At 72.1% G+C, this 56074-nt stretch carries 51 protein-coding genes (2 of these 51 running past the window's edge); 24 read left to right on the top strand and 27 right to left on the bottom strand.

The genetic code is table 11. The features are described 5' to 3' along the window. A protein-coding gene (locus OOZ19_RS08720) for a GntR family transcriptional regulator (protein ID WP_266089524.1) crosses the window boundary here: on the bottom strand, nt 1–527 show its 5' portion. 181 nt of this gene lie to the left of the window's left edge; only the first 527 of its 708 coding nucleotides appear in the window; its start codon is at nt 525–527; its stop codon lies off the left edge, out of view. Between the two features lie 261 nt (nt 528–788). On the opposite strand from OOZ19_RS08720, the gene OOZ19_RS08715 reads away from it, so the two are divergent. After that, nucleotides 789–1613 carry a hypothetical protein gene (locus tag OOZ19_RS08715; RefSeq protein WP_266089523.1) on the top strand — a complete coding sequence of 275 codons (825 nt, stop codon included), beginning with the start codon at nt 789–791 and terminating at the stop codon, nt 1611–1613. Nucleotides 1614–1662: 49 nt separating this feature from the next. On the opposite strand, the gene OOZ19_RS08710 is transcribed toward OOZ19_RS08715, so the two are convergent. From OOZ19_RS08710 to OOZ19_RS08700, 3 genes are all read right to left on the bottom strand, one after another. Further along, nucleotides 1663–2376, bottom strand: a complete 714-nt coding sequence (locus OOZ19_RS08710; protein WP_266089522.1) for an SDR family NAD(P)-dependent oxidoreductase — start codon at nt 2374–2376, stop codon at nt 1663–1665. A gap of 256 nt (nt 2377–2632) precedes the next feature. Then, nucleotides 2633–3811 (bottom strand): GDSL-type esterase/lipase family protein, encoded by a 1179-nt coding sequence (locus tag OOZ19_RS08705; RefSeq protein WP_266089521.1) that lies wholly within the window; start codon nt 3809–3811, stop codon nt 2633–2635. Nucleotides 3812–3847: 36 nt separating this feature from the next. Then, nucleotides 3848–4417: a TetR/AcrR family transcriptional regulator gene (locus OOZ19_RS08700; RefSeq protein ID WP_266089520.1), complete on the bottom strand. Its 570-nt coding sequence runs from the start codon at nt 4415–4417 to the stop codon at nt 3848–3850. A 154-nt stretch (nt 4418–4571) separates the two neighbouring features. Here OOZ19_RS08700 and OOZ19_RS08695 point away from each other — a divergent pair, with 154 nt between their 5' ends. Then, a complete protein-coding gene (locus tag OOZ19_RS08695) occupies nt 4572–6395 on the top strand; it encodes a cellulase family glycosylhydrolase (RefSeq protein ID WP_266089519.1) in 1824 nt (607 codons plus the stop codon). 355 nt (nt 6396–6750) lie between these two features. Here the strand turns inward: OOZ19_RS08695 and OOZ19_RS08690 are convergent, their stop codons facing one another. Continuing rightward, nucleotides 6751–7815: a tartrate dehydrogenase gene (locus tag OOZ19_RS08690; protein WP_266089518.1), complete on the bottom strand. Its 1065-nt coding sequence runs from the start codon at nt 7813–7815 to the stop codon at nt 6751–6753. 69 nt (nt 7816–7884) lie between these two features. Further along, a complete protein-coding gene (locus OOZ19_RS08685; RefSeq protein WP_266089517.1) occupies nt 7885–8763 on the bottom strand; it encodes a LysR family transcriptional regulator in 879 nt (292 codons plus the stop codon). Nucleotides 8764–8850: 87 nt separating this feature from the next. On the opposite strand from OOZ19_RS08685, the gene OOZ19_RS08680 reads away from it, so the two are divergent. Continuing rightward, nucleotides 8851–9828 carry a PHP domain-containing protein gene (locus tag OOZ19_RS08680; RefSeq protein ID WP_266089516.1) on the top strand — a complete coding sequence of 326 codons (978 nt, stop codon included), beginning with the start codon at nt 8851–8853 and terminating at the stop codon, nt 9826–9828. A gap of 232 nt (nt 9829–10060) precedes the next feature. Here the strand turns inward: OOZ19_RS08680 and OOZ19_RS08675 are convergent, their stop codons facing one another. Continuing rightward, complete coding sequence (locus tag OOZ19_RS08675) at nt 10061–10852, bottom strand: dioxygenase family protein (protein WP_266089515.1); 792 nt, start codon at nt 10850–10852, stop codon at nt 10061–10063. Between the two features lie 82 nt (nt 10853–10934). Between OOZ19_RS08675 and OOZ19_RS08670 the strand changes: the two genes are divergently transcribed. Further along, entirely contained in the window at nt 10935–11423 is a 489-nt protein-coding gene (locus OOZ19_RS08670) for a MarR family winged helix-turn-helix transcriptional regulator (RefSeq protein WP_266089514.1), read from the top strand. Nucleotides 11424–11654: 231 nt separating this feature from the next. Here the strand turns inward: OOZ19_RS08670 and OOZ19_RS08665 are convergent, their stop codons facing one another. Continuing rightward, nucleotides 11655–13580 (bottom strand): ABC transporter ATP-binding protein, encoded by a 1926-nt coding sequence (locus tag OOZ19_RS08665; RefSeq protein ID WP_416309411.1) that lies wholly within the window; start codon nt 13578–13580, stop codon nt 11655–11657. Between the two features lie 471 nt (nt 13581–14051). Between OOZ19_RS08665 and OOZ19_RS08660 the strand changes: the two genes are divergently transcribed. From OOZ19_RS08660 to OOZ19_RS08650, 3 genes are read left to right on the top strand one after another with little or no spacing between them, the layout of a single operon-like run. Next, nucleotides 14052–14876 (top strand): GPP34 family phosphoprotein, encoded by an 825-nt coding sequence (locus OOZ19_RS08660; protein WP_266089513.1) that lies wholly within the window; start codon nt 14052–14054, stop codon nt 14874–14876. Between the two features lie 41 nt (nt 14877–14917). Further along, nucleotides 14918–16435 carry an APC family permease gene (locus tag OOZ19_RS08655; RefSeq protein WP_266089512.1) on the top strand — a complete coding sequence of 506 codons (1518 nt, stop codon included), beginning with the start codon at nt 14918–14920 and terminating at the stop codon, nt 16433–16435. Continuing rightward, a complete protein-coding gene (locus OOZ19_RS08650) occupies nt 16425–17009 on the top strand; it encodes a GNAT family N-acetyltransferase (protein WP_266089511.1) in 585 nt (194 codons plus the stop codon). Before OOZ19_RS08655 ends, OOZ19_RS08650 begins: the two co-directional genes overlap by 11 nt. A 4-nt stretch (nt 17010–17013) precedes the next feature. On the opposite strand, the gene OOZ19_RS08645 is transcribed toward OOZ19_RS08650, so the two are convergent. Both OOZ19_RS08645 and OOZ19_RS08640 read right to left on the bottom strand, forming a co-directional pair. Beyond that, the gene (locus OOZ19_RS08645; RefSeq protein ID WP_266089510.1) at nt 17014–17244 is read right to left on the bottom strand and encodes a DUF8847 domain-containing protein; all 231 of its coding nucleotides are present in this window, start codon (nt 17242–17244) and stop codon (nt 17014–17016) included. A 369-nt stretch (nt 17245–17613) separates the two neighbouring features. Continuing rightward, on the bottom strand, nt 17614–18357 hold the full coding sequence (locus OOZ19_RS08640) for an IclR family transcriptional regulator (protein WP_266089509.1): 744 nt from the start codon (nt 18355–18357) through the stop codon (nt 17614–17616). A 159-nt stretch (nt 18358–18516) separates the two neighbouring features. Here OOZ19_RS08640 and OOZ19_RS08635 point away from each other — a divergent pair, with 159 nt between their 5' ends. From OOZ19_RS08635 to OOZ19_RS08615, 5 genes are all read left to right on the top strand, one after another. Then, nucleotides 18517–19845 (top strand): MFS transporter, encoded by a 1329-nt coding sequence (locus OOZ19_RS08635; protein WP_266089508.1) that lies wholly within the window; start codon nt 18517–18519, stop codon nt 19843–19845. Between the two features lie 88 nt (nt 19846–19933). After that, nucleotides 19934–20956, top strand: coding sequence for an alcohol dehydrogenase catalytic domain-containing protein (locus tag OOZ19_RS08630; protein WP_266089507.1), 1023 nt, complete (start codon nt 19934–19936; stop codon nt 20954–20956). Next, a complete protein-coding gene (gene manD / locus OOZ19_RS08625) occupies nt 20953–22167 on the top strand; it encodes a D-mannonate dehydratase ManD (protein ID WP_266089506.1) in 1215 nt (404 codons plus the stop codon). The genes OOZ19_RS08630 and manD overlap by 4 nt, the downstream gene beginning before the upstream one ends. Nucleotides 22168–22246: 79 nt before the next feature. Then, complete coding sequence (locus OOZ19_RS08620) at nt 22247–23167, top strand: sugar kinase (RefSeq protein WP_266089505.1); 921 nt, start codon at nt 22247–22249, stop codon at nt 23165–23167. A gap of 151 nt (nt 23168–23318) precedes the next feature. Then, on the top strand, nt 23319–24356 hold the full coding sequence (locus tag OOZ19_RS08615; RefSeq protein WP_266089504.1) for a DUF3616 domain-containing protein: 1038 nt from the start codon (nt 23319–23321) through the stop codon (nt 24354–24356). A 41-nt stretch (nt 24357–24397) separates the two neighbouring features. On the opposite strand, the gene OOZ19_RS08610 is transcribed toward OOZ19_RS08615, so the two are convergent. The 11 genes from OOZ19_RS08610 to OOZ19_RS08560 all read right to left on the bottom strand — a co-directional run bounded on the left by OOZ19_RS08610 (nt 24398) and on the right by OOZ19_RS08560 (nt 33672). Then, nucleotides 24398–25402, bottom strand: a complete 1005-nt coding sequence (locus OOZ19_RS08610; RefSeq protein WP_266089503.1) for an LLM class flavin-dependent oxidoreductase — start codon at nt 25400–25402, stop codon at nt 24398–24400. After that, nucleotides 25399–25905 (bottom strand): MarR family winged helix-turn-helix transcriptional regulator, encoded by a 507-nt coding sequence (locus OOZ19_RS08605; RefSeq protein ID WP_266089502.1) that lies wholly within the window; start codon nt 25903–25905, stop codon nt 25399–25401. The genes OOZ19_RS08610 and OOZ19_RS08605 overlap by 4 nt, the downstream gene beginning before the upstream one ends. A 124-nt stretch (nt 25906–26029) precedes the next feature. Further along, on the bottom strand, nt 26030–26827 hold the full coding sequence (locus tag OOZ19_RS08600; protein WP_266089501.1) for an IclR family transcriptional regulator: 798 nt from the start codon (nt 26825–26827) through the stop codon (nt 26030–26032). Between the two features lie 160 nt (nt 26828–26987). Beyond that, nucleotides 26988–27377, bottom strand: a complete 390-nt coding sequence (gene pcaC, locus OOZ19_RS08595; protein WP_266089500.1) for a 4-carboxymuconolactone decarboxylase — start codon at nt 27375–27377, stop codon at nt 26988–26990. 80 nt (nt 27378–27457) lie between these two features. After that, the gene (pcaD, locus tag OOZ19_RS08590) at nt 27458–28243 is read right to left on the bottom strand and encodes a 3-oxoadipate enol-lactonase (RefSeq protein WP_266089499.1); all 786 of its coding nucleotides are present in this window, start codon (nt 28241–28243) and stop codon (nt 27458–27460) included. After that, nucleotides 28240–29556, bottom strand: a complete 1317-nt coding sequence (gene pcaB, locus OOZ19_RS08585) for a 3-carboxy-cis,cis-muconate cycloisomerase (RefSeq protein WP_266089498.1) — start codon at nt 29554–29556, stop codon at nt 28240–28242. Before pcaB ends, pcaD begins: the two co-directional genes overlap by 4 nt. Nucleotides 29557–29575: 19 nt before the next feature. After that, nucleotides 29576–30145 carry a protocatechuate 3,4-dioxygenase subunit alpha gene (gene pcaG, locus OOZ19_RS08580; protein WP_266089497.1) on the bottom strand — a complete coding sequence of 190 codons (570 nt, stop codon included), beginning with the start codon at nt 30143–30145 and terminating at the stop codon, nt 29576–29578. Continuing rightward, nucleotides 30145–30894 carry a protocatechuate 3,4-dioxygenase subunit beta gene (gene pcaH / locus OOZ19_RS08575; protein WP_266089496.1) on the bottom strand — a complete coding sequence of 250 codons (750 nt, stop codon included), beginning with the start codon at nt 30892–30894 and terminating at the stop codon, nt 30145–30147. Before pcaH ends, pcaG begins: the two co-directional genes overlap by 1 nt. Nucleotides 30895–30908: 14 nt before the next feature. After that, a complete protein-coding gene (locus tag OOZ19_RS08570; protein WP_266089495.1) occupies nt 30909–32090 on the bottom strand; it encodes a thiolase family protein in 1182 nt (393 codons plus the stop codon). Further along, nucleotides 32087–32857, bottom strand: coding sequence for a CoA-transferase subunit beta (locus tag OOZ19_RS08565; protein WP_266089494.1), 771 nt, complete (start codon nt 32855–32857; stop codon nt 32087–32089). The genes OOZ19_RS08570 and OOZ19_RS08565 overlap by 4 nt, the downstream gene beginning before the upstream one ends. Next, the gene (locus OOZ19_RS08560; RefSeq protein ID WP_266089493.1) at nt 32854–33672 is read right to left on the bottom strand and encodes a CoA transferase subunit A; all 819 of its coding nucleotides are present in this window, start codon (nt 33670–33672) and stop codon (nt 32854–32856) included. The genes OOZ19_RS08565 and OOZ19_RS08560 overlap by 4 nt, the downstream gene beginning before the upstream one ends. Before the next feature lie 416 nt (nt 33673–34088). Here OOZ19_RS08560 and OOZ19_RS08555 point away from each other — a divergent pair, with 416 nt between their 5' ends. After that, nucleotides 34089–35276, top strand: a complete 1188-nt coding sequence (locus OOZ19_RS08555; RefSeq protein ID WP_266089492.1) for a family 43 glycosylhydrolase — start codon at nt 34089–34091, stop codon at nt 35274–35276. A 147-nt stretch (nt 35277–35423) separates the two neighbouring features. Here the strand turns inward: OOZ19_RS08555 and OOZ19_RS08550 are convergent, their stop codons facing one another. Then, nucleotides 35424–36341 (bottom strand): LysR family transcriptional regulator, encoded by a 918-nt coding sequence (locus OOZ19_RS08550; protein WP_266089491.1) that lies wholly within the window; start codon nt 36339–36341, stop codon nt 35424–35426. A 150-nt stretch (nt 36342–36491) separates the two neighbouring features. Here OOZ19_RS08550 and OOZ19_RS08545 point away from each other — a divergent pair, with 150 nt between their 5' ends. After that, nucleotides 36492–37799 carry an MFS transporter gene (locus OOZ19_RS08545; protein WP_266089490.1) on the top strand — a complete coding sequence of 436 codons (1308 nt, stop codon included), beginning with the start codon at nt 36492–36494 and terminating at the stop codon, nt 37797–37799. Here OOZ19_RS08545 and OOZ19_RS08540 read toward each other — a convergent pair. Next, nucleotides 37693–38178: an NUDIX hydrolase gene (locus OOZ19_RS08540; protein WP_266089489.1), complete on the bottom strand. Its 486-nt coding sequence runs from the start codon at nt 38176–38178 to the stop codon at nt 37693–37695. The genes OOZ19_RS08545 and OOZ19_RS08540 overlap by 107 nt on opposite strands. Nucleotides 38179–38715: 537 nt before the next feature. On the opposite strand from OOZ19_RS08540, the gene sfnG reads away from it, so the two are divergent. Both sfnG and OOZ19_RS08530 read left to right on the top strand, forming a co-directional pair. Continuing rightward, a complete protein-coding gene (gene sfnG, locus OOZ19_RS08535; RefSeq protein WP_266089488.1) occupies nt 38716–39840 on the top strand; it encodes a dimethylsulfone monooxygenase SfnG in 1125 nt (374 codons plus the stop codon). Between the two features lie 138 nt (nt 39841–39978). Further along, on the top strand, nt 39979–41220 hold the full coding sequence (locus OOZ19_RS08530; protein ID WP_266089487.1) for an acyl-CoA dehydrogenase family protein: 1242 nt from the start codon (nt 39979–39981) through the stop codon (nt 41218–41220). A gap of 40 nt (nt 41221–41260) precedes the next feature. On the opposite strand, the gene OOZ19_RS08525 is transcribed toward OOZ19_RS08530, so the two are convergent. From OOZ19_RS08525 to OOZ19_RS08515, 3 genes are all read right to left on the bottom strand, one after another. Beyond that, on the bottom strand, nt 41261–41968 hold the full coding sequence (locus OOZ19_RS08525; RefSeq protein ID WP_266089486.1) for a response regulator: 708 nt from the start codon (nt 41966–41968) through the stop codon (nt 41261–41263). Between the two features lie 594 nt (nt 41969–42562). After that, nucleotides 42563–44314, bottom strand: a complete 1752-nt coding sequence (locus OOZ19_RS08520) for a sensor histidine kinase (protein WP_266089485.1) — start codon at nt 44312–44314, stop codon at nt 42563–42565. Nucleotides 44315–44779: 465 nt separating this feature from the next. Then, entirely contained in the window at nt 44780–45235 is a 456-nt protein-coding gene (locus OOZ19_RS08515) for a MarR family winged helix-turn-helix transcriptional regulator (RefSeq protein WP_266089484.1), read from the bottom strand. Nucleotides 45236–45376: 141 nt separating this feature from the next. Between OOZ19_RS08515 and OOZ19_RS08510 the strand changes: the two genes are divergently transcribed. The 4 genes from OOZ19_RS08510 to OOZ19_RS08495 are packed head-to-tail and all read left to right on the top strand — an operon-like array spanning nt 45377 to nt 47904. Then, nucleotides 45377–45964: a non-oxidative hydroxyarylic acid decarboxylases subunit B gene (locus tag OOZ19_RS08510; protein ID WP_266089483.1), complete on the top strand. Its 588-nt coding sequence runs from the start codon at nt 45377–45379 to the stop codon at nt 45962–45964. A gap of 9 nt (nt 45965–45973) precedes the next feature. Further along, nucleotides 45974–47398, top strand: a complete 1425-nt coding sequence (locus OOZ19_RS08505; RefSeq protein WP_266089482.1) for a non-oxidative hydroxyarylic acid decarboxylases subunit C — start codon at nt 45974–45976, stop codon at nt 47396–47398. 30 nt (nt 47399–47428) lie between these two features. Continuing rightward, nucleotides 47429–47650: a non-oxidative hydroxyarylic acid decarboxylases subunit D gene (locus OOZ19_RS08500; RefSeq protein ID WP_184479184.1), complete on the top strand. Its 222-nt coding sequence runs from the start codon at nt 47429–47431 to the stop codon at nt 47648–47650. Beyond that, entirely contained in the window at nt 47647–47904 is a 258-nt protein-coding gene (locus OOZ19_RS08495) for a hypothetical protein (protein WP_266089481.1), read from the top strand. The genes OOZ19_RS08500 and OOZ19_RS08495 overlap by 4 nt, the downstream gene beginning before the upstream one ends. 216 nt (nt 47905–48120) lie before the next feature. On the opposite strand, the gene OOZ19_RS08490 is transcribed toward OOZ19_RS08495, so the two are convergent. After that, on the bottom strand, nt 48121–49581 hold the full coding sequence (locus OOZ19_RS08490) for an MFS transporter (protein WP_266089480.1): 1461 nt from the start codon (nt 49579–49581) through the stop codon (nt 48121–48123). A 301-nt stretch (nt 49582–49882) separates the two neighbouring features. Between OOZ19_RS08490 and OOZ19_RS08485 the strand changes: the two genes are divergently transcribed. The 4 genes from OOZ19_RS08485 to OOZ19_RS08470 all read left to right on the top strand — a co-directional run. Continuing rightward, nucleotides 49883–52903: an alpha-L-rhamnosidase gene (locus OOZ19_RS08485; protein ID WP_266089479.1), complete on the top strand. Its 3021-nt coding sequence runs from the start codon at nt 49883–49885 to the stop codon at nt 52901–52903. A gap of 164 nt (nt 52904–53067) precedes the next feature. Beyond that, nucleotides 53068–54558 (top strand): adenylyl-sulfate kinase, encoded by a 1491-nt coding sequence (gene cysC / locus OOZ19_RS08480; protein WP_266089478.1) that lies wholly within the window; start codon nt 53068–53070, stop codon nt 54556–54558. After that, complete coding sequence (locus OOZ19_RS08475) at nt 54543–55436, top strand: sulfite exporter TauE/SafE family protein (RefSeq protein WP_266089477.1); 894 nt, start codon at nt 54543–54545, stop codon at nt 55434–55436. The genes cysC and OOZ19_RS08475 overlap by 16 nt, the downstream gene beginning before the upstream one ends. Next, nucleotides 55433–56074 carry the 5' portion of a 3'(2'),5'-bisphosphate nucleotidase CysQ gene (locus tag OOZ19_RS08470; protein WP_266089476.1) on the top strand. Its footprint extends 135 nt past the window's final position, so only the first 642 of its 777 coding nucleotides appear in the window; it begins with the start codon at nt 55433–55435; its stop codon lies off the right edge, out of view. Before OOZ19_RS08475 ends, OOZ19_RS08470 begins: the two co-directional genes overlap by 4 nt.

Genomic DNA, 56074 nt, shown 5'->3' with positions numbered 1-56074 from the left:
GGCGTGTGGTACCAGCGGACCCGCCGGTGCACCTGATCGGCGAGCTCGCTCAGCACGCGGTTGCCGGACAGCTCGGTGATCCGCGCGTGCAGCGCTGCGTTGGCCCGCACCACGGCCTCGATGTCGTCGGCGCCCAGCGAGCGCACGCCTTCGGCGTGGATTTCGCGCAGCCCGGCCACGCCCTCCTCGGTGCGGTGCGCCGCCGCCAGCCGCGCCGACTCCGCCTCCAGCAGGGTGCGCACGCTCAGCAGCTGGTCGGCTTCCTCGTCGGTGGGGGTGTGCACGAACGCGCCGTAGCCCGGTCGCAGGTCGACCCACTCCTCCTTCTGGAGCCACTGCAGCGCTTCGCGCACCGGCTGGCGGGACACGCCCAGCAGCTCGGCGAGCTCCTTCTCGACCAGGTGCTTGCCGGGCTCCAGCTCGCCGGTCACGATCATCTCGAGGATCGCCTCGTAGACGCTTTCCCGCAGCGGCACCGGCCGTGCGACCTGACGTCCGGTCGGTGCGGGGGAGGAGGACGGCGGCATGAGCGGCTCCGCGGCTGTCTGAACGACGAATTCCTGCTGGTCAGGGCAGATTGTTCGGAGAATACAGTATTCGCCGCGTTCGGCGGGCGTTCCGCGTCCGGTGCGGCGGTACACCGACCCCCCGGGCGAAGGTGTCCGTCCTATGTGGACACGCTAGGCCGTTCGGCTGGCGCACCGGTCGAGGGGTGGACTCGGACTCGGCGGCGGCATACAACCGGAGATCGATGCGGGCGACGATCTCGACCGCGGCCGGAGGCGCTCATGGATGCGTGGTTTCCGTGGTGGGCGACGACGATCGGTGTCGCGGCCGTCGTGCTCGGCTGGGATTTCTTCCGGGCCCGGCGGAACCCGGGCGCCCGTGCCCCGGTGCAGTGGTGGCTCGGGCAGCTGGGGGTGACCGCCGCGCTGGGCGCCGCGTTCGCGCACGGCGGCTCCGGCGCCGAATTCCTCGCCGAATGGGCGGCATCGTGGTCGCGCTGCCTCGACCTGGTGGTGCTGCTCGCCGTGGGTGCGGTGGCGGTCGCGGAGACGCTGAAGTGGCACGTCGTGCTGCTCGCAGTCGGGTGCGCGCTGGTGCTGCGCGCGGTGCTCACGTTCTCGACCGGCGGTGGGCGCTGGCCGGTCGCCGTGTTCGGGGCGGCCGTGCTCGGCGCGGGCTGGTGGTGGTTCCGCCGAGCCGAGCACCCGGACCCGAGCGCGCCCGCGGCGCCCGCTCCGTGGCTGGTGCTGTCCGGAGCGGGCGTCGCCGGTGCCGTGTTCGCCCTGAGCGCGGGCCGCGCATCGCCGGAGCTCGGCGCGGCGCTGTGCTGCGCGGCGGTGCCCGCGTTGCTGGGCGCGCGGGCCGCGTTCGGCTTCGTGAACCGCGCGCTGCACCGGATGCCCGCGATCGTGCCCGCCGCGCTGCTGGCCTGCATCGGAGCGAAGGCGGTGCTGGTCGGCGTGCTCGCTCCGGCGGGCGCGGGCCTGCAGCTCGCGGTGCTGACGGCGCTCACCGCTGGAGCCGTGCTGGCCCTCGGCGCCCTCACCACCGTCCGCACCCGCATTGACCAGGCCCCGCGGGGCGAAGGCGGACCCGCGCGGGCGTAACCGGGCGGGGGCGCCGGTCTCCGGGGCCGGTGTTCGCGACAGAACGCGGCTAGCCGGTGGGTGCTCGCGGTGGGCCCGCCAGAGCTGCTTTGACCTCGCCGCTGAAGCGGTCGAGGATCTCGATGTCGCCGGCTTCGAGCCCGTCGAGGGCGATTCGTGCGAGCTCTTCGGGTTCGTAGAGGGCGTCTTGGGGAAGATCCATTCCCGTCTTCGACGCGAAGTCGAGCAAGGTTCGGGTGGCGATGAGTCCGGGCACGAGGGCGGCGACCTGGGTTCCCTGGCCGGCGAGTTCGAGTCGGACGCCGTTCGTGAGGCCCCACTCGGCGGACTTGGCGGCGGCATAAGCGGTGTTGCCGTCGACGGTGCTCCACGCGGCGGCGGAGAGGACGTTGAGGACGGCTCCGCCACCGTTGCGGGCCAGGATCGGGGCGAACGCGCGGATCATGGCGAGGGTGCCGTAGTAGTTGGAGTCCATCACCTCGCGGATGGAGTCGAGGTCGCCGGTCACCAGGTTGCCGCCCGCGGTGGACGCGGCGTTGTTGATCAGCACGTCGACGTCGCCCGCGAGTCTCGCCGCGGCGTCGACCGATGACTGGTCGGTGATGTCGAGGCGGATGACCTCGGCTCCCGGAACGTCGATGAGTTCGGGTCGGCGCGCGGTGGCGTAGACCTTCGCCTCGCGGTGCACCAGCTCGACGGCGATGGCGTGACCTAGCCCGCGATTCGCGCCGGTGACCAGCACTGTCGCGTCGTTCAGCTTCATGCGCCCTCCAGGGCGTGAGCCTGCGGGGATAGCAGGAGGTGGCTGATCGGTCATGTTCTTGAACGCGTCATCGCTCGCAGAAAATCCCGCCTCGGTGGTGGTCCGGATGCCGGGACGACGGCGTTGTCCGCTCGCCCGTCGAGTGCGGATGCGGCTCGCAGTCGTGAGCCGCATCCACCTCATCGGGCGGCACGAGGGAAGAAGGGGCCTCGACCCGGATCGGGGACCGGTGGAATCGAGGTTCGACGGCGGCCGGTCAGGTGTGCGCCGCGAGCGGGCCTCCGGTGCCGAAGGCGAGGTCCGCGAACCGGTGGCCGATGCGCTCGTGCGCGGCGGCGTCCGGGTGCAGGGCGTCGGGCAGCGGCAGCTCCGCCGAATCGGTCTCGCCGTAGAGCTCGCACCCGTCGAGGTAGTGCAGGTTCGCGTCGTCGTCCGCCCGTTGCCGCACGACGCGGGCGAGTTCGTCCCGGATGACGCGCAGCGTCAGCTTCCCGCTCGCGACCTCGGCCGGGTCGCCCGTGGCGGTGAACCGGAGCTCCCCGGCGCGCAGGGCGTCGAGGTCGACGGAGCCCGGTCCGGGGGTGTCCTCGTGGATGGGGCAGTGGATCGCGGAGACCACCAGCAGCGGCGTCGACGGGTGGCCTTCCCGGATGGTGTCGAGGAAGCCGTGCACCGCCGGGGTGAACGCGCGCAGCCGCATCAGGTCGGCGTTGACCACGTTGATGCCGAGTTTGACGCTGATCACGTCGGCGGGGGTGTCGCGCAGCGCGCGGGCGATGAACGGGTCGAGCAGGGCGTTGCCGCCGAAGCCCAGGTTGATCAGGTCGACTGCGCCGCGAGCGGCGGCCAGCGCGGGCCAGATCGTGCTGGGGCTCGCGGCGTTGGAACCGTGGCTGATCGAACTGCCGTGGTGCAGCCACACCGGGCGGTCGTTCGCGACGGGCTCGACGGGAGCGTCCGTGCGCAGCGCGACCAGTTCCGTGAGCTCGTTGTGCGGCAACCAGATCTCGACGACCTTGTCCCGACGGGGCAGGCCGGCGAACCGGGCGGTGCCGGTCGGGCCGGGACGGACCTCGCCGGAGCCGGTCGTCAGCTCGGCGGTCATGACGTTGCCGCCCGCTACGCTGGTGCTGTCGGCCAGGTCGCCGTCGATCAGCAGGTCGTACACGCCGTCCGGGCGCGGCGGCGCACCGGGGAACTCCTTCTTGGTGGGCACGGTGTCCAGCTCGATGACGGTGGCGCGGGTGCGCAGCACGAGCCGCACCCCCGACGGTTCCGCCTGCGCCACCAGCAACCGCTGGTCGGGGCACTGCGCGCGGGCCTGCGCGGGCAGGCGCAGCGGCGCCAGTCCGCGTTCGGTGCGCTCCAGTTCGATCGCGCCGCGCAGCAGTTCGGCGGTGATGGGCGTAGTGATCCAGCTCTGTTCGTCGTTCATGATCTCAATTCGAATTCGTCGGTTTTCGCAGGTGGCTCAGGATTCGGGCCAGTTGCGCAGGAGGGCGTCGAGGGCGTCGATGATCCGGCTCCAGGTCACCTCGGAAGCGGGGGCGCTGTGGCTGAACCCGCCGCTGGCCTCCAGGCTCACGTAGCCGTGGAAGACGCTGCCCAGCAGCCGGACCGCGTGCGTCTGGTCGTCTCCGTCGAGGTCGTAGCCGCGCAGGATCGCCCGCGTCATCTGCGCGTGCCGGACTCCGGCGCTGGCGGCGGCGGTCTCCTGGTCGAGCGGCAGCCGGGCGGCGGCGTAACGGCCGGGGTGCTGGCGGGCGTAGTCGCGGTAGGCGTCGGCGAACGCGGCCAGCGCGTCCTTGCCCGCGCGCCCGGCCAGGGCGGCGGCGACCCGGTCCGCGAGCTCCTCCAGTGCGAGCAGCGCGATGTTGGTCTTGAGGTCGTGGGAGTTCTTGACGTGCGAGTACAGGCTCGCGACCTTGACGTCGAACCGCCGGGCGAGTTCCGAGACGGTGACTTGCTCGAACCCGACCTCGTCGGCGAGTTCGGCCCCGGCGCGGGTGAGTCGCTCCGTGGTCAGTCCTGCGCGTGCCATGTGGACCATTATGCAGCAGCCTAATGCCTTTAGGCAAACGACTAACCGAATTTGCGGGCGTGGCCGGGTCGGAACTGGGCTGAACGAGTGAACCGTGAACACTGTTCACGATCAGCTGTTGTCCGGTCTGCGTGGGCTTCGTAGCTTGTGGCGCATGATCCGCTTGCTCGGCGCCGCCTGTGCGCTGTCCCTCATCGCACTCCCGCTGGCGCCCGTCGCGGGAGCCGCGCCGCAGCGGCCCGCTGACGATGCCGCGAGCCGCACGCTGACCCTCGTGCCCTCCGGGTCAGGAGTGTCCTATCGGGACGGTCATGGGCGGGAAGTGGTGCTGCGCGGCTACAACGTCTCCGGCGAGGTCAAGCTCGCCGAGAACGGCAACCTGCCGTTCGCCGACGCCGCCGACGCCCGGGAATCCGCCGCGGCGCTGCGCGAGCAGACCGGAGCGAACTCGGTGCGGTTCCTGCTGTCCTGGGAACGAGTGCAACCGGCTCCGGACCGCATCGACGAGCAGTACCTGCGCCAGGTCACCGAGCAGATCGCCGCGTTCGCAGACGAAGGCTTCTGGGTGCTGCCGGACTACCACCAGGACCTGTACTCCCGGCACCTGTTCCGCCCGGACAGCTGGTACAGCGGCGACGGCGCCCCGAAGTGGGTCGTCGACGGCGGCGACTACCCGCCGGAGAGCTGCGGAATCTGCTTCCACTGGGGGCAGAACATGATGAACAACCAAGCGGTCAAGCAGGCCAAAGCCGACTTCTGGAAGAACCGCCGCATCCCCACCCCGGCCGGTGAAGTCGGTGTGCAGGACGCGTTCCTCGCACAGGCCGAAGCCACCCTCGACCACCTCGCCGCGCACCTCACCGAAGCCCAGTTCCAGCGGATCCTCGGCTTCGACCCGATGAACGAACCGCACGCCGGGAACCTCGACGAGGGCCAGGACGCCGCGGCTTGGGAGCGCGACGTGCTGTGGCCGTTCTTCGAGCGGTTCCGCGCCGTCATGGATCGCACCGGGTGGCAGGACAAACCCGCCTACGTGGAACCCACCGTGTTCTGGAACAACAACGTGTCCTTCGTGAAGGAACCGGGCGGCTTCGAAGAGCTCGACGAGCTCGGCACCCGCTACGTGTTCAACTCGCACTTCTACCACGCCCTCGCCCAATCCGGCCTGTACGGCAAGGCGAAGGACGGGGAGAACTCCGCGGACTTCGCCGAGATCCGGGACCGCGCCGCCGACCTGGGCACCACCGGATTCGTCTCCGAGTTCGGCCACCCGCTGGGCGGGAACACCGCCGACAAGTTCCCGACCGTCATGAAGGGCATCTACCAGGCCATGGACTCGCGGCTGTCCGGCGCGGACTGGTGGAGCGCGCCCGCCGAATCCGGGTCGGTGCTGTCCGGAACGCAATGGCAGTGGGACATCTACCACGACCGCCACCACGAGGCGATGAACGGGAACCCCGACAAGATCCAGACCGAGGCCGACGGGTGGAACGGGGAGGACTTCTCCGCGGTGGGCCGCGACGACACCGGCACCCTCGGCCTGCGGGCCGACCCGCGGGTCCTCGACCGGCTGTACCCGCGAGCGGTCGACGGCACGACGGTCGCGTTCACCTACGAGGACCGCTCCCGCGACGGCGACCGGACCCTGACGTGGAACCGGATCCCGGAGGACATGCCCGCGTTGCGCGAAGTCGTCGGCGACGGCCAGTTCGGCGTGCTGGTGTGGCGCGACGGACCGGGCACCGCGCCGACGGAACTGCACCTGCCGGAGAGCTTCGGAGCGCAGAACACCACGGTGCTCTCCGACCTCGGCGACGCCGCGCGGCGCCACGACGACCGCTTGCTGCTCACCGCTCCCGAAGCGCCGGGCACCGTGCACTACGCCCTCGTCGCCAACGGTCCCGACGTCCCGGCCCCCGACCGCCTCGCCGAAGCCCGCGCCGAACTCGACAGCTGGGCGGCGACCAACCTCCGCTGACCGACCGGCCACGTCCAGCAGCCAGGTGAACGGCCCGTTCGTCCAACCGGATTGGACGAACGGTCCGTTCACCCACGCCCGCAACCCCTCGGACAGCCGTGCTCGACCCCGGGCACCGATGGGTGAACGGCCCGCTCGTCCAACGAGATCGGACGAACGGTCCGTTCACTCCGATCCGGAACCCGTCCGCGCCCCTCGGACGGCCGGGCTCGGCGCGGGGGTGGGATGAGTGAACGGCCCGTTCGTCCAACCGGATCGGACGAACGGGCCGTTCACTGCGATCGGAGCCGCTGAAGTCGCGGGCGTGGGCGGGCGTGTCGTACGGGGTGGGGGTCCGCTGGGCGCGGGGAGCGGCTCAGCCGGTGATCTCGGCGGCGATGGCCTTGCCCAAGTCCTCGGTGCTCGCGGTGCCGCCGAGGTCCGGGGTGCGCACGACACCGGCCGCCAGCACCGATTCGATCGCGCGGACCACGTGCGCGCCCGCTGCCGCCTCGCCGAGGTGGTCGAGCATCATCGCCGCCGACCAGACCTGCCCGATCGGGTTCGCGATGCCGCGCCCGGCGATGTCCGGAGCCGAACCGTGCACCGGCTCGAACGTGGACGGGAAGCGCCGTTGCGGGTTGATGTTGCCCGACGGAGCCACGCCGATCGTGCCGGTCACGCCCGGCCCGAGGTCGGAGAGGATGTCGCCGAACAGGTTGCTGGCCACCACCACGTCGAACCGCTCCGGCGACATCACGAACCGCGCGCACAGGATGTCGATGTGGTCCTGGTCGACGGCCACGTCCGGGTGTTCGGCCGCGATGGCCCGGAACCGCTCGTCCCAGTAGGGCATCGAGTGGTAGATGCCGTTGGACTTCGTCCCCGAGGTGACGTGCGGTTTGCCGATGCGCTCGGCGAACTCGAACGCGTAGCGCAGGATCCGGTCGGTGCCGTGCCGGGTGAACACCGCCGTCTGCAGCACCATCTCCGCGGGCGTGCCCTCACCCTGGCGCCCGCCGAGGCGGGAGTACTCGCCTTCGGTGTTCTCCCGCACCACCCAGAAGTCGATGTCGCCGGGCTGCTTGTCCCGCACCGGCGGCGTCACCCCGGGCAGCAGCCGAACCGGCCGCAGGTTCACGTACTGGTCGAACTCGCGCCGGATCGGCAGCAGCAGCCCCCACAGCGACACGTGATCGGGCACGCCGGGATGGCCGACGGCGCCGAGCAGGATCGAATCGTGGTCGCGCAGCCGGTCGAGGCCGTCCTCCGGCATCATCCGGCCGGTCGCCCGGTAGGTCTCGCAACTCCAGTCGAAGTGCCGGAAGGTGAACGCGAGGCCGTGCTCGCCGGCCACCGCGTCGAGCACCCGCAGCGCCTCCGGCATCACCTCGTTGCCGATGCCGTCACCGGGCAGGACCGCGATCTCGTAGCTGGACATGCCGCCATCCAACGCCGCTCCGCCCGGCCGCGTCCAAGACCGGCTGCGCATCCGGCTGATAGGCGGCGCTTATCTCCGCAGCGCCGAGTCGAGGAAGCGCTGCGCGGCGGGGCTCAGCGGCGCCGGTCGGTGGATCAGCGAGATCCGCAGCTCGGCCGCCGGGTCCAGGTCGAACACCCGTGCTCCGCTGCCGCGGGCGAACTCCGCCCAGCCCTCGGTCAGCACCGCCACACCCGCGCCCCGCAGCACCAGCGGCAGGATCGCTTCCCGGTGCGCGGTCTCCACCACGATCCGCAGGTCCACGCCCTGCGCGATGATCTCGTCGACGACGTGGCGCATCCGGTTGCCCTGCGGTGAGGTGATCACCCGCTGCCCGGCCAGCTCCGCGCGCCCGACCGCCGCACGGGTCGGTTCCCACGGCCCGTCCGGGCCGGTGACCACGACGAACCGCTGCCGCTCCACCAGGTGTTCGCGCAGGCCTGGCAGCGCGAAGTCCTCGGCCGCGCCGATCAGTCCCAGTTCGCTGCGCCCACCGCGCACCATGTCCGCCGCCTCCGGCGCCGTGAACGCGGGCTGCACCGACACCAGCACGCCGGGGTCGGCCTCGTGGAACCGGCCGATCATCGCGGTCAGCGGTTCCACCGACTGAGAGGGCAGTACCGCCACCTGCACCCGCCCCGTGCGCAGGCCCTTCACGGATTCGACGGTGGCGCGCGTGGTGTCGAGGTCCCGCAGCACCTGCCGGGCGGGTTCGAGCATCGCCCGGCCCGCCTCGGTGAGCACCGCGCGCCTGCCCAGCCGGTGGAACAGCGCGACCCCCACGTCCCGCTCCAGCGTGCGCACCGCCTGCGACAGCGAGGGCTGCGCGACGTGCAGGCGTTCGGCGGCCCGGTGGAACCCGCCCTCGTCGACGATCGTGACGAAGTACTCCAGTTGCCGCGCGTCCACCGTGCCTCCTCGTCTCCCGGCCGCCGTGCTCCGTGCGCATCTTCCCGCCGGAGTGCGATCCGGGCGAGGACCGGCTACCAACGGGACATGGACGCCGGTGCCGCGCTGCGGGAGATCGCATTCTGGCTGGAACGGGCGGACGAGCCGACCTACCGGGTCCGCGCGTTCCGCCGGGCGGCCGACGTCGTCGCGGCGCACGACGACGTGGCCGCGCGCGCCGAATCCGGCCGGTTGACCGCGCTCACCGGCATCGGCAAGACGACGGCTCAGGTGATCGAGCAGGCGGTGCGCGGGCAGATCCCGGACTACCTGGCCAGGTTGCGCGCGGACGCCCCCGAACAGCGGGAAGGTCGTGCGCTGCGGGCGGAGCTGCGCGGCGACTGCCACACCCACTCCGACTGGTCTGACGGGGGCAGCCCCGTCGAGGAGATGGCCCGCACCGCGCGGGGCCTGGGGCACGAGTGGATGGTGCTCACCGACCACTCGCCGCGGCTGACCGTGGCGCGCGGGCTGAGTATCGAGCGGTTGCGGGCGCAGCTGGATCTCGTCGCCGAGCTGAACGCGGCGCTGGCCCCGTTCCAGATCCGCACCGGCATCGAAGTCGACATCCTCGACGACGGATCCCTGGACCAGGACCCGGGCGTGCTCGCCGAGCTGGACCTCGTGGTCGCCAGCGTGCACTCGAAGCTGCGGATGGGCGCGCGCGAGATGACCCGCCGGATGTGCGCGGCGGTGGCGAACCCGCACGTGGACGTGCTCGGGCACTGCACCGGCAGGTTGCGCTCGCGACGTCCGCCGTCGGAGTTCGCCGCGAGCGAGGTGTTCCGCGCGTGCCGCGACCACGGCACCGCCGTCGAGATCAACTCGCGGCCGGAGCGCCTGGACCCGCCGATGGCGCTGCTGGGCGAGGCGTTCGAGCTGGGTTGCGACTTCGCCATCGACTCCGACGCGCACGCCCCCGGTCAGCTGGACTGGCAGATCCACGGCTGCGCCCGAGCCGAACGCTGCGGCATCCCGGCGGCTCGCGTGATCAATTGTTCGCAGGAGCCGCCCAGAGTCGCGTAGTGGGTCGCTCAGCGGAACCTCAGCGGCTTCCTCGCTGCGGGATCATTTTTCCTCGTGGCTCCGCCACGAGGAAAATGCTGTCGTCGCGAGGAAACCGCTGAGAACCCGCCGGTGGTCGTTCTGCGTGCGCGGTCGCTGCTCAGGGGCTTCGCCGCTGACAAGACGTGGATCAAAAGGACTCGGCGACTACCTTGCGGCTGATCGTTACCCGCTTGGCGCGGGTTCCTCGGGGTCAGGCGACCTGGAAGGAGCGTTTCGCCAAGCCCATCCAGTAACCGTCGATGGTCTGGTCCGGCGGGGCGTCGTTGCTGGTCGCCGCGCCGAGCGTGACGAACATCGGGGCGAAGTGCTCGGCGGTCGGGTGCGCGTAGGGCATGCCGGGGGCGCGGGCGGTGTACGCCGCCAGCTCGTCCACGTCGCCGCGGGAGAGCGCCTCCCCGGCCCACAGGTCGAACTCCTGCGACCAGCCGGGAGCCGCGGCGTTCGGGTGCCACTCGGTGAGGAACGGCAGGCCGTGCGTGGTGAACCCGGAGCCGATGATCAGCACCCCCTCGTCGCGCAGCGGACGGAGCCGCCTGCCCAGCTCCAGCAGCTTTTCCGGCGCCAAGGTCGGCAGCGACATCTGCAGCACGGGAATGTCCGCGTCCGGGTACATCACCGTGAGCGGCACGTACGCGCCGTGGTCGAGCCCGCGGTCCGGCTGGTGGGCGACGGGTTCGGTGTCCGGCATCAGCGCGGCTACCTGCGCGGCGAGTTCGGGCGCGCCGGGGCTGCGGTACCGGGTGCGGAAGTAGCGCTCGGCGAACCCGCCGAAGTCGTAGGTCAGCGGCACGCCGGTCTCGGTGGCGCCGAGCATCAGCGGCGCGGACTCCCAATGCGCGGAGACCACCAGGATGGCCCGCGGGCGCGGCAGGTCACCCGCCCAGGCGGCGAGCTGCGAGGTCCACAGCTCGTCGTCGACGAGCGGTGGGGCGCCGTGGCTGAGGTAGAGCGCCGGCATCGGCTCGGCGTGCGGGGTGGTCATCGCGGCCTCCTTGCTTGAAGCTTCAAATAACAGCCTAGGCAAAGGTGCATGACGCTTCAAGCGGTCTGGTTAGACTGGCCGGGTGGACGAGCCGAGGTGGTTGAGCGAGGACGAGCAGACGTCGTGGCGCCAGCTCGCGATGCTCATGACCTTGCTGCCGCCCGCCCTCGACGCGCAGCTCCAGCGCGATTCGGACCTGACCCACTTCGGCTACTGGGTGATGGCGATGCTCTCCGAGCGGCCCGAGCGCTCGCTGCGGATGAGCGACCTCGCCGCCCGCGCCAGCGCCTCGCCCTCGCGGGTCTCCCACGTGGTGGCGCGGCTGGAGAAGAACGGATGGGTGCGCCGCGCCCGCTCCGACCGCGACGGCCGCAGCAACCTCGCCGAACTCACCGACGCCGGATACCGCAAGGTCGTCGAGGCCGCACCCGGCCACGTCGAACGAGTGCGGGACCTCGTCCTGGACGCGCTCACCAGCACCCAGGTCCAGCAGATGGGCGAGATCTGCGGAGCCTTGCTCCGCAGGATCGACCCCGACGGCCGAATGGGCACCCGTCCGTTGACGGACTGATCGGCCTGGTTTCGTGGCCCGGGCGGTCGGGTGGCGGAACTTCGGCGGTCTTCGCGCTGCGGGAGCATTCCACCAGCGGCTCGGTCGCGAGAGAGTTGCCGTCCTCGCGAGAAGAACGCCGAAGACCCGCGGGTGGTCCGGTTGCTCTGGTGGTCGTCGTTCAGCGGCTTCGCCGCGGGACGGGACGGGAGGGGCTCAGCCGATTCCCGATGGCCGGCCGAGCCCCTCGGGTCAGCGGGTGGGGGCTGCCGGTCGTGCTGTGCGGTGGCCGTTCTCGGTGGTCTCGGGCTGCTGGGCGAACTGGGTGCGGTAGAGCTCGGAGTAGAGGCCGCCCCGGGTGAGCAGGTCCTGGTGGGTGCCTTGCTCGGCGATGGTGCCACCGGAGATCACCAGGATGCGGTCCGCCTCGCGGATCGTGGACAGGCGGTGCGCGATGACCAGCGCGGTCCGCCCGGCCAGCGCCGTGGACAGGGCCTGCTGCACGGCGGCTTCCGACTCCGAGTCGAGGTGCGCGGTGGCCTCGTCGAGCACCACCACCGGCGGGGCCTTCAGCAGCAGCCGGGCGATCGCCAGGCGCTGCTTCTCCCCGCCGGAGAGCCGGTAGCCGCGGTCGCCGACCACCGTGTCGAGCCCGTCCGGCAGCTCGTCGACCAGGTCCTGGAGCTGCGCGGTGCGCAGCGCCGCGATCAGGTCGTCATCGGAGAGCCCCGGTCGTGCGTAGGACAGGTTCGCGCGAATCGTGTCGTGGAACAGGTGCGGGTCCTGGGTGACCACGCCGACCGTGGAGTACAGCGAGCGCAGCGTCACGTCGCGCACGTCGTGCCCGGCGATGCGGATGGCGCCCTCGTCCACGTCGTAGAGGCGTCCGGCGAGGTTCGTGATCGTCGTCTTGCCCGCGCCGGAATGGCCGACCAGCGCGATGGTCTGGCCCGGCTCGGCGCGGAAGGTGATGTCGTGCAGCACGTCGTGCGCCGGTGCGTTCTCCGGGCGGGCGACGGATTCCAGCGAGGCGAGCGAGACCTCGCTGGAAGCGGGGTAGCGGAACGAGACGTCCGCGAACTCGACGGCGGCGGGTTCGGATCGGGAACCGAGCTCGACCGCGTCCGGCTTCTCCTCGATCATCGGCCGCAGGTCCAGCACCTCGAAGACGCGGTCGAAGCTCACCAGCGCCGTCATCACGTCCACGTGCACGTTGGACAGCGCGGTCAGCGGGCCGTAGAGCCTGCTCAGCAGCGTGGCCAGCGCGACGAGCGTGCCGAGCTCGAACGCCCCCGACACCACCAGGCCGCCGCCGAGCCCGTACACCACGGCCGTCGCCAGCGACGCCAGCAGCGTCAGCGCCACGAAGAACACCCGGCTGTACATCGCCGACACGACGCCCAGATCGCGGACCCGCGCGGCCCGCGAGGAGAACAGCCCGGCCTCCTCGTCGGTGCGGCCGTAGAGCTTGGCGAGCATCGCGCCGCCCACCCCGAAGCGCTCGGTCATCAGCGAGCTCATCTCGGCGTCGGTCTTCATCTGCTCGCGGGTGATGCGCTGCAGCTTCCGGCCGACCCAGCGCACCGGCAGCAGGAACGCGGGCAGCAGTGCCAGCGCGATCAGCGTGATCTGCCAGGACAGCGTGAACATGGTGGCCAGCACCAGCACCAGGCTCAGCACGTTCGACACGACCGAGGACAACGTGCTGGTCAGGGCGCGCTGCGCACCGATGACGTCGGTGTTGAGCCTGCTGACCAGCGAGCCCGTCTGGGCTCGCACGAAGAACGCGACCGGCATCCGCTGCACGTGGTCGAAGACCTCGGAGCGCAGGTCGTAGATCAGGCCTTCCCCGAGCCGCGCCGAGTACCAGCGCTGCAGCAGCGACAGCCCTGCCTCGAGCACGGCCACCAGGGCGACGGCCAGCGACAGCCACACGACCACGCCCATGTCGCGGGGCAGGATGCCGTTGTCGATGATCGCTTTGAACAGCAGCGGGGTCACGATGCCGAGCACCGCGGCCAGGGCGACCAGCACCAGGAACGGGATGATGTCCCGCAGGTAGGGCCGGGCGTAGCGCATGATCCGCCGGGTGAGGCCGCGCGCGAGGCGCTGGCGGGTCACCGACTCGTCGCTGGCGAAGGAGCGCATCGTCTCCCAGCTGACGCCGGTGGGGGTCATGGTGGTGGTTCCTCTCGGTGAGCGGCCCGGTTCGGCGGCGGGCCGGTGCGGCGACCGGTTCGGGGCGGTCCCGCGGGGTGTGCCGGTTCCGGTGGTGCGGTGTCCGGCGTTGATCCTGCGACTTCGCGTTAACTCGAAGTCAAACACGCCGCGTGCGACGGGTGTTCCCCGCGGAAGTCGGTCGATCTCGACGGCGCGAGCCGGGGCGGTCGCTGGGGCCGGTCACGGTGCCCCGATGCGCCGTCCGGCGGCTCCTAAAAACCCTTGTGCGTCAAGTGTTTTCGGGCGTGCGCCCCTCAATGACCACTCGATCGAGCGAAGTGCGGTCGGGTTGATCACAGTCGATTTCGCGCTACTGGAGGATCTTGCAGGAGGCCGGGAAGGATTACTCTGTGTCCAAGGTTGGAAACGCAGAGCGATCGATCGCGAGTCGCCCGCGTTTCCGGGGGAACCGAGTTCACTGGGGTGCTCATGTCGATCGACGGAGGGGCGGTGAACGGCCGCCGAGGCCGGAGGCTGCCCCGGAACAACCTGGTCACCGCGGAGGAGATAGCTGACCGGCCGGACCCGCCGGTCCCGCGCGGCGAGCAGGTGGCGCGAGAACGGCCGACTCGCACCGGCCGCATCCCGCTGCGGCTGGCCGACCGCTACTTCCTCGCCGCCCACGCCGGAGCGGAACGGCTCACCGCGCGGGTCGATCCGGCGCTGGTGGCGTTGGGCTGCGCGGGCGGATTGCTGGCGGAACTGCTGCTGGAGGACGAGATCGGGGTCGAGCCGACGGTGCGCCCCGCGGGCAAGGGGATGCCGCCGGACTTCCTGTCCTGGTCGGTGCTGCGCGAGATCCGCAACGAACCGGATCACGCCGTGCGCACCTGGATCCGCTACCTCGCGCGCACCGCGACGGAGAAGGTGCGCGCCCGGCTCACCATCACCGACGTGGTGCGGGAGGTCCCGGTCTCCGGCCGGTGGCGCGGCGGATCGGCGGTCGCCTGGCGAACCGGGGCGCTGGACCACCGCACCCCGGTGGAGGACCTGGTGGACCTGTTCGCGCACGCCGAATCGGCGGCCACCCGCTCCGGGATGATCACCGTCCCGGAGGCGAAGGCGGAGGTGGCGCTGGCGCTGCTGGCCACCGGCACCGGTGTCACCGGGCGGCTGGGGTTGTCCCGGCCGGTCCTGCGGCAGGCCGAGCGGCGCTCCGAGCACTGGCTGCAGCGGCTGCCCGGCGGGCTGCGCACGGTCGTGGCCGAGGTGGCCGCGGCCCGCGAGCAGTGGGCGATGACCCCGCGCCGGTGAGCACCGTCCGCAGAACCCGCACAACGAGGGGAAGAAAGAACGTGTCGTCGCCCAAGACCTCCAGGCCAGTGGAGGTCGCGCACCGAACCGGCCCGGTGTCGAACTCGCTCGCCGCCTCCCGCCTCGGGACGTGGTCGATCATCTTCTTCACCGTCGCCGCAGCGGCACCCGAGACGGTGGTGGGCGGGGGAGCGGTCAGCGGGTTCGCGGTCTCCGGCATCACCGGCATCCCGGTGGGTTACCTGGCGATCGCCCTGGTGCTCGGCCTATTCGCCGTCGGCTACGTGACGATGGCCCGGCACGTGGAGAACGCGGGTGCCTTCTACGCCTACATCGCCAAAGGGCTCGGCCGGATCCCCGGTACCGCCGCGGGCGGGGTGGCGGTGCTCGCCTACACCATGGTCCAGATCAGCCTCGTCGGCGGATTCGGGGTGGGGGCGGCGGACTTCCTGCGCCAGGTGGGCGGCCCGGACCTGCCGTGGTGGGTGTTCGCCGGGGTCGGGCTGATCCTGGTCGGGCTGCTGGGACTGCTGCGCATCGACGTCAACGGGCGGGTGCTGGGCGTCCTGCTGATCGCCGAGATCGCCGTGATCCTGTTCTACGACCTCGCGTTCCTCACCGACCCGGCCGAACCAGGAGTCTCGCTGACGACGCTGAACCCGGCGCAGCTGGGCACCGGTGCGGCCGGGGTGATCCTGGTGATCGCGTTCACCGGATTCATCGGCTTCGAGAACTCCACCGTGCTGGCCGAGGAAGCGCGCGATCCCCGCACGGTCAGCCGCGCGACCTACCTGTCGCTGGTCGTCATCGGCGGGCTCTACGGGTTCTCGACCTGGGCGATGACCGTCGCCACCGGGCCGGAGCACATCGTGGCGCAGGCCGAGGAGCACTCCACGGAGCTGCTGTTCGTGCTCGCGGCGGACCGGTTGCCCGCCGGACTGGTGACGACCGGATCCGCGCTGTACGTGACGAGCCTGTTCGCGGGCATGCTCTCGTTCCACCACGTGTGCGCGCGCTACTTCTTCGCGCTCGGCCGCGAAGGCATCGGGCCGCGCGGGCTGGCCGCCACCAGCAGTCGCACTTCGGCGCCGGTCGCCGGTTCGGTGACCCAGTCCGTGCTCACGGTGCTGGTCGTCGGGCTGTTCGCGATGACGGGCTGGGACCCGGTGACCTACTTGTTCTTCTGGGGCGCCTCGGGAGGCGCGCTGGGCGTGCTGCTGCTGGTCACGGCGACTTCGCTGGCAGTCGTCGGCTACTTCCTGCGGGTACCCGCGCCGGGGCACGGGATCTGGCGGACGCTGCTGGCGCCGAGCTTGGCCGCACTGGTGCTCGGCGGCGTCCTGCACCTGACGATCCGCTCGTTCGGCACCGTGCTGGGGGTGCCGCCCGGTGATCCGGCGGCCTGGATGCTGCCGGGCGCCTACCTGGCGGTGGTGCTGGCCGGACTCGGCTGGGGTGCGGTGCTGCGGTCCCGGTACCCGGATTCCTACGCGCGCATCGGAATGGGCGCGCGATCGATCACCATCCCCCGTTCGGAGGAGCGCATCGATGCCGGCTGAAACCGACGTGCGGGTCAGGACGCTGGTCAGCGCGTTCGTCGACGACGCGGTGTCCTGCTGGCTGGTGCCGGACGCGGACGCGCGCGAGCAGGTCTACCTCGACTGGTTCGGACTGGTCGTCGAGCACGCCGACCGCGTCGGCGCGGTGAAGGCCGGCGAGTCCGTCGTGGAGGTGTGGTTGCGCGGCACCGAGGGGGAGCCGCCGCGGATGCTCGACGACGCGGGCGAACGGCGGATGGCCGAGGTGGCGGGACCGTTCCTCGACCGGGTCGGCGTGCTCGGCGAGCTCACCGGCGCCCGGCACCCGGTGGGAGCGCACTGGTACCTGTCGCTGATCGGGGTGGCGCCGCACCACCAGCGCACCGGAGTCGGCACGGCGGCGCTCGCGGCCAGCCTGCGGGAGTACGACCGTGCCGGGCTGCCGACGTACCTGGAGGCGAGCAGCCTCGCGAGCCGTGCGCTGTATGCGCGGCTCGGTTTCACGGACCTGGGGGGCCCGATCGAGCTCCCCGGCGGTCCGGACCTGTACCCGATGTGGCGCGCGGTGGGCGGTCGAGGAGGTGAGCGGCGGTAGGGGCTCAGTTCTGGGATTCGGCTCCGACGTACTCGAAGTCCCAGGTGTCCGTGGTGTGCGAGCCGGACCGTTCGTAGATCAGCAGCGGTGGCGGCCCGGCCGCGCAGCGCGGCGGGGTCTGCGGCCGGACGGGCACGGTGATGCGCGGAACGGGGTGACCGGTGTGGTCGGCGGGGACGCTGACCTCGCGGCCGTCCTCGGGCCCGCCGCGCAACCGGGCGCGGACTTGATCCACTGACGTGACTCCCTTCACCGAGCGGCAACCGGTTCTGACTCCGCCCCGTTCCACCCGGTTCCCGGCCTCACCGGATCGAGTGATCACCGGAGCGGCGGGGCGCGGGCCGTGCCGGGCGTTCCGCTGTCGCGATGCGTTGCGCGGAGCGCAAGACCAGCCTTGATCCGTGTTCGCCGATGTGGTCACCGAGCGTACTACCGCCGAGGTTGCCGGACGGTTTCGATCCGGTGGCGGGCGGTCGCCGCACGAGCGCGACAGGTGCCGGATTTTCGCGCTGTGATCCTGAAAAAGCTGGTGCCGTCCGGAGCGCCGGAGTTCGACGCCGAGGGTGTGCCGAAACCCGCGCCGCCGCGGAGCGTGAACCGGGCGTCAGGTGTAGAGGGGAGCCAGCAGCGCCGCGGTCTCGACGAGTCGCGCGGAGTGGCCCAGCAGGGCTTCTTTCGGCGTCTGGAAGGTGATCGTCGAAATGCTCACGCCTCCGACGGGCCGCCCGTCGCGATCCAGCAGCGGCGCGGCCATGCAGCGGATCGTCCGCTCGTTCTCCTCGTCGTCGAGGGCGTAGCCGTTAGCGCGGACTTGCGCGAGTTCCTGTTCCAGGGCCGCCGGGTCGGTGAGCGTGCGCTCGGTGGGCGCGGGCAGGCCCCGCAGCAGTCCCGCGCGCTCCTCGCCGGGCAGGTGCGCCAGGATCGCCTTGCCGATCGCCGTGCAGTGCAACGGCAGCACGCCGCCGATCCGGGAGGCCATCCGGTACGGGCCTTCGCTGTCGACCTTGCGCACGTAGATCGCGTGGTCACCGCTGCGCAGCGCGACGTGCACCGTCTGGTCGACCTCGGACTGGAAGCGCCGCAGCACGGTGTCCCCGCCGGTGTCCTCGCTCGAGGCGATGGTGGCCGACAGCGCGTAGGTGCGGGGTCCGAGTCCGTAGGCGCCGTCGCCGTCGCCGACGACGTATCCGGCACCGGTGAGGCCGCCGAGGATGCGGTGGGTGCTCGGCTTGGCGATGCCGGTCGCGGCGGAGATCTCCCCGAGGCGGTGCGGGCCGCCGGGCCGGGCCACCGCTTCGAGCACGCGCAGGGTCCGCAGCGCGCTGCCTTCGCTGGCGCCGGAGGTCATGGTGCACCGCCTTCGGATGTGGAGGGGTGGGGCGTTGATTTTCCGGTGATCGTCCCCTTACGCTACCGTTCACTAAATCAGAACGTCATTCCGCATATCGGAACGCCCTTGGATCGGGCGCTCGCCGAGAGCGGAGGCGGGTCGGCTCGAGGAGGAGCTATGGCCGTGCGATCCGAGGCCGCGGACGGGTCGGCCCGTCCGAAGGGGCGCGCGAACAACCTGCGCTGGGGCATGGCCCTGCTGTGCTTCGTCGGCCTGTCGGTCAACTACATCGACCGCTCCGCGCTGAGCGTGGCGCTGCCCTCGATGAACCACGACCTCGGTTTCGACCCGAGCGTGCAAGGCTTGATCCTCGGCACGTTCTTCCTGGCCTACGCCGGTTTCCAGCTGCCCGCCGGGGTCCTGATCGACCGGATCGGCGCGAAGCGCTCGTTCGCGCTGGGCGCGCTGGTGTGGGGCGTGGCGACGATGCTGACCGGTCTGGTCACCGGGCTGCTCGCGCTGCTGGTGTTCCGGTTCCTGCTGGGCATCGGCGAGTCCACCGGCTACCCCGGTTCGGCGAAGGTCGTCTCCCGCTGGTTCCCGCGCCAGGAGCGAGCGTTCGCCAACAGCATCTGGGACAACGGGGCGCGGGCGGGCACCGCGATCGCGCTGCCGGTCGTCACCGCGATCATCGCGTGGGAGGGCTGGCGGGCCGCGTTCCTCGTGGTCGGCGTGCTGGCGCTGCTGTGGGCGGTGTGGTGGTGGCGGGCCTACCACGAGCCGGAGGACCACCCGCGGGTCACCGAGGAAGAGCTCGCCTACATCAGGGCGGGCGGTGCCCGTGAGGAGTCCACTTCGGACGGCGAGCGGAAGGTCCGCTGGCGGGACCTGTTCCGCTACCGCACGGTGTGGGCGATGATGCTGGGCTTCTTCTGCCTGAACTACATCATCTTCTTCTTCATCACCTGGTTCCCCAGCTACCTGGTGCAGGCGCGGGGATTCGACCTGCTGGAGCTGGGCACCGTCGGCGCCATCCCCGGCGTGGTGGCCATCGGCGGCAGCCTGCTCGGCGGCTGGGTGTCGGATTCCCTGGTGCGGCGCGGCTGGAGCCTCACCAAGGCGCGCAAGACCTGCCTCATCCCCGGCATGCTGCTGAGCTCGGTGATCGCGCTGGCGGTCGTGGTGCCGAACGCGGCGATGGCCGTGGTGCTGCTGTCCGTCTCGTACGCGAGCCTCGCGTTCAGCGCCGCCTCGGTGGCCTCGCTGCCCGCCGACGTCGCGCCGCAACCCGGCCAGGTCTCCTCGCTGGCGGGCATCCAGAACTGCGCGTCGAACATCGCCGGGTTCATCGGCCCGATCGTCACCGGCGTGTTGCAGACCGCCACCGGCGGATCCTTCGTGGCCCCGCTGGTGCTGTCCGGGGCGCTGGGCCTGATCGGCGCGTTCTCCTACGGCGTGCTCATCCGCAAGGTCGAACCGCTGCCGGTTCGGGTGACGTCCGAGTGATCTGCGCAGCAGGTGGGGCGGCGGGGCGCCGTCCGGAACACCCGGAGGACTCGTTGTGGTGCAACGGAACTCGAGAAAGGATCATCCGGTGAGCGAACGAGCGGCCGTCCTGCACGGGGTGCGCGACCTGCGCGTCGAAGAGGTCGAAGCGGAACCGCTGCGGCCGGGGGCCGTGCGGGTCGCCGTGCGCGCGACCGGCCTGTGCGGCAGCGACCTGCACTACTACGCCGAGGGCCGCAACGGGCCGAACGTGCTGCGCAGCCCGACCGTGCTCGGGCACGAGGCGTCCGGAGTGGTCACCGAACTCGGCGACGGCGCCGACCCGGACCTGCTCGGCAGGACCGTCGCCGTCGAACCAGCCCGGCCGTGCCGCCGCTGCCCGACCTGCGCGGCCGGTCGGTACAACCTGTGCCCGTCGGGCCGCTGCTTCGGCTCGCCGCCGGTGCACGGCACCCTCCGCAGCACCTTGGTCGTGGACGCGGAACTGGTGCACCCGGTGCCCGCCGAGGTCGACCCGGCGGTGTCCGCGCTGGTCGAGCCGCTGGCGGTGGCGTGCTGGGCGGTGCGCCGCGCCGACGTGCTGAGCGGATCATCGGTGCTGGTCACCGGCGCAGGACCGATCGGCCAGCTGGCCGTGGCGGCGGCGCGGGCGGCGGGCGCGGCGCGCATCGTGCTCACCGACGTGGACGCGCGGCGGCTGGCGACGGCCGCCGGCGCCGGAGCCGACGAAGTCCTCGACACCACCGCGGAGCAGCCCGAAGCGGGGAGCTTCGACCGGCAGCTGGAGTGCTCCGGGGCGCCGGAGGCGGTGAACCTGGGGGCGCTGGTGCCCGGCGGAGCCGTGGCGCTCGTCGGCATTCCCGCCGCCCGTCCCGCCGCACCCGACCTGCTGGCGGCGGCGCAGCGCTGGGAGATCGACGTGCGAGGGTGCTTCCGCTACGGCCCCGGGGCGTTCCGGACCGCCGTGTCCCTGCTGCGCTCGGGACGCGTCGACCTGGCCCGGATGGTGACCAGCCGGTTCCCGCTGGAGCAGGCCGACCGGGCGCTCGGCACCGCGCTGACCGAACGAGACCACTTGAAGATCGCCGTCCTGTCCGAGGAGTCCGCATGAGGATCACCGCCGCCGAAGTCATCGTGACCTGCCCCGGTCGCAACTACGTCACCCTGAAGATCACCACCGCGGACGGGGTGACGGGGCTCGGCGACGCCACGCTCAACGGCCGCGAGCTCGCGGTGGCGTCGTACCTGCGCGACCACGTGTGCCCGCTGCTGATCGGCCGGGACTCGGCGCACATCAACGACATCTGGCAGTACCTGTACCGCGGGGCGTACTGGCGCCGCGGCCCGGTCACGATGACCGCGATCGCCGCCGTGGACTGCGCGCTGTGGGACATCCTCGGTAAGGAGGCGGGACTGCCGGTGCACCGCCTGCTCGGCGGCGCCGCCCGCGACGGGGTGCTGATCTACGGCCACGCCAGCGGGCAGAGCGTGGACGAGCTGCTCGACGACGTGGCCGCCTACCGCGAGCAGGGCTACCGGGCGATCCGCGTGCAGGCCGCGATCCCAGGGCTGGAGAGCACCTACGGGCTGCACCACCCGGGCACCGGGGCGACCTACGAACCGGCCGACGCCGCGATGCCCTCGGACAACGTCTGGCACACCCCGGCCTACCTCGAATTCGCGCCGGAGCTGATGCGGGCGGTCCGCGAGAGGTTCGGCTACGACTTCCACCTGCTGCACGACGTGCACCACCGGCTGACCCCGCTGGAGGCGGCGCAGCTGGGCAAGTCGCTGGAGCCCTACCGGATGTTCTGGATCGAGGACCCCACCCCGGCGGAGGACCAGGAGGCCTTCCGCACGATCCGGCAGCACACCACCACGCCCGTCGCGGTGGGCGAGGTGTTCAACTCCATCTGGGACTGCCGGCACCTGATCACCGAGCGGCTGATCGACTACATCCGCACCTCCGTGTCGCACACCGGCGGCATCACCCACCTGCGCAAGGTGTTCGACCTCGCGGCGCTGCACGGGGTGCGGACCGGTTCGCACGGTGCGGGCGATCTCTCGCCGATCTCGTTCGCCTCGGCGCTGCACCTGGACATCACGGTGCCGAACTTCGGGATCCAGGAGTACATGGGCCACCTGGAACCGGCGAGCGAGGTGTTCAAGACGAACTACGCGTTCCACGACGGGTACATGCACCCGGGGGATGCGCCGGGCCTCGGCGTGGAGATCGACGAGGAGGCCGCCGCCCGCTACCCGTACGAACCGAAGTACCTGCCGGTGAACCGCCTGCGCGACGGCTCGATGCACGACTGGTGAGCACGCGTTGCCGCAGCGGGAGAATCGCGTGGACCGCCCCGGAGTCCGCCGGGGCGCAGTACGACAGGGAGGGCCGGGCGTGATCCGGGTATTGGCGATCGGCGAGTGCATGATCGAGCTCACCCACCGGGGCGGGGACGCGTTGTCCCTGGGCTGCGCGGGCGACACGTTCAACACCGCGACCTACCTGTCCAGGGTCACCGCGCCGGATCGGTTGCGGGTGGACTACGCGACGCTGCTCGGCGACGACCACTACAGCGACCGGATCCTGGCGGCGATGCGCGCGGAAGGACTCGGCACCGACCGGATCCGCCGCGTGCCCGCCGCCCAGCCCGGCCTCTACCTGGTGCGCACCGATGAGCACGGGGAGCGGTCGTTCACCTACTACCGCTCGCAGTCGGCGGCGCGCGGCCTGTTCGACGAGGACTCCGGTGCGGAACCGGAGTTCGGCGACTACGACGTGGTGTACCTGTCGGCGATCAGCCTGCAGATCCTCACGCCTCGCGCCCGCAAGCGGTTGCGCGCCGCGCTGGTGCGGTTCCGCGACGGCGGTGGCCGGGTGGCGTTCGACAGCAACTACCGCCCGGCGGGCTGGCGGGATGCGGCGGAGGCCGCCGAGCACGTGCGGCAGCTGTGGGAGCTGACTTCGATCGCACTGCCCACCTTCTCCGATGAGCAGGCGCTGTTCGCCGACGCCGACCCCGAATCCACTGTGGAGCGATTGCGCGCCGCGGGCGTGTCCGACGTGGCGGTGAAGGACGGTGCGAGTGGCTGCGTGGTGCTCGACGGCACCAGGACCGTGCGGCTGCCGGCGGTGCCGGTGGAGACCGTCGTGGACTCCACCGCGGCCGGGGACGCGTTCGACGCGGCGTACCTGGCGGGAAGGCTCGCAGGTGCGGCCCCGGTCGAGGCCGCGCGGCGGGCGCAGGAGCTGGCGGCGACGGTGATCCGGCATCCGGGCGCCATCGTCGCCGACTCGGTGCTGCCCAGGCGCGCATGAAGCCGATCCGCCCGCGCGACGTGTGGCGCGAGTCGTCCGGAGTGGGCCCGTTCGTCCGAAGTGGCGGTCCGGCGTGATTTTCTCGGCCCAGGGACGGAATCGGGGTCGCCGGTCCCTGCGCTGACGGGTGAGGGCCGGTGTACGAAGAACCATGAGCATCACACGTTCGGCCGCACTGCGCTTCCACGCGGATGCCGTGCGCGCGGAGACGCACGTCAACCTGTCCGCGGTGCGCACCGACGGCAGGCACCTGTGGATCGGCGGCGACGAGACCTCCACGGTCGAACGGTTCACGCGCACCGGCGCCCGGCCGGTGGAGTACGCCGAACACGCCTCGTTCAACCTGACCGAGGTGCTGGAACTGCCCGGCGCGGCCGACGACGAGATCGACATCGAGGGCTTGGCGCGAAGCGGACCGTTCCTGTGGGCGGTCGGTTCGCACAGCGCGAAGCGCAAGAAGCCCAAGGCGCACCACTCGGATGCGAAGGCCGCCAAGCGCCTGGCGACCGTGTCGGCGGAGCCGAGCCGCCGGGTCCTCGCCCGGGTCGCGCTGTCCGCCGACGGCGTCCCGGTGCGCCGCGGCCCGCTCGGCGAGCGCAGCGCCGCGCTCGGCGAACCGGGACTGCGGGAACTGCTCGCCGACGATCCGCACCTGAGCCCGTTCCTCGCGATTCCCGGCAAGGACAACGGGTTCGACGTCGAGGGCATCGCCGCGCACGGTGACCCCGGCGCGGAGCGGGTCTTCCTCGGCCTGCGCGGGCCGGTGCTGCGCGGCTGGGCCGTGGTGCTGCGGCTCGCCCCGCGCGAGGACGACGGGGAGCTGGTGCTGCGCAAGGTCGACGGTCCCCACCGTTACGCCAAGCACTTCCTCGACCTCGACGGCCTCGGGGTGCGCGACCTGTGCCCGGACGGCGACGACCTGCTGGTGCTGGCCGGGCCGTCGATGGCCCTGGACGGCCCGGTGCGCCTGTACCGCTGGCCCGGCGCGGCCCGCCTCGACGCCCCCGGCGTGGTGCGCGGCGAAGAGCTGGTCCGCGAAGCCGACCTGCCCTTCGGCGAGGGCGACGACCACGCCGAAGGCGTCGCCGTCCTCCCCGACGGCGACGTCCTCGTCGTCTACGACAGCCCCGCCCCGTCCCGCCTCCCGGAGCCCGGAACCGTACTGGCGGACGTCCTGAGACTGGACTGAGCCGCGGACCCGTCGAGCAGCCGGCCCGAAAGGCCCCGTCCTCAGAACCAGGAGCCCGCGAGGAGCTTCAGGGAGCGGAGGCGGTCGGCCGGGTCGTGGCAGTAGGTGACGGTGATGAGCTCGTCCGCTCCGGTGCGGTCGACCAGCGCCTCCAGTTCGCGCACCGCGGTGTCCGGGGAGCCGATCGCGTTGATGCTCAGCATCGAGTCCGCGAAGCGGCGTTCGTGCTCGCCGCCGACTTCCTCGGGCTCCGTCGGCGGCTGCAGGCCGCGGCGGTTGCCGCTGCGCACGTCGAGGAACATGCGCTGCGCGGTGGTCCACAGCCGCACGGCCTCCTCGTCGGTGGGGGCGACGACGACGTTGACGCCGACCATCACGCGAGGTTCGGTGAGCTGGGCGGTGGGGGCGTCGGTGGAGAACGACGAGCGGTAGACCTCGAGGATCTCGTCGAGGCCGGCGGGGGCGAAGTGCGAGGCCACCGCGAACGGCAGGCCCAGCTGCCCGGCGATGGACGCGCCGTTCACCGTCGACCCGAGCACCCACAGCGGCACGTGCGTACCGGTGGCGGGCCCCGCCGTGACCGGGGCGCTGTGCGCGCGGCCCTCGTCGCCGAACCAGCCGGTGAGGTCGTAGAGGGAGTTCGCGAAGCTCTGCGCGTCCGAACCGGACCGGTTCAGCAGCTGCGCGGTGAGCTGATCGGTGCCGGGGGCGCGGCCCAGGCCGAGGTCGATGCGGCCGGGGTGCAGCTGGGCGAGGGTGCCGAAGGACTCCGCGACCTGCAGCGGCGCGTGGTTGGGCAGCATGATGCCGCCGGAGCCGACGCGGATCCGCTCGGTGCGGCCCGCGGCCTGGGCGATGAGCAGGGCGGTCGCGGTGGCGCCGAGGTGCTGCGTGTTGTGGTGCTCGGCGTACCAGACCCGCGAGTAGCCGAGCTCGTCGGCGAGTTCGGCCGCCGCCATGGACGAGGCGATGGCGTCGGCCATCGTGGAACCATCGCTGACGGACACGAGGTCGAGGACGTTGAGCGGGACGTGCGGTGTGGTCACGAAGCCCCTCCGGGCGGGTCGGTGTCGAGGAATTCGTCGGCGATGGCCTGGTTGTAGCGGGTGATCACGTCGGACAGCACCCGCAGGTCCTGCTCGCTCCAGCCGGTGAGCATGGCCTCGGTGCACGTGCGGCGGCGGGCGTGCACGGCGTCGACGGCGTCGACGCCGGGGCCGGTGACGTGCACGATCGACCGGCGCCGATCGGCGCCGCCGGGAGCGCGGGTGACGTACCCGGCCCGCTGCGCGGCCAGCACTTGCCTGCCGGTGGTCGACGGATCGAGTCCGAGCGCGGCGGCGAGGCAGGTGATGTCCGACGGCCCGCGCGCGATCAGGGTGCGCAGCAGCAGGTATCCGGCGCGGTCCACCTCTTGGTAGAGGTCGCCGCGGCGGCACAGCATCTCCAGGTTCCGCACCAGCACCGCGGTCTGGAACTCGATCACGTCGAGCGGGTCGCACCCGTCGCGGGAAACCCGGTCGCCGCGGGTAGCGGGCGGCTCGGCCAAGACGTCCTCCCGTCGCTCCGGTCGCGCTGATACCGGTATCGTACCGGCATCTCGGCGGAGGCCGGACCGAGCAGGGTCGAAACGAGCGCGTGAGAGCGGTCGCCCCGGCGTCCTCAGCGCAGGGTCAGCGCGCGGCCGACGCCGAGCGGGGCGCCACGCGCAGGTCCGCGCGGATCGCCTCGGCGGTCTCCAGCAGCGCGGGGAGCAGGTTCTCCCGCGCCTGCTCACCGGTGGTGCGGCTGGCGTGCGAGGAGATGTTCGCCGCCGCCACCACCTGGTCCGAGCGGTCCCGGATCGGTGCCGCGATGGAGCGCAGCCCGGCTTCCAGCTCCTGGTCGACCAGCGCCCAGCCCTGCTCCCGGATGCGGGCCAGCTCGGCGCGCAGCTCCTCGGGGCTGCCGACGGTGTGCGGGCCGAGCGGGTCGAGCCGCACCCCCGTCAGGAACTCGTCGAGCCGATCGGCGGGCAGGTGCGCCAGCAGCACCCGTCCCATCGAGGTGGCGTAGGCGGGGAACCGGGTGCCGATGTTGATCGAGACCGTCATGATGCGGCTGGTGGGCACGCGGGCGATGTAGACGATGTCCTCACCGTCGAACACCGAGACCGACGCCGACTCGTGCACGCGCGAGACCAGCCGCTCCAGGTGCGGCTGCGCGATCTCCGGCAGCGACACGCTCGACAGGTACGCGAAGCCGAGCTCCAGCACGCGCGGGGTCAGCGCGAACACCCGGCCGTCGGTCCACACGTAACCGAGCTGCAGCAGGGTGTGCAGGAAGCGGCGGGCCGCGGCGCGGGACAGGTCGGTGGCGCGGGCGACGTCGCTGAGCGTCATCTCCGGGCGGGACTCGTCGAAGGCGCGGATCACCGCGAGGCCGCGCGCCAGCGACTGCACGTAGCCGCTCGATTCCGAAGCCGGTTCCATCGCTCTCCTCGCTCATCCGGTGTGGCCGGACGCCGCCGTCCCGCCACCACCGTTCCATACCGGACGGACCGCCCGTTACCCGTCCCCACCGCCGCCGCGCGCTGACCGGCGCCGATCCGGCGGCCGAGCCCGACGACCCCGCGGTCACGTCCGCACTGGCTCAACCGCCGGACCCCTCCGCCGCCAGCACGTCGCGGGCGAGGGCGAAGGCGCGGTTCGCCTTCGGCACCCCGGCGTAGATCGCCACGTGCATGAGGACCTCGCGGATCTCCGCCTGGGACACGCCGTTGCGGCGGGCGGCGCGCACGTGCATCGCGAACTCCTCCTCGCAGCCGGTCGCCGCGAGGATCGCCAGCGTCAGGCAGCTGCGGGTCGGGCGCGGCACGCCGTCGCCGGTCCACAACTCGCCCCACGCGTAGCGGGTGATGAAGTCCTGGAACCCCGCGGTGAACTCCGTCGTGTTCGCCACCGCGCGGTCCACGTGCGCGTCGCCGAGCACGTCCCGGCGCACCGCCATGCCCCGCTCGTGCCGGGTGGTGTCGTCGGTCATCTGGGAAGTCCTTTCAGGACGGCCCGCGTCGTGGGCCGGGTGGCGGAACCTCGGCGGCTCTGCCGCAGACGAGGCGCAGATCAGAGGTCATCGTGCGAGGACTCGTGCAGGCTCCTCGTGAAGTGGTGCAGCAGCAGGCGGTTCACGGTCTCGGCGCGTTCGACGTTGGCCAGGTGGGAGGCGCCGGGCAGGATCTCCACCCGCGCGCCCGGGACCGCGGCGCCGATGCGCTCCGCGTGCGGCGGGGGAGTGGCCGGGTCGTCGCGACCGGCGATGACCAGCGTCGGGGCGGTGATCCGCGGGAGCCCGTCGACCAGGTCGAGCTCCGCGATGGCCTCCGCGCAGCTGGCGTACCCCTCGTCGTCGCAGGCCGCGAGCGCGGCGCCGAACCGGGCCACGACGTCCGGTTCGGCCGCCAGCGCGGGCGTGAACCAGCGGCCGAGCGATCCGTCCACCATGGACGCCGTGCCGTCCCGCCGGGCCTGCGCGGCGCGGTCGCGCCACGCCTGGCGCGGGGTGAGCTCGGCGGACGTGCAGATCAGCGCGAGCCGGTCCAGGCGTTGCGGGGCGTGCTCGGCCAGCCACATCCCGGTCATGCCGCCCAGCGACACCCCGGCGAAGTGCGCCCGCTCCACGTCGAGGTGGTCGAGCAGTTCCAGGACGTCGCCGCCGAGATCGGCCAAGTCGTAGGGGCCGGGCGTGGCGGGGGTGCGGCCGTGGCCGCGCTGGTCGTAGCGCAGCACCCGGAAGCGCTCCGACAGCGCGGGCAGCTGCGCGTCCCAGAGGCCGAGGTCGGTGCCGAGCGAGTTCGACAGCACGACCACCTCGGCGCCTTCGGGGCCGGCGAGTTCGTAGTGCGGGGTCATTGCGGATTCCCTCCCGATTCGTGCCGCGCCAGCGCGCGATCGATGAACGCGCCCGCCGAGCCCAGGTGGTCGCCGGGCTCGGTCGCCTGAACGATCTCCGCCTCGGACAGCGCGGCGCGCACCCGGTCGTCGCCGAGCAGCGCCGCGCGCAGCGTGCCCCCGCGGTCGGCGACCTGCGCGCACAGTTCCTTCACCAGCCGTTGCGCCTCGGCGCGGCCCAGTTCCCGGCGCAGCGCCGAGGACGCGCTCTCGGCCATCACCAGACCCGCCGTGATGTCCACATTGGACGCCATGCGTGCGGTGTTCACCCGCAGCCCGGCCAGCAGCCGCTCCGTTCCCGCGGCGGCTGCCGCGACCAGCCGCAGCAATTCCGCCAACGGCTCCCACTCCGCCTGCCACGACCCGGCGGCCCGCTCGTGCGCCTGCGGCATCGCCGCGAGCAACGTGGACACCAGGCCCGGCACCCGGTGCACCGCCGCCGAGATCAGCACCGACCCGGCCGGGTTCTGCTTGTGCGGCATCGCCGACGATCCGCCGGAGCTGCCCTCGCCCAGCTCGCCCACCTCGGTCTGCGCGTGCAGCTCCACGTCCAGCGCGATCTTGCCGAGCGCGCCCGCGACCGCGCCCAGCGCGCCCGCCAGCTCACCGATGCGGGTGCGGTCGGTGTGCCACGGCAGCACCGGCTCGGCGAGGCCGAGCTCCCCGGCGAGGTGCCCGAGCACCGCAACGCCCTGATCGCCGAGCGACCCCAACGTCCCCGCCGGGCCGCCGAACTGCACCGCGAGCCGCTCCGCCACGACCCGGTCCAGCGCGGCGGTGGCCTCGGTGAGCGCGGTCAGCCACCCGGCGCACCGGCGCCCGAACGTCGTCGGCAGCGCCTGCTGCAGCAACGACCGCCCGATCATCACCGTGCCGCGGTGGTCCTCGGCCAGCCGCGCGCACCGGTCCGCCGCGCCGCGCAGATCACCCAGCACCCCGCGCAGCGTGCGGCGCACGACCAGCATCGCGGCAGTGTCCAGCACGTCCTGGCTGGTCGCCCCGAGGTGCACGTGGGGGCGTGCGGCGGGGTCGAGCAGTTCCGCGAGGTCGCCGACCAGCGCGATCACCGGCGTCGCCGAGGCGACCGCGCGCCGTGCGATCGAGTCCAGGTCGAACTCCTCGGCCCGGCAGTGCGCCTCGATCTCGTGGGCCGCGGACTCCGGGATCACCCCGGCGCGAGCTTGCGCCCGCGCCAGGGCCGCTTCGAAGTCGAGCATCGCCTGCACCCACGCCGCGCTGCCGGTGCGCCGCTGGGCGTCCGGGGTGCTGAACATCGGGGTGAACACGTCGGCCTCAGAGCTCGAAGAAGACGGTCTCGGCGTCGCCCTGCAACCGGATGTCGAAGCGCACCCCGTCCGGTTCCGCCACCGCCACCAGCGTGCCCCGGCGCTGCGGACTCACCTCGGACAGCACCGGGTCGGCGTCGTTGGCGGCGGCCTCGTCGGGGAAGTACGCGCGAGTGACCAGGCGGTTGAGCATGCCGCGGGCCAGCACCGTCACGTTCAGGTGCGGCGCCTCGGTGCGCCCGTCCGGCGTCGGCAGCGGACCTGGTTTGACGGTGCGGAACCAGAACCCGCCCTCGGGATCGGTGCCGCAGCGCCCGAAACCCTGGAACGAGGCCGATTCCCCGCGCGGATCCGCGGGGTGCGAGAACCGCCCGCGCTCGTCGGCGTGCCAGATCTCGATCACGGCGTCGGGCACCGGATCGCCGTTGCCGTCGAGCACCGTGCCGCGCACCGCCAACGCCCCCGGCGTGCCCGCCGCGACGACCTCCGGGCCGTCCGGCCACAGCAGACCGTCGGGCAGCGCGTAGAAGGGGCCGACCGTCTGCGACGGCGTGGTGACCTCAGCGGAATCGGCCATCAGTCGTCGTCCTCCTCGTCGTCCTCGAACGGGGTGGCCGCGCTCCCGCGCAGCACGATGTCGAACTTGTAGCTCATCGCCCACTCCGGCACCGTGCTCTCCAGGTCGAACCGGCTGATCATGCGCTCGCGGGCCCGCGGATCGCGCACCGAGTTGAAGATCGGGTCCTGGTGGAACAGCGGATCGCCGGGGAAGTACATCTGGGTGATCAGCCGCTGCGTGAACGCCTGCCCGAACAGCGAGAAGTGCAGGTGCGCCGGTCGCCACGCGTTGTCGTGGTTGCGCCACGGGTAGGCGCCGGGCTTGATGGTGACGAACCGGTACTCGCCCCGCTCGTCGCTCATGGCCCGCCCGACACCGGTGAAGTTCGGGTCCAGCGGAGCCGGGTGCCGGTCCCCGGCGTGCCGGTAGCGGCCCGCCGAGTTCGCCTGCCACAGCTCGATCAGCGTGTCCGGCACGGGCCTGCCGTCCGAATCGAGCACCCGGCCGCTGACGACGATCCGCTCGCCGAGCGGCTCCCCGTCGTGGCCGGCGGTCAGGTCGTGGTCGCCGTCACCGACCCGGTCGTGGCCGAGCAGCGGGCCGGTGACCTCGGTGAGGTACTGGGGCAGCAGCTGCAGCGGCTGCTTCGGGTACCGGAACGCAGACGAGCGGTACTCGGGCGTGTCCAGCGCCGGGTGCGAGGCGTCGTCGCGCCGGTAGCGGGGCAGCAGCAGGCCGGACTGCTGCGGGGTGGTCTCGGCGGTCATCGTCGACTCCTCCTTCACGCGTGCAGGACCACGGCCAGGCCCTGCCCGACGCCGATGCAGATGGCGGCCAGGCCCCAGCCGCCACCGGCGCGGCGCAGCTGGTGGGCCAGCGACCCCAGGATGCGCGCTCCCGACGCTCCCAGCGGGTGACCGACGGCGATGGCACCGCCCTGGACGTTGACGATCTCGGGATCCAGCTCCGGCCACTCGGCGAGGCAGGCCAGTGACTGCGCGGCGAACGCCTCGTTGAGCTCCACTGCCGTCAGGTCGCCCCAGCCGATGCCCGCGCGGCGCAGCGCGGTGTTCGCCGCCTGCACCGGCCCGATGCCGAACACGTCCGGATCGACCCCGGCGACACCGCGGCCGGCGATGCGCGCCAGCGGGGCCGCACCGAGCTCACCGGCGACGGACTCCGACCCGATGAGCAACGCGGCGGCCCCGTCGTTGAGCGGCGACGAGTTGCCCGCGGTGACCGTGCCGTCCGCGCGGAACGCGGGCTTGAGCTTCGCCAGCGCCTCGACGGAGCTGTCCGGCCGCACGCCCTCGTCGCGGGTGAGCTCGGTGCCCGGGACGGCCGCGACCTCGCCGTCGAACAGCCCCGCGTCCCACGCGGCGGCGGCGCGCCGGTGGCTGCGCACCGCGAACTCGTCCTGCTGCTCGCGGGTGAGCCCGTAGCGGTCGGCGAGCAGTTCCGCGGAGGCGCCCAGCGCGATCGTCCACCGCTCGGGCATCTCCGGGTTGGTCATCCGCCAGCCCAGCGTCGTCGAGTGCAACGTCTCGTGGCCGCGCGGGAAACCGCCCTCCGGCTTCTGCAGCACCCACGGCGCGCGGCTCATCGACTCGACGCCACCGGCGATGGCCAGCTCCTGGTCCCCGGTCTCCACGGCCCGGCTCGCGCCGATCACCGCCTCCAGCCCGGAGCCGCACAGGCGGTTGACGGTGGCGCCCGCGACGCTCGTGGGCAGCCCCGCCAGCAGCGCCGCCATCCGCGCGACGTCGCGGTTGTCCTCGCCGGCGCCGTTGGCGTTGCCGAACGCGACGTCCTCCACGCGCGCCGGGTCCAGGCCGGGCGTGCGCTCCACGAGGGTGCGCACCACGTGCGCGGCGAGGTCGTCCGGGCGCACCGCCGCGAGGCCCTTGCCGTAGCGGCCGACGGGGGTGCGCACCGAATCGAGGACGTAAGCGGCCTCGGTCATGCCTGATCTCCTTCGATCGTCGCCTTCAACTCGCGCAGCACCCGCAGCTCGGTCTCGCTCGGAGCCTGCTGCACCGTCGGGTCGGCGACCACCTGGAGGTCCCAGCCGGTGGCGGCGCGCACCTGCTCGACGTCCGCGCCGGGGCTGAGGTGGGTCAGCGTCAGTTCGCAGGTCTCGGGGTCCGGTTCCATGATGCCCAGATCGGTGATCACCTTCACGGGTCCGCGCCCGCGCAGGCCCAGCCGTTCCCGGTCGCCCTTGCCGGTGCCGTAGCCGACGGAGCTGATGAAGTCGACGGACTCCACGAAGCTGCGGGTGCTCTGGCGCATCACCACCAGCACCTCGCGGCACGACGCGGCGATCTCCGGAGCGCCGCCAGCGCCGGGCAGCCGCACCTTCGGGGCCGCGTAGTCCCCGCCGATGATCGTCGAGTTGATGTTGCCGAACTTGTCGATCTGCGCACCGCCGAGGAATCCGAAGTCGATGCGTCCGGGCTGCAGCCAGTAGTTGAAGATCTCCGGCACGCTCACCACCGAGTCGGCGGTGTCGGCGAGAGCGCCGTCGCCGATGGACAGCGGCAGCCGGTCGGGCTTGGCTCCGAGCGTGCCCGATTCGTAGATCAGCACCAGCTCGGGCGCGTGGGTGCGCCTTGCGAGGTTCGCGGCGGTGCTGGGCAGGCCGATGCCGACGAAGCAGGCGGAACCGTTGGTGAGCGAGCGCGCGGCGGCGACGCTCATCATCTCGTCGGCGGTGAACGTCTCGGTCATCGTGCGCTCCTGTCCGCCAGTCCTTCGCGGCTCAACCAGGACTCGAACTCCGCGCGGTCCCGCGAGATCGCGTCCCAGCGCTGGTAGTGGGCGTTGTCGCGTTCCGAATAGCCCTGCGCGTACGAGGGGTGCGCGCCGCCCGGGACCTCGGCGACCGCGGTGACGGCCCATGTCGGCAGCACGACCGCTCCGGGGCGCGGGGTGAGCTCGTCGACGATCTCCTCGACGGTCACCAACGACCGCTTCGAGGCGAGCACCGTCTCCTTCTGCACGCCGGTGATGCCCCACATCTGCACGTTGCCCTCGCGGTCGGCCTGCTGGGCGTGCACGACGCCGACGTCCGGGTTCAGCGCGGGCACCGCGGCCAGCACCTCGCCGGTGAACGGGCAGGTGACGGTTTTGATGGAGTCGGTCTGCGCGGGCAGGTCGGTGCCGGTGTAGCCGCGCAGGATCGCGAACGGCAGCCCGGAGGCACCGGCGGCGTAGCGGTTGGCCATGCCCGCGTGGCTGTGCTCCTCGATCTCCAGCGGTCGCGGCCAGGAGTGCTGCACCGCGTCGCGGAACCGGTGCAGCGACCCCACACCGGGGTTGCCGCCCCAGGAGAAGACCAGCTTCCGAGCGCATCCGGCGCCGATGAGCTGGTCGTACACGATGTCCGGCGTCATCCGGCACAACGTGAGGTCCCGCTTGCCCTGCCGGATGATCTCGTGCCCGGCCGCGACCGGGATGAGGTGGGTGAAGCCCTCGAGCGCGATCGCGTCGCCGTCGGCGACCAGTTCCGCGATCGCCTCGCTCAGGGTCAGGATGCGTGCCACCGATCCGCTCCGATCGTGCGCATAGTGAACATGTGTGCTGAAAGCGAACGTAGTGCTGCGGGAGCACGCCGGTCAAGCGCCCGCCGCTGCGACGGAAGTGGAGTGAACGGACCGTTCGTCCAATCGACTTGGTCGAACGGTCCGTTCACTCGTTCCCGCCGACGTGTCTGCGCGGAGGCTTCGGGTGAACGGACCGTTCGTCTCGTCTCGTGGGTCGAACGGTCCGTTCACTCCGGTCGCACGGGTGGGTGCGGCGGCGCGAGCGGGCGGACCCGGGCGGAGGTTTCCCTCGCGGGTGGTCGGAGGTCGCTGCGGTGGTGGACGAGTGCGGTGTGCTGTCCGGCAGGGCTTTCGCCGCGGGACGGAGGCGTCGGCCCGCACCGCGTCCGGGGATCAGACACGACCAGGAGGAACCGATGTCCGCTTCCGCGTACCAGGCGCATCCGCCGAACTGGCCGGAGAAGGAGCCCTACGGCACCGCGGACGTCCGCGAGGACCTGTGGCCGAGGGGTGACAACTCCCGCGTGCTCGAACTCGAACTGAGCCCGAGGGACGAGGAGCTCGGTAGGACCTGGATCCGGGACACCTACGTCAACTGCTTCGTCGTCGACGGAACGCCGGTCTACGTCGCCACCGGCACCACGCGCCCCGCCGGTCGCCCCGGCCCGGCGCCGTGGAACGACGGCATCTTCGTGTGGATCGCCGACTCGCTGGACGGGCCGTGGAGGCTGGTGGACACGACCGGCATCCGGCCCGGAGCGGACAAGGGCAAGGTGTGGTCACCGGAGTTCGCGGGTGAGAACGGGCCCGGACGCACCGTCGTCGCCCCGTGGCAGGAGTACTGGCGAGACGAGGAGGGCAAGCGCGGCAACGTGTGGGCGCCGGAGGTGCACTACTTCCGCGGCAGCTGGTACGTCGTCGCGTGCACGGGTGACCACTCCCGCAAGGTCGGCACGTTCCTACTCAAGAGCGAAGGCGGTGTCGAGGGACCGTACCGGGTCGCCGAGGGCAACCTGGACAAGCCGTTCGGCGACTTGGTGGGCGACGCGCCGCCCGGGGTCGACCCGGAGGTCTACTTCCACATCGACGGCGGCCTCTACGCCGAAGGCGACAACGCGTGGCTGGTGCTGCACAACGACCTGCACGCGCGATTCCAGGACGACATGGAGGACATCGTCGAGAAGACGGACCTCCCGGAGTTCCAGCAGACCCGGTACTCGGAGGAGCCGTACCTCGAAGGCGCTCACGTGCTCAAGCACGAGGGGAAGTACTACCTCGTGCACGCCGCCTGGAGCCGGGAGTCCGGCCGCGACCGGTACGCCTACGCGCTGAAGGGGAAGCAGTACCAGTACGACGCGATCATCGCCGTGTCGGACGCGTTCGAAGGGCCGTACTCGAAGCGCTGGACCGCCGGTGTCGGCGCCGGTCACAACAACCTCTTCGTGGACGCCGACGGCGGGTTGTGGGCGACGTTCTTCCGGAACCCGGCCGCCGGCTACTGGGCCGATCACCCGCGGATCGAGGACTCCGCGGTGCCGGGCGTGGTGCGGATGGAGTGGACCGGCCCGGAACGCGACCGCATCTACGTCCAGCGCCGGAAGTGAGCCCGCGCGACCGGCTGTCGACCACGTGCTCTGCGAACGGACTGCTCGCCGCCGCGGAACCGGATCCCTCCGCGGCGGATGGTCACGACGGTCCGGCCGAACGGAAGTCCGCTGGGCGCACCAGCTCTGGGCCGACGTTCCCGCTCCTCACCGGGACGGCGGGAGCAGGTTCTGCGCGATGGCGCCGATCGCCTCCAGGGCCGCGGCGGTCACCGGGTGGTCCCGGCCGCCGAGCCGGGTGGCGGCGAGGATGCGGCGGGCGGGGGCCGGCTCGCCGTGCAGCGGGACGCGGACCACCGGCCAATCGGCGTGCAGCCGGGCGAGCCGGGGGACCAGGATGATCCCGAATCCATGGGCGACCAGCGCCGTTCCGGTGTCCCACTCGTCGGCGTGGTGGGCGATGTTCGGGCTGAAGCCCGCCGTCATGCAGGCGGTGCGCACCAGGTGGTGGTAGGTCGTGCCGGGGCTGCCGACGATCCAGGGCTCGTCGGCGGCTTCGGCGAGCGTGGTGGTCGCCCTGCTCGCCAGCCGGTGATCGCTGGGAACCACCAGGTCCAGCGGGTCGTCGAGCAGCGGGTACTGCTCGAAGCGGTGGTCGGACATGGGCGGAGTGGCCGCGGTGTTGATCACCAGCGCCAGGTCGGCGTCTCCGGCGAGCAGCAGGTCGAAGCAACGGGCCGGTTCCGCTTCGACCATCCGGACGCGCACTCGGGGGAAGCGCTCCCGCAACTCCGCGGCGGTCCCGGGCAGCAGGCGGGTCGCGGCGGTGGAGAAGCCGCACAGCGTGAAGGAGCCGGCCGGCTCGTCCACGGCGGTGGCGAGCTCGGCGTAAGCGCGTTCCGCCTGCGCGTGCAGTGCTTCCGCGTGGTCCAGCACCGTCCGGGCCGCGGCGGTGAGGCGGATTCCGCGACCGGCCTGGGTCACCAGTTCGACGCCGAGCTCCTCGGAGAGCTGGCGCAGCTGGTACGAGACCGTCGAGGGAGTGTAGTGCAGCGCCGTCGCCGCGGCGGTGACCGTGCCGTGGTGCGCGACCAGCTGCAGCACCTTGAGCTTGGGATCGATCATTCGACCATTTTGCACGGTCGGGTCGAGAAACGTTTGATTCTCTTCACCGGTCATGGACCGCAGGCTGTCGGTGTGCTGCCCACGAAGCGATCACCCGCGCCCGACGTCCGAACCGTTGCCGAGCCGGAGCGCGCGGCACGCGCGAGTGCGGTGCGCACGGGGATCTACCTGCTGGTCGTGCTCACCGCCGGGGCGTACCTGCCGAGCCCGCTGTACCCGGACTACCAGCGGGCCTTCGAGATCAGCGATCTGGCCATGACGTTGCTCTACGCCACGTTCGCGCTGGTCAGCGCACCCGTGCTGCTGCTGTTCGGGTCGGCTTCGGACGTGCTGGGAGCTCGGTCGGTGCTGCGGGCCGGGACGCTCTCGGCCGCTGTCGGCTCGCTGTGCTTCGCGTTCGCCGGGGACGCCGCGTGGCTGGTGGCGGGTCGCGCCGCGCAGGGCCTCGCGCTCGGGGCCGCGACGGCGGCGGCCACCGCGTTGATCAGCGACAACGCCCGCGGTTCGAGCAGGAGCAGGGCGACGGCCCTGGCGAGCACCGCGTTCCTGCTCGGCACGGCCGCCGGGCCGGTCGCCGCCGGGGTGCTGGCCCAGTACCTGTGGGCGCCCGGCTGCACCCCGTACCTGCTGCACCTGCTGCTGCTGTGGTTCGGCTGGCGCCGCGTCTCGGCGCTCCGGGCGCGCATCGGGACTTCGCGCCGCCTGCGTCCGCAGCGACCGCGCATTCCGCGCGGCGTGCGGTGGTCCTTCGCGGCGGCGGCGATGACCGGGTTCCTCGCCTGGGCCGTGGTCGGGCTCTTCCTGGCGGTCGTCCCGGCGCTGCTGGACCGGGCGGCTCAAGTCGACACGGCGACCACCGGGTTCGTCCTGGGCGCCGTGCTGGTCTGCTCCGCGTCGGTCCAACCCCTGGTGGTCCGCGTCGGCGTCCGGTCCGCGCAACTGGCCGGGCTCGCCGGGCTGTTCACGAGCCTCGTCCTGCTGGCCTCGACCGGCGGCGGCTCCATCCCGATCACGTTGTGCGCGGCGGTCGTCGCCGGTGCCGGGCACGGACTGGCCTACGGCGGTGCCGCGGCGGCCGTCGAGGACATCGCGCCGCGCACCGAGCGAGGTGCCGTCGTCGGCGCGCTCTACCTGGCCTTCTACCTCGGTGCGGGAGGTCCGGCGATCGCCGTCGGGCTGGTCGCCCTCGGAAGTCCCCTGGAGACCGCGATGTCCTGGGTGACGGCGGTGGCCGGTGCGCTGGTGCCGGTGGCCGCGGTGGCGGTGGTGTTCGCGCGCGTCCCCCGGGGTGGGCCGGACCCGGAGGCGCCGTCGCACGGTCGTTCCTGCGCGCGGGGACGGCGAGGACTCCTCAGAGGTAACCGCTGTCCGGGAGGCCCTCGTGGGGGAGCCCGAGCACCGCGATGGCCGCGTTCGCGGCGGCCGAGGCCTGCTGGTGACCGGTCTCGCCCCAGTTGAGCAGGTCGCCGGCCTTGCCGGGGTGCACCAGCAGCCGGAGGTAGGTGCGGCCGTTGTCGGGGTCCGGTTCCGGCGGGTGCACGCGGCTGATCTCGGCGACCATCCGCACCTGCGCGTACGGCGCGAAACCGTCGTCGACGCACTGGTAGCCGAGGTAGTGCGGTTCGGCGATGTCCAGCGTGACCTCTTCGTAGGTCTCCCGCCGCAGGATGTCCACGTAGGCGGACTCGCCCGGTTCCGGACGACCGCCGGGCAGCGAGTGCTTGCCGCTGTCCACTCGGATCAGCACCCGTCCGTCCGGTGCGAACAGGAAGCCGTACACCTGGCGGACGGGTAGGCCCTTCGGGACGGCGCGGGTGTGCCAGGTGAACTTGGCCATGGCTGGATCCCCTTCCCTGCGTGTCCCGGCGAGCGTCCGCCGATGATCGAACCGATCACGTTACCGGGCGCGGGGCGGCGCGTCGCGCTTCGCCGCGCGGAGATCTCCACGACCGCCCGATCCGGTCGGTCGACCATCCATTGTGGATCGAACGGCGGAAGTGTCCGATGAGTGGAACCGCCCCGCTGCGCTGTTGACACCATTCCGGTGCTCTGGTCGGATGAAATCGTGTTCATCGCGACCAGGCTGACCAGAAGGCGCCACGTGGATTTCGCCCGCGTCGGCGCGCAGGGTTGTCGTCGCTGATCTGATCGTCCCGCCTCGTTCCGGAGGCGGCATCAGTTCCTTCCCCTTCCGGTGATCGCCGATCGGGCGCCGCGTCGCGCGGCCCCGCCCGGCGTCCCGTGCCACCTCGCCGTTTCCACCGATCCGATTCCGGACCGGTGATGTTCGACGGTCGAGGCCCCTTTCCTCGCGATGCCCGGAAATCCATCCCGCGCACCGCTCGCGCCGCCTGCTCCACGACGGGAGACGAACGTGTCCGCAGACAGCTCTGCCGAACCGCTGAAATTCGCCTATTGGGTGCCCAACGTCAGCGGTGGCCTGGTCACCAGCAAGATCGAACAGCGCACGAACTTCGGATTCGAGTACAACAAGGAACTCGCGGTGCTCGCCGAACGCAGCGGATTCGAATACGCGCTGAGCCAGGTGCGCTACGCCTCCAGCTACGGTGCCGCGCAGCAGCACGACCCGGCGGCGTTCAGCCTCGGACTGCTGCTGGCGACCGAGCGGCTCAAGCTCATCGTGGCCGCTCACCCCGGGTTGTGGCACCCGGCGATCCTGGCGAAGTTCGGCATCACCGCGGACATCCTCTCCGAAGGCCGGTTCGCGGTGAACATCGTCAGCGGCTGGCTCAAGGAGGAGTTCACCGGCCTCGGCGAGCCGTGGCTGGAGCACGACGAGCGCTACCGGCGCACCGAGGAGTTCATCCGCGTGCTGCGCGGATTGTGGACGGAGCCGAACTTCGACCTCGCCGGGAACTTCTACCGGATCCGCGATTTCAGCCTGCGTCCGCAGCCGTTCGAGGTTCCGGGACGACCGCACCCGGAGATCTTCCAAGGCGGCAATTCCTCGGCGGCGCGCACCTTGGCCGGGCGCGTCTCCGACTGGTACTTCAGCAACGGCAAGGACTTCGACGGCTTCAGCGAACAGGTCGCCGACGTCCGGGAAGGGGCCGCGGCCAACGGGCGCACCGTGCGTTTCGGGCTCAACGGTTTCCTCATCGCCAGGGAAACCCAGTCCGAGGCGAAGGCCGTGCTCAAGGAGATCGTGGACAAGGCGGACGTGGACGCCGTCGAAGGATTCCGGAAATCCGTGCGGCAGGCCGGGAAATCGACCTCCGACGGCAAGGGCATGTGGGCGGATTCCGAATTCGCCGACCTCGTCCAGTACAACGACGGATTCCGCACCGGATTGATCGGCACTCCCGAGCAGATCGCGCACCGCATCATCGAGTACAAGAAGCGCGGCGCGAACCTGCTGCTGCTCGGATTCCTGCACTACCTCGAAGACGTCGAGCACTTCGGCGAGCACGTGCTGCCCATCGTGCGCGAGCTGGAAGCGGACCTCGACCGCACCGGCGACCCGATCGGCGTCTCCTGAGACGTCGTCCCTCGCGTGATCCGCGCAGGTGTCCAGACGGCGGAACCTCAGCGGCTCCGCCGCGGACAAGACGACGAACGAAGATCATTCGTACCCCGCACTCACCGGTTCCCTCCCGCACAGCAAGGAGAAATCTCCATGAGCACCACCGAGACCGATACCGTCGGCGACACCGCCGGGCGCTGGGGACAGCGCCCCGGCACCCCGGAGGGCTGGCTGGAACGCGCGCAGGACGTGGCGGCGCTGCTGGCCACCGACGCCGTCGCCCGCGACCGCGCGGGCTCCACCCCGCACGCCGAAGTCCGGCTGCTCAAGGAATCCGGGCTGGTCACCCTGCTCGGACCCGTCGAACACGGCGGCGGTGGGCAGACCTGGAGCACCGCGTACCGGGTGATCCGGGAGGTCGCCAAGGGCGACGGCTCCATCGGCCAGCTGCTCGGCTACCACTACCTGTGGGCATGGGCGGTGCGCCTGGTCGGCACCGACGCCCAGATCGCCGCCGTCGAACGGCTCTACACCGAGGGCGATCTGTTCTTCGGCGGCGCGGTGAACCCGCGCGACTCCGACGTGGTCATCACCGATGAGGGCGACGAGATCGTCTACACCGGGCGGAAGTCCTTCTCGACCGGCAGCAAGGTCTCCGACCTGACCGTGCTCGAAGGCGTGCTGGAGGGCACCGACAAGCACATCTTCGCCATCGTGCCCTCCGATCAGGAGGCCATCGTCTACGGCGACGACTGGGACAACCTGGGCCAGCGGCTCACCGAGTCCGGCAGCGTCGAGATCAACGGGGTGCGGGTGCCGTGGGCGTCGGCGGCCGGGTACGTCGACAAGGAGTTCCAGCCGCTGGTCTACAACACGCTGAACACGCCCACGATCCAGTTGGTGTTCGCGAACTTCTACCTCGGCATCGCGCAGGGCGCGCTGGACGCGGCGACCTCCTACACGAAGGAGAAGACCCGCGCCTGGCCGTTCGGCGGGGACAACAAGGACAGCGCCACCGAGGAGTTCTACGTCCTCGACGCCTACGGCGACCTGCAGTCGAAGCTGTGGGCGGCGGAGGCCCTGGTGGATCGCGCCGGGGAGCGCGTCGAAGGCCTGCTGCACGCGGAGCGGGAGAGCGTGACGGCCGCGCAGCGCGGTGCGGCGGCGGTGCTCATCGCCGCGGCCAAGGAGCGGATCGTGGCGACCGGGCTGGAGATCGCCACGAAGATCTTCGAGGTGACCGGGGCGCGGGCCACGTCGAACTCGGCGGGCCTGGACATCTACTGGCGCAACCTGCGCACCCACTCGCTGCACGACCCGGTGGCCTACAAGCGGGTCGAGGTGGGGCGCTACGCGCTGCTCGGCGAGATCCCCGAACCGACCTGGTACACGTGACCGGATCGACCGCCCGATCCGCCGTCCAGGCCCGGTTCCCTCAACCGGGCCTGGACTGGCGGAGTTCGGTGGCCAGCACCGCCGCCTGGGTGCGGCGTTGCATGCCGAGCTTCGAGAGCAGCTGCGACACGTAGTTCTTCACCGTCTTCTCGGCGAGGAACATCCGCTCGGCGATCTGCCGGTTCGTCATGCCCGCGCCGATGAGCTCCAGCACGGCCCGTTCCTGCTCGGTGAGCCCGCGCAGCGGATCGTCCTGGGCGTGCTTGCGCCGTTGGCGCTCCAGCACCGCCGTGGTCGTGCTGGAGTCCAGCAGCGATCGCCCGGCCGCGACCTCGCGGATGGCGGAGCGCAGATCGGACCCCAGCACCTGCTTGAGCACGTAGCCGGAAGCACCGGCCATGACCGCGTCCAGCAGCGCCTCGTCGTCGGAGAACGAGGTCAGCACCAGGCAGCGCACGCTCGGCAGCACCGACAGCAGGTCCCGGCACAGCTCGATGCCGTTGCCGTCGGGCAGCCGCACGTCCAGCACGGCCACGTCGGGTCGGGCCGGGGGCAGCCGCACCAGCGCCTCCCGGACCGTGCCGACTTCGGCGACGATCGTGAAGTCGGATTCGTCCTCCAGGAGGTCGGCGATGCCGCGGCGCACGACCTCGTGGTCGTCGACGAGGGCGATGCGGGTCGCGTCGCCACCCGCGTCGAGCCCATCGGTGGTGCCCGGTGCCTCCGGGACGTCGTCGGTCGTGTCCATGCCGCAGCCCCCGCTCCCACCCGCGGTGCGCGAGTGCCTGACCCCCTTTTCCCCAGGTTAAGCGCCCTACCTCCCGCGTCGCTCGGTCGCGCCTGGTCAGCTGATCCGCACTCCGGCGGTGGTGCTCCTGCGCCTCGTCATCCGACCGTCTCCCGTCTCGCCGTGGTGATCACGGTCGCCCCCAGTCGTCTTCACCTGTTCGACGGTACGAATCGGACACACCGCGTCACACGGCCAAAGGTCCCACCCCCGGTCGGATGACCGGGGCCGGGAGTGGTTCCGCCTCCCGCTGCGCTGTGGTGTTATCGGTGCTGATCATCGTCGCGGACCTCTGCGTGCGCGGCGGCACTCGGGGATGGAGGGGCGACGGGATGCGGCGAGGACGACGGGGTCATCCGTGTGAGCCGGACGCGAGCCGGCTGGGCCCGTGGACGTGCCCGGAGTGCGGCCAGCACTGGGAGATCCACGGCGTCGCGGGAACGGAACCGCGGGTGCGCCGAGTCAGCCGCGTCGCGAAATTCGTCGCCACCTGGCTGGGCGGCTGAGCCACCAGGTCGTCGGGCGGTGGCCGTTCGCCCGGTGGCGAACCGGCCGTCAGCCCCGATCCGAGTGGGGGAGCAGCGGGACGCACCACATCAGCAGCGTTCCCGTCGGGTCCGCGTCGGTCAGCTCCAGGGTTCCGGAGAGCTGGACCGCCCGGTCGCGCAGGTTCCGCAGCCCGCTTCCGGACGTGCCGGTGCCGAGGCCGTGGCCGTTGTCGCGGACTTCGATCGTCAGGTCCGTGCCGGTGTCGATGGACACGGTGATGGCGGTGGCCTCGCCGTGGCGCAGCGCGTTGGTGACCGCTTCCCGCACGACCGCCTCCGCGTGCTCGAAGTACGCCGCGGGCACCGCGGTGTCGATCGGGCCGGACATCCGCACCCCCGGGGCGAAACCGGCCCCGCTGCTCGCGTCCGCCACGGTGTCGAGCAACCGGCGGCGCAGGCTCACCGGGTCATCGGCTTCCGGTGTGGAGTGCAGGTCGAAGATGGCGGTGCGGATCTCGCGGACCGTGTCGTCGAGCTGCTCCACCGACTGCTGCAAGCGGCGCCGCACATCGGTGTCGGTGGTGCGGCGCAACGTTCCCTGCAGGCTCAGGCCGGTCGCGAACAACCGCTGGATCACGTGGTCGTGCAGGTCGCGGGCGATCCGGTCCCGGTCGCCGAACACGTCGAGCTGCCGTTGCGCCCGGTTCTTCGCGGCCAGCTCCAACGCGATCGCCGTCTGGTCCGCGAAGGAGGCCAGCAGCGGGACCTGGCCCGGCCCGAACGGCCTGCTGTCCTTGCGGCGCAACGCGATCACCGCGCCCGCGCCCGCCTCACCCGAGTGCAGCGGCACCGCCAACGCCGGACCGTAGCCGGGGAGCACGTGGTTGAGCCCGCTGACCGGGGCCGCCGACACGTCGGACTCCAACACCGGGGTGTCGCCGGTGAGGCTGGCCAGCACCGGTCCGTCCGTGCTCACCGGGATCCCCACCTCGATGTCGGCCTCCCCGGCGACCGCCTCCACCCGGGCCTGCCCGGAGGAGGTGCCCTGGCGGGCCAGCACGATCAGCGCGCAGTCGGCGCGGGAGATCTCCATCGCGCGCTGCGCGATGAGGCGCAGGCCGTCTGCGGTGCTCACGCCCGACAGCAGTTCCGTGGTGATCTCGCTGGACGCCTGCAGCCAGCGGTGCCGCAGCCGGGCCTGGTCGAACAGCCGCGCGTTCTCCACCGTCACCCCGGCCGCGGCGGCCAGCGCCCGCAGCACCACCTCGTCGTCCTGGCCGAACTCGCCGCCGTCGAGCTTCTCGGACAGGTACAGGTTGCCGAACACCTCGTCGCGCACCCGGATCGGGATCGCGAGGAAGCTCCGCATCGGCGGGTGCCCCTCCGGGAACCCGATCGACGCCGAGTGCTGCGCGAGGTCCGCCAGCCGCAGCGGGCGGGGATCCCGCGTGACCTGGCCGAGCAGGCCGCGCCCGCGCGGCGTCGGCCCCATCCGCGCCGCCGTGTCCGCGTCGATGCCGACGTGCACGAACTGGGTGAACTCCCCGTCGGGTCCCAGAACCCCGAGCGCGCCGTAGCGGGCCTGCACGAGTTCCGCGGCGGCGGACACGATGCGGTGCAGCGTGGTGTCCAGGTCGAGCTCGGTGCCGATCGCCAGCACCGCGTCCAGCAGGTCCTGCATCCGGTCCCGCGTGCTGACCACCCGGGCCAGCCGCTCCTGGAGCTCGCCCAGCAATTCGTCGAGCCGCAGGTCGCCGAGGGTGGAGGCCACCTCTTGCAGCCGGTCGGTGACCGGGTCGGGACGGGAGGCATCGGACATCGCGGATCCATCGGTGTGGGCGGAGCGTCGCGGCGTGCCCGGAAGGGACGCGCCGCTCGCCCGGGTGCCGGCGGCTGGGGGAGTGGGACCGGCGGCCGAGCTCGTGCCGATCGTCGAAGGGCACGAGCCGCGATGCCGGAGCCCGCAGTCGTGTCCGCGGAGGACGTGCCTGTGCTCGGTGTGCCGGCCGCGTGCCGTCGGCGCGGGGTCGAGCGTAGGACCTGAGTGTGACCGACCACCCCGGCCCCGGCTAGTCGTTCTCGACGGGGGCCGGGGGCGGGTGGCGGAACCTCAGTCGTCGTCTCGCGGCGGGATCGATGTTTCGAGTGGCTTCGCCGACGCGCGATCGCCGGTGTCGCGAGAAGACGGCTGCGGACCCGCTTGCGGTGCCGGTTGCTCGGGTGGTCGCCGCTCAGCGGCTGCGCCGCTGGCAGGACGCCGAGGAAGGAGGTTCGCGCTGACTCGTCATGCAGTGGCCGGGGAGCCTTCGGGGGGCGGGGCCAGTTCGCCTGAGTCGTCGGCGGCGAGCTTGGCGAGCAGTTCGCGGAGGCGGTCGGATTCCTCGGGGCTGAGGCGGTCGAGCATGCCGCTGTTGATCGAGTCCGCCAGCGCGGTGGTGTCCCGGAGCACGCGGCGGCCGTCGGTGGTCAGCTCCAGTTGGCGGCGCCTGCGGTCGTAGTGGTCGACGTTGCGCACCACCAGTCCGCGCTGTTCGAGGCGGGTGAGCATCGCGGCGAGCGTCGCCTTGTCGATCGCCGCCCGCCTGCCCAGGGCGGCCTGCTCGATGCCGGGGCTCTCGTCGATCGCGGTGAGCGCGGCGTACTGCGGCTTGGTGAGCTCGGGCGACCGCGCTTGCCAGCGCGCGCCGTGGTCCTGGATGACTCGGCGCATCAGGTGGAACACCGCGTTTTCCAGCTGCACAACGCACTCCTCGATGGCGGGTCGGTGGGCTCGCATCCTACGAGATCAGCGCCCCCGGAGAGGCCGGTATCGCGGGACCGCGCCGCATCCCGTGATAGTGTGTACACGAACGTTCGCACACGAACGATTGGAGGGAGTGGCGTGCGGCTGATCATCGGGATGACCGGGGCCACCGGCGCGCCGCTCGGGGTACGCCTGCTGCGAGCCCTGCGCGAGCAGCCCGACGTGGAGACGCACCTGGTGCTGAGCCGCTGGGCGCGCACGACGATCGAGCTGGAGACCGGTCGCACCGCGCGCGAAGTCGGCGAGCTCGCCGACGTGGTGCACGGACCCGGCGACCAGGGCGCGTCGATCTCGTCCGGCTCGTTCCGCACCGACGGCATGGTGATCGTGCCGTGCAGCATGAAGACCCTCGCCGGCATCCGGATCGGCTACGCCGACGGGCTCGTCGGGCGCGCGGCCGACGTGGTGCTCAAGGAGCGGCGCAAGCTCGTCCTGGTGCCCAGGGAGACGCCGCTGAGCGAGATCCACCTGGAGAACATGCTCGCGCTCTCCCGGATGGGAGCGGTCCTGGTGCCGCCGATGCCGGCCTTCTACGACCACCCGGAATCCGTGAGCGACGTGCTCGACCACGTCGTGGCGCGGGTGCTCGACCAGTTCGAGCTGCCCATGCCCGGCGCCCGCCGCTGGAACGGGCTCGCCGAAGCCCGCCGGAGCGACCGACCCTGAGGAGGAGAAGTGGCCCACGACGACTTGCGGTCCTATTTGGACGCCCTCGACGAGCAGGGGCAGCTGCTGCGGATCTCCGAGCAGGTCGACCCCGAGCCCGATCTCGGCGCGGCGGCCAACGCGGTCTCGCGGCTCGGTGAAGGGGCGCCCGCGCTGTACTTCGACGACGTCACCGGGTTCACCGACGCGCGCATCGCGCTCAACGCGCACGGTTCCTGGGCGAACCACGCGATCGCGATGGGGCTGCCGCCGACGACCTCGACCCGCGAGCAGGTCCAGGAGTTCATCCGGCGCTGGGAGGACTTCCCGGTGGCGCCGCAACGCCGGCAGGACCCGCCGTTCCTGGCGAACTCGCGCGAAGGCGCTGAGGTGGACCTGTTCGAGGTGCTGCCGCTGTTCCGGCTCAACGACGGCGACGGCGGCTTCTACCTGGACAAGGCCGCCGTGGTCTCGCGCGACCCGGACGACCCGGAGAGCTTCGCCAAGCAGAACGTCGGCGTGTACCGGATGGAGGTCACCGGCCGCAACGAGCTCGGCCTGCAACCGGTGCCGATGCACGACATCGCGCTGCACCTGGGCAAGGCCGAGGAGCGCGGCGAGGACCTGCCGGTGGCCATCGCGCTCGGCAACGACCCGATCCTCACCGTCGTCGGCGGCACCCCGCTGGGCTACGAGCAGTCCGAGTACGAGATGGCGGGCGCCTTGCGCGGCGCGCCGGCGCCCATCGCGACCGGGCCGTTGACCGGGTTCGACGTGCCGTGGGGCTGCGAGGTCCTGCTGGAAGGCGTCGTCGTGGGGCGCAGGCGGGAGATCGAGGGTCCGTTCGGCGAGTTCACCGGGCACTACTCCGGTGGCCGGAACATGCCGGTGGTGCGCATCGACCGCATCTCGTTCCGCACCGGCCCGATCTTCGAGTCGCTCTACCTGGGCAAGCCGTGGACCGAGATCGACTACTTGATCGGCCCGGCGACCTGCGTGCCGCTGTACCAGCAGTTGCGCGCGGACTTCCCCGAGGTGCAGGCGGTCAACGCGATGTACACCCACGGGCTGCTCGCGATCGTGTCGACGAAGAAGCGCTACGGCGGATTCGCCCGCGCGGTGGGGTTGCGGGCGATGACGACCCCGCACGGGCTCGGCTACACGAAGGTCGTGATCGTCGTCGACGAGGACGTGGACCCGTTCGACCTGCCGCAGGTGATGTGGGCGCTGTCGACGAAGGTGAACCCGGCGAGCGACCTGGTGAACCTGCCGAACATGTCGGTGGTGGAGCTCGATCCGGGTTCACAGCCCTCCGGCATCAGCAACAAGCTCGTGATCGACGCGACCACGCCGGTCTCCCCGGACGTGCGCGGGCACTACGGCCAGCCCGTCCGGGACCTGCCCGAGACCGGCCGGTGGGTGGAGAAGCTGCGGACCCTGCTGCGCCACGAGTGATGCGACGTCCCCGAGGAAGAGGAGTGCCCGATGTGCCCGCGTTGTGCTGCTGAGGACCTGACCAGGCAGGCCGTGTCGCCGGTCGAGGGTGTGTGGGAGGTGTGGCGCTGCGAGCGGTGCCGCTACTTCTGGCGCAGCACCGAACCGGCCCGCCGCACCGAGCGGGAGTCGTACCCGGAGGCGTTCCGCATGACGCAGCGCGACATCGACGCCGCCTCCGAGATGCCCGCGATCCCGCCGCTGCGCTCATGAACGAGGTCGCGCTGATGTGGGAAGTACGGGCCGCACCGGGGGAGCAGCACCGGTTGCTCGACTGGTCGCGCGCGCACGCCGTGCCCGCCGTGCGCGCGGCCGGGTGTCGCGACGTGGCGCTGTACGGCTCGGAGCAGGAGCGAGTGGTGCTCATCGCCCACTTCGCCGGCGCCGGACCGCCGGATCTGCCGGAACCTCCCGCGCACCTCGCGGCCCGCCCGGCGCACCAGTGGACCTTCGACCGGGTGCTGTGAACCGCCTGCCCTTGATCTTGTGCTGCGTGGCGGGTTCTCGGCGGCCTTCTCGCTGCGATCTCCGATGCGCGGCGACATCGCCGTCCTCGCGAGGAGGCCGCTGAGAACCCGCGGCGGTGCCGGTTGCGGAGGTGGTCACTGCGCAGCGGCTTCGCAGCCGGCAGGACACCGGCCGAGAACGCTGCTCACCTGGAGCCGCAAGATCAAGACAAGTGCTCAAGCGCGTTCGCGGGTGCAGGGGTCTTGGCACGCGTGGTTGAGGCCGGGGAGGGGCATCGGCTCCACCTCGACGCGCCGCGTGCCGACGGTGCACCAGGCCAGCACGCCGCCCAGCGCGCACACCGCCGCTGAGATGAGCATCGCGAGCCCGAAGCCGTCGCCGACGGTGCCGCCGGGTTCGGTCATCCCGGCCACCAGCGGCAGCACCGCCACCGCGACCAGCCCGGCCAGCCGGGAGATCGCGTTGTTCACCCCGGAGGCCACCCCGGCGCGGTCCTGCTCGACGGAGGCCAGCACGGCGGAGGTGAGCGGCGCGACGGTGATCGACAGTCCGAGGCCGAACACGACGACACCGGGCAGCACACCGGTGAGGTAGCTGGAGCCCGGCACCGCCAGCGTCATCAGCGCCAGCCCCGCGGCGCAGCAGAAGGGGCCGATCGTCATCGGCAGCCGCGGTCCGGCGCGCTGGGCCAGCGCGCCCATCCGGCCCGAGATCAGCAGCATGATCACGGTGATCGGCAGCGTGGCCACCCCGGCGCGCAGCGCCGAGTAGCCCAGCGTCTGCTGCAGTTGCAGCGACAGCAGGAACAGCGCGCCGCTGAGCGCGGCGTACACGGTGAACGTGGTGAGGTTCGCGCCGGTGAACTGCCGCGAGGAGAACAGGTTCAGCGGCAGGATCGGGTCGCGGGTGCGCAGTTCGATGATCGGGAACGCCACGAGCCCGGCGATGCCGGCGGCCAGCGCGATCGCGGTGAGCGGGTTCCAGCCGTGCGCGGGCAGCTCGATGAGCGCGTAGATCGCGCCGGCGAGGCCGATCGTCACGCTGCCCGCCCCGGCCAGGTCAGGGGTGCCCGCGTGGCCGCTGCGCGTCTCCGGCACGTGCTTGGCGGTGACGAACAGGGCGACCGCGGCCAGCGGCACGTTGATGAAGAACACCCAGCGCCAGGACACCGCGTCGACCAGCCAGCCCCCGACGAACGGCCCGAGCGCGGAGGACACCCCGGTCAGCCCGGCCCAGGTGCCCACGGCGCGGCCCCGGTCGGCGGCGGCGATGGTGGAGTTGATCAGCGCGAGGCTGCCGGGGACCAGCAGCGCGCCGCCGACGCCCTGCGCCAGCCGCGCCACGATCAGCGCCTCCCCGCTGGGCGCGAGCCCGCACCCGAGGGAGGCGGCGGTGAACACGACCAGCCCGGCCTGGAACACCCGGCGGCGGCCGTAGCGGTCCCCGAGCGCGCCGCCGAGCAGCAGCAGCGAGCTCAGCGTGAGCAGGTAGGCGTCGAGCACCCATTGCAGGACGGCGAACCCGCCGCCGGTGTCGCGCCCGATGGCGGGCAGCGCCACGTTCACCACCGAGCCGTCCAGGAACGCCACTCCGGAGCCGAGGATGGTGCCGACGATGATCCACCGACCGGCGCGGCTGGCCAGCGGGATGGAGGCGGTGGGGTCCGGGGCGCTCATGCGGTCCTCTCCGGGAGCGGACTGGAACCTTCTCGGCGGGCCGCCGACCCACCGAGAATAGGCGGCGGCACCCCGCGCGGCACCCGTCACGGCCAGCGCGTTCGATCTTCGTCCTGCCGGCGGCGAAGCCGCTGAGCAGCGGCCACCAGAGCAGAAGGACCCGCCGCGGGTTCTCAGTCGGCTTCTCGCGAGGACAGCGATGGAGCCACTGGGGAAATCGACCCCGCAGCGAGAAGACGACTGAGGTTCCGCCACCCGTCCCGCCTGGCGAGCCGCGGAGGAAGAGTTCCACTGTGGACGATTGACGGCGACCGGGGTGGTGCGTAGAACACAGGGCGATGACCGCTGGGGCGATGTGCTGGAGTGGCCGATGACCGGAATCCGCCCGGAGAACCCGCGCATCGACGGCCGGGCCGGGCCGCTGCTCGGAGTTGACGACCTCGCGCCGGTGCTCAGCTGGTCCTTCGCGCCCGAGGACGATGAGCCCGGCGGTGCGCAGACCGCCTACCACGTGGTGGTCACCGATCCGGGCGGTTCGGCCTGGTGGGACACCGGGATCGTCGAGTCCGACCTCGCCCAGGTCCGCTACGCCGGGCCGGAACCGGCGGCCCGGCAACGACTTCGCTGGCGGGTGCGGGTCCGCGACGAGCACGACCACTGGTCGACGTGGAGCGAGTGGTCCTGCTGGGAGCTGGGCCTGCTCACCCGGTGCGACTGGGCGGAGGCCAGCTGGATCGCCCACCCCGAGCGGGAACCCGGCGATCCGCTGCCGATCTTCGCGCGGTCGTTCACCGCGCGGGCACCGGTGAGCCGGGCGCGGCTGCACGTGTGCGGGCTCGGCGTCCACGTCGTCACCCTCAACGGGCGACCCGTCACCGACGAGGTGCTGGCGCCGGGCAACTCGAACTACCAGCGCTCCGCCGAACACCGGGTGCACGACGTGACGGAGCTGCTGCACGACGGCGAGAACACCCTGGGCGTCGCGCTCGGCCACGGCACCGCGCACGTGCACCGGCGCGGCACCAACGGCGGTGCGCGCGACGCCTACTCGTGGTGGACCAGCGAGGAACCCGCCACCGGGACGCTGCTGGTGCCCGTGCAGCCGGGAGCCGACCGGATCCGGGTGGCCGAACCCGAGGCGCACCACGTCGGCGGGTCGGTCACCGTCGGCACCCGGCAGTGCTGGGAGAGCAGGCAGATCGCGACCGTCGACGCCCGCGGACTGATCATCACCTCGCCGCTGGAGCACGGGCATCCGGCGGGCGCCCCGGTGGTGGGCTCCGGCGACCCGGTCGCGGAATGGGAGCCGACCGCGGGCGCGGCGGTCTCGCCCCGGCTGCTCGCCCGGTTGGAGATCACCGGCTCGGACGGGAGCCGCACGGTGGTCAGCGGGCCGGACTGGCGCGTCGCGCTCGGCCCGGTGGTGACCGACAACTGGTTCTCCGGCACCGACCACGACGCCCGCCGCGAACAGCCCGGCTGGGACCTCCCCGGCGCCGACCACTCCGCGTCCGCGCTCCGCCGCGACGGCACGCGCACCGGCTGGGTCGACGCGGTCCGCACCACCCCGCCGAACGGCACCACGGAACTCGTGTGGCGCCAGGCGCCGCCGGTCCGCGTCGTCCGCGAGTGGCGGCCGGTCGCGGTGCGCGAGGTGTCGGCGCGGCGCTGGGTGTTCGACCTCGGGCAGAACATCGCGGGCTGGCCGCAGCTGCGGCTGCCGCCGGTGCCGCCGGGCACGGTCGTGACGCTGCGGCCCGGCGAGTCGCTGCACCCGGACGGCACCGTGGACCAGACCTCGATCCGCAACGATCAGCGCGGCACCGACGTGCTGCACACCTACACGGCGTGCGGGCTGCCGCGCGGGGAGCGGTGGCGCCCGTCGTTCCAGTACTTCGCGATGAGGTTCGTCGAGGTCACGGCTCCGGTGCGCCCCGAGGTGCTCGGGCTGCAGCTGCGGGCGGACGCGCCGCGCGCCGGAGCGGTCCGCACCTCCGACGAACGCCTCGACCGGCTGCACCGGATGGCGCACTTCTCGGTGGCGTCCAACCTGATGTCGGTGCTCACCGACTGCCCGGGGCGGGAGAAGCTGGCCTACGGCGCCGACTACACGCATCCGATGGGCGTGCTGTCCCGGCACTTCGACCTCGCCGCGTACCTGCCGACGATGCAGCGCCACCTCGCCGAAGGGCAGGCGGGACGCGGCCCGGACGTCGGCAACGTGGCGCTGAAGGCACCCGTCTACGACTGGGGCTACCGGGGCGCGTTCGGCGACGAGGTCAACTGGGGCAACGCGATCGTGCTGGTGCCGTGGCTGCTGCACCGCATCTACGGCGACACGCGCACGATGGCGGACCACTACCCGAACATGACCGCCTTCCTCGACTACCTGCGGCGCCGCAAGGCGCACGGGAACCTGGTGACGGGGGAGCTGGGCGACTGGGTCGCGGCGGAGGAGACCTCCGGTGAACTGACCGGGACGTGGGGATACCACGCCACGGCCCGATCGCTGGCCGAGATGGCGCGAATTCTGGGGAATCACGCGGATTACCGGGAGTTCGACGAGCTCGCCGACGAGATCGCCGCGGCGTTCCACCGACGGTTCTACCTCCCGGAGCTCGGCCGCTACAGCGGGGACGGCACCGAGGCGGGCGCGACGCAAGCGGCGCAGGCGATGCCGCTGGATGCCGGAATCGTTCCTTCGGCCGAACGCGAGCGGGTGCTGGCGGCGCTGGTCGAACGGATCCGCACACCGGACGGTCCGCACCTGCGCGCGGGGCACCTCGGGCTCGGCCCGGTCGTGCGGGCGCTGCGCGACGCCGACCGCGACGACGTGCTGTGGGAGGTGTCCCGGCGGGACGTCGCGCCGAGCTACGGGGCGTTCTTGCGGGACACGGCGGCGAATCCGGGCGGGCTCACGACGATTCCGGAGCAGTGGGACATGCGGAACTCGCTCAACCACATGATCCTCACACAGCTCGACGAGTGGTTCCACACCGGACTCGCCGGGATCGCCCAGGTGGCGGGTTCCGCCGGGTTCCGGGCGCTGCGCATTCGGCCGAAGGTCGTGGGCGATCTGCGCTGGGTCGAGGGCCACTACACCACTCCGGCCGGTCGCGTCGAGTCCCGTTGGGGGCGCGACGGCCGGGAATTCACCCTCACCGTGCGGATTCCGCCGAACACCACGGCGCAGGTGCACGTGCCCGGCCGGATCGCCGGGGCGAGCCGGATCCGGGACGGCCGCGGGATCTTCGAGGTGGGACCGGGGGTGCGCACGTTCCGCTCGACGCTGCCGCGCGCGGATGCCGAGGAGGATCGGTGAAGTTCGCGAGCAATGCCGGAATTCACGCGCAGTTGCGGTGGAATTGATCCGGCCGTGGTGGGAATAACGCGATCTGGCGAGAAATGGTCACCGGGGTTCTCCCGCACGGTCGTCTCGGCCACGGTATGGATCCAGTCGGCCCCGAACAGCGGACAGAGGTGCGTGTGAGCGCGAACAGAGCGGAGCCTGAATGTTCGGACGACCTCGCCGAGGACGTGATGGTCCTGGGCTGGGTCCCCGAACCCGCTGAGCTGTCCGATGTGGAACTGCTGCTCGACGGTGCTTTTCCGCCGTTGGAGGGTTTTCTGGACGCGGCCGAGACCGAATCGGTGCGCACCCGGCGGCGGTTGAGCGACGGGACGCCGTGGCCCGCGCCGATCACGCTGCCGGTCCCGGCCGAGGTCGCCGCCGCCGACGAGATCGAACTGCGCGACGCCGAAGGCGCGCCGGTCGCGGTGCTGCGCAACATCGCCCCCTGGTCGGACGGCACCACCTGCCACGTCGCCGGTCCGCTGCGGCCCGCTGCGTCCCCCGGCGGAGCGCTGCGCCGGATGCGCCCACCAGCGGCAGAGGTCCGCGCGGGACTGCCCGCGGGCCCGGTGCTCGGACTGGTGGCGGACGCACCGTTGCACCACCGGGAACTCGCGCAGGTCCGCGAACTCGCCGCCGAGCTCGACGCGCACGTGCTGCTGCTCCCGCGGATGACGGGGCCGCGGCCGGAGATCCTGGTGCAGGCCCTGCTCGCCGCCCGCCCGCAGCTCCCGACGGGCACCACGATCGTCCCGGTCCCGCTGGCGCGCCGCGCCGACCCGTCCAGCGACGCGGCGCTGGCCGCCCAGGTCGCCACCGCCTACGGCGCGACCCACCTGATCACCGAGCAGCACGTGGACGGATCCCCGATCACCGCGGTCGAACCGCCCGAGATGCTCCGCGACTCCGGGGACCGCTGGACCCGCGCCGCGCAGGTCCGGCCCGGCGGCGGGAGCGGCGGCCTGAGCACCGGCGAACTGCGCGCCCACCTGGACGACGGCACCCCGCTGCCGTCCTGGTTCACCACCCCGGAGATCGCCGAGCAGCAGCGGCGGCTGCACCCGCCGCTGGATCAGCGCGGCTTCACCGTGCTGTTCACCGGGCTGTCCGGCGCTGGCAAGTCCACCCTGGCCCGCGCGCTGCGCGACGAGCTCAGCCAGCACGACCACCGGGCGGTGACGCTGCTCGACGGGGACGTCGTGCGCCGCACCCTGTGCGAGGGCCTCGGGTTCTCCGCCGCCGACCGCAGCCGCAACGTGCGGCGGATCGGGTTCGTGGCCTCCGAGGTGACCCGCCACGGCGGTGCCGCGATCTGCGCGCCCATCGCGCCCTACGAGGACGACCGGGAAGCGGTGCGCCGGATGGTCGCCGAATGCGGCGGGTTCGTGCTGGTGTACGTGGCGACCCCGCTCGGCGAGTGCGAACGCCGCGACCGCAAGGGCCTGTACCGCAAGGCCCGCGCCGGTGCGCTGCCCGAGTTCACCGGGGTGTCGGCGCCCTACGAGGCGCCCGCCGACGCCGACCTGGTGCTCGACACCTCCGGACTGTCCCAGGACGAAGCCGTCGGCCGGGTCGTGGCGCTGCTGCGGGAGCGGGGCTGGGTGGGGTCGTGGACCTGGGAGTGACCCTGACCGGTCTGCTGACCGGGTTGCTGGTCGGGCTGACCGGGATGGGCGGCGGAGCACTCACCATGCCGCTGCTGACGCTGGTGTTCGGAGTGCCACCGCTGGCCGCGGTGTCCACCGACCTGGTCGCGAGCGCCGTGATGAAACCGGTGGGCGCCGCGGTGCACCTGCGCCGCCGCACCGTGCACCTGCCGACGGTGGGGCTGCTGTGCGTCGGTTCGCTGCCGTGCGCGGCGATCGGCTCGGTGCTGGCGGGGTCGCTGGGCGCGGGCACCGGGACGGTGCTCAAGGCGGTCAGCGCGGTGGCGGTGCTGCTGGCCGCGGCGACGCTGGTGGTCCGGATGTACCTGGACCGCGGCCGGAGCGCGAGCGGCGAGCAGCGGGTGCGGCCGGTGCCCACGGTGCTGCTGGGCGCGGTCGCGGGATTCATCGTCGGCACCACCTCGGTCGGCTCCGGTTCGATCGTCATCGTGTGCCTGCTGCTGCTCGACCGGGCGATGAACTCGGCTCGACTGGTCGGCACCGACCTGGTCCAGGCGGTCCCGCTGGTGCTGGTCGCGGCGCTGGGACACCTGCTGCACGGCGAGGTCCACTTCGGACTCGTGGGGTCGTTGCTGGCCGGGTCGCTGCCGGGCGTGCTCGCCGGAGCGCTGCTGTCGGCGCGGATCCCGGACCGGCCGGTGCGGGTGCTGCTGGGCGGGATGCTCGCGGTCACCGGCTCGATGCTGCTCGGACTGGGGGCGGCCCTGGCCGCCGCATTGGGGACGGTGGTCGCGTTGGCCGCGGCGATCACGACGTCCGAGAAGTTCTCCCGCGATCGGGCGCCGGCCCCGGCGGGAGACCGAATCGACGCCGGCGCAGAAGGAGGAACCGGGTGAAGGCGGACGATGATCACGAACTCGCCGCGCGGCTGGCGAACGAGGCGGGTCAGTGCCTCCTGGAGCTCCGCGAGCGCAGACGGTCCGAAGTGGACGGCAAGACCCTCGGCGACGAGGGCGATGCCGCCGCGCACGAGTTGCTGGTGAACGCTCTCGCCGCGCAGCGCCCGGACGACGCGGTGCTCTCCGAGCACGGCGAGGCCGGGCCCGCGCGGGAACCCGCGGGCCGGGTGTGGATCGTGGATCCGCTCGACGGCACCAGGGAGTTCTCCGAACCCGGCCGCACCGACTGGGCCGTGCACGTGGCGCTCGCCGCAGGCCACGACGTGCTCGCCTCCGCCGTCGCGCTGCCCGCCAGAGGGCTGGTGCTCGACACCGGTGCACCGCCGAACCCGCCCGAGCAGCGGGCCGGCGCCCCGCGCATCGCGGTGAGCCGCAGCCGCCCGCCGGAGTTCGTCGGCGAGGTCGCCGCCGCCATCGGTGCGCAACAGGTGCCGATGGGCTCGGCTGGCGCGAAGATCGCCGCGGTCGTCCTCGGCGACGTCGACGCCTACGTGCACGCGGGCGGCCAGTACGAGTGGGACAGCGCCGCCCCCATCGGCGTCGCGCGCGCCGCCGGGCTGCACACCAGCCGCCTC

The organism is Saccharopolyspora sp. NFXS83 (genome assembly GCF_026241095.1).
In the GTDB taxonomy this organism is placed as follows: Bacteria; Actinomycetota; Actinomycetes; order Mycobacteriales; family Pseudonocardiaceae; genus Saccharopolyspora_C.
This window is presented reverse-complemented; position numbering and strand designations above follow the sequence as displayed.

Excerpts from the sequence above, each read along its gene's own strand:
- OOZ19_RS08715 (WP_266089523.1), top strand. The coding sequence starts at position 789 with ATGGATGCGTGGTTTCCGTGGTGGGCGACGACGATCGGTGTCGCGGCC.
- OOZ19_RS08710 (WP_266089522.1), bottom strand. The coding sequence starts at position 2,376 with ATGAAGCTGAACGACGCGACAGTGCTGGTCACCGGCGCGAATCGCGGG.
- OOZ19_RS08705 (WP_266089521.1), bottom strand. The coding sequence starts at position 3,811 with ATGAACGACGAACAGAGCTGGATCACTACGCCCATCACCGCCGAACTG.
- OOZ19_RS08700 (WP_266089520.1), bottom strand. The coding sequence starts at position 4,417 with ATGGCACGCGCAGGACTGACCACGGAGCGACTCACCCGCGCCGGGGCC.
- OOZ19_RS08695 (WP_266089519.1), top strand. The coding sequence starts at position 4,572 with ATGATCCGCTTGCTCGGCGCCGCCTGTGCGCTGTCCCTCATCGCACTC.
- OOZ19_RS08690 (WP_266089518.1), bottom strand. The coding sequence starts at position 7,815 with ATGTCCAGCTACGAGATCGCGGTCCTGCCCGGTGACGGCATCGGCAAC.
- OOZ19_RS08680 (WP_266089516.1), top strand. The coding sequence starts at position 8,851 with ATGGACGCCGGTGCCGCGCTGCGGGAGATCGCATTCTGGCTGGAACGG.
- OOZ19_RS08675 (WP_266089515.1), bottom strand. The coding sequence starts at position 10,852 with ATGACCACCCCGCACGCCGAGCCGATGCCGGCGCTCTACCTCAGCCAC.
- OOZ19_RS08665 (WP_416309411.1), bottom strand. The coding sequence starts at position 13,580 with ATGACCCCCACCGGCGTCAGCTGGGAGACGATGCGCTCCTTCGCCAGC.
- OOZ19_RS08660 (WP_266089513.1), top strand. The coding sequence starts at position 14,052 with ATGTCGATCGACGGAGGGGCGGTGAACGGCCGCCGAGGCCGGAGGCTG.
- OOZ19_RS08650 (WP_266089511.1), top strand. The coding sequence starts at position 16,425 with ATGCCGGCTGAAACCGACGTGCGGGTCAGGACGCTGGTCAGCGCGTTC.
- OOZ19_RS08640 (WP_266089509.1), bottom strand. The coding sequence starts at position 18,357 with ATGACCTCCGGCGCCAGCGAAGGCAGCGCGCTGCGGACCCTGCGCGTG.
- OOZ19_RS08635 (WP_266089508.1), top strand. The coding sequence starts at position 18,517 with ATGGCCGTGCGATCCGAGGCCGCGGACGGGTCGGCCCGTCCGAAGGGG.
- manD (WP_266089506.1), top strand. The coding sequence starts at position 20,953 with ATGAGGATCACCGCCGCCGAAGTCATCGTGACCTGCCCCGGTCGCAAC.
- OOZ19_RS08615 (WP_266089504.1), top strand. The coding sequence starts at position 23,319 with ATGAGCATCACACGTTCGGCCGCACTGCGCTTCCACGCGGATGCCGTG.
- OOZ19_RS08600 (WP_266089501.1), bottom strand. The coding sequence starts at position 26,827 with ATGGAACCGGCTTCGGAATCGAGCGGCTACGTGCAGTCGCTGGCGCGC.
- pcaC (WP_266089500.1), bottom strand. The coding sequence starts at position 27,377 with ATGACCGACGACACCACCCGGCACGAGCGGGGCATGGCGGTGCGCCGG.
- pcaD (WP_266089499.1), bottom strand. The coding sequence starts at position 28,243 with ATGACCCCGCACTACGAACTCGCCGGCCCCGAAGGCGCCGAGGTGGTC.
- pcaB (WP_266089498.1), bottom strand. The coding sequence starts at position 29,556 with ATGTTCAGCACCCCGGACGCCCAGCGGCGCACCGGCAGCGCGGCGTGG.
- pcaG (WP_266089497.1), bottom strand. The coding sequence starts at position 30,145 with ATGGCCGATTCCGCTGAGGTCACCACGCCGTCGCAGACGGTCGGCCCC.
- pcaH (WP_266089496.1), bottom strand. The coding sequence starts at position 30,894 with ATGACCGCCGAGACCACCCCGCAGCAGTCCGGCCTGCTGCTGCCCCGC.
- OOZ19_RS08570 (WP_266089495.1), bottom strand. The coding sequence starts at position 32,090 with ATGACCGAGGCCGCTTACGTCCTCGATTCGGTGCGCACCCCCGTCGGC.
- OOZ19_RS08565 (WP_266089494.1), bottom strand. The coding sequence starts at position 32,857 with ATGACCGAGACGTTCACCGCCGACGAGATGATGAGCGTCGCCGCCGCG.
- OOZ19_RS08555 (WP_266089492.1), top strand. The coding sequence starts at position 34,089 with ATGTCCGCTTCCGCGTACCAGGCGCATCCGCCGAACTGGCCGGAGAAG.
- OOZ19_RS08550 (WP_266089491.1), bottom strand. The coding sequence starts at position 36,341 with ATGATCGATCCCAAGCTCAAGGTGCTGCAGCTGGTCGCGCACCACGGC.
- OOZ19_RS08540 (WP_266089489.1), bottom strand. The coding sequence starts at position 38,178 with ATGGCCAAGTTCACCTGGCACACCCGCGCCGTCCCGAAGGGCCTACCC.
- OOZ19_RS08530 (WP_266089487.1), top strand. The coding sequence starts at position 39,979 with ATGAGCACCACCGAGACCGATACCGTCGGCGACACCGCCGGGCGCTGG.
- OOZ19_RS08525 (WP_266089486.1), bottom strand. The coding sequence starts at position 41,968 with ATGGACACGACCGACGACGTCCCGGAGGCACCGGGCACCACCGATGGG.
- OOZ19_RS08520 (WP_266089485.1), bottom strand. The coding sequence starts at position 44,314 with ATGTCCGATGCCTCCCGTCCCGACCCGGTCACCGACCGGCTGCAAGAG.
- OOZ19_RS08500 (WP_184479184.1), top strand. The coding sequence starts at position 47,429 with ATGTGCCCGCGTTGTGCTGCTGAGGACCTGACCAGGCAGGCCGTGTCG.
- OOZ19_RS08495 (WP_266089481.1), top strand. The coding sequence starts at position 47,647 with ATGAACGAGGTCGCGCTGATGTGGGAAGTACGGGCCGCACCGGGGGAG.
- OOZ19_RS08490 (WP_266089480.1), bottom strand. The coding sequence starts at position 49,581 with ATGAGCGCCCCGGACCCCACCGCCTCCATCCCGCTGGCCAGCCGCGCC.